48 protein-coding genes are annotated in these 50,571 nt (G+C 66.7%); 25 read left to right on the top strand and 23 right to left on the bottom strand.

Annotation, left to right across the window (positions count from 1 at the left end):
* Positions 1-852 (top strand): calcium-binding protein (locus AB7F11_RS09730; RefSeq protein WP_428299985.1); only part of this gene is annotated, 852 nt, incomplete at its 5' end.
* 173 nt (positions 853-1,025) lie between these two features.
* Here the strand turns inward: AB7F11_RS09730 and AB7F11_RS09725 are convergent.
* A complete protein-coding gene (locus AB7F11_RS09725) occupies positions 1,026-1,511 on the bottom strand; it encodes a glutathione peroxidase (RefSeq protein ID WP_428289401.1) in 486 nt (161 codons plus the stop codon).
* A gap of 167 nt (positions 1,512-1,678) precedes the next feature.
* Here AB7F11_RS09725 and AB7F11_RS09720 point away from each other — a divergent pair, with 167 nt between their 5' ends.
* Positions 1,679-2,749 carry a hypothetical protein gene (locus AB7F11_RS09720; protein ID WP_428289400.1) on the top strand — a complete coding sequence of 357 codons (1,071 nt, stop codon included), beginning with the start codon at positions 1,679-1,681 and terminating at the stop codon, positions 2,747-2,749.
* A gap of 38 nt (positions 2,750-2,787) precedes the next feature.
* On the opposite strand, the gene lplT is transcribed toward AB7F11_RS09720, so the two are convergent.
* A complete protein-coding gene (gene lplT, locus AB7F11_RS09715; RefSeq protein WP_428289399.1) occupies positions 2,788-4,071 on the bottom strand; it encodes a lysophospholipid transporter LplT in 1,284 nt (427 codons plus the stop codon).
* Positions 4,072-4,261: 190 nt separating this feature from the next.
* On the opposite strand from lplT, the gene alr reads away from it, so the two are divergent.
* The 5 genes from alr (at position 4,262) to AB7F11_RS09690 (ending at position 11,117) form a co-directional block, all read left to right on the top strand.
* Positions 4,262-5,380, top strand: coding sequence for an alanine racemase (gene alr, locus AB7F11_RS09710; RefSeq protein ID WP_428289398.1), 1,119 nt, complete (start codon positions 4,262-4,264; stop codon positions 5,378-5,380).
* 65 nt (positions 5,381-5,445) lie between these two features.
* The gene (locus AB7F11_RS09705) at positions 5,446-6,534 is read left to right on the top strand and encodes an efflux RND transporter periplasmic adaptor subunit (protein WP_428289397.1); all 1,089 of its coding nucleotides are present in this window, start codon (positions 5,446-5,448) and stop codon (positions 6,532-6,534) included.
* A 10-nt stretch (positions 6,535-6,544) separates the two neighbouring features.
* The gene (locus AB7F11_RS09700; RefSeq protein WP_428289396.1) at positions 6,545-9,814 is read left to right on the top strand and encodes an efflux RND transporter permease subunit; all 3,270 of its coding nucleotides are present in this window, start codon (positions 6,545-6,547) and stop codon (positions 9,812-9,814) included.
* Between the two features lie 29 nt (positions 9,815-9,843).
* Complete coding sequence (locus AB7F11_RS09695; RefSeq protein ID WP_428289395.1) at positions 9,844-10,077, top strand: YgaP family membrane protein; 234 nt, start codon at positions 9,844-9,846, stop codon at positions 10,075-10,077.
* Positions 10,078-10,085: 8 nt separating this feature from the next.
* Complete coding sequence (locus AB7F11_RS09690) at positions 10,086-11,117, top strand: SLAC1 anion channel family protein (RefSeq protein ID WP_428299986.1); 1,032 nt, start codon at positions 10,086-10,088, stop codon at positions 11,115-11,117.
* Here AB7F11_RS09690 and AB7F11_RS09685 read toward each other — a convergent pair.
* Genes AB7F11_RS09685 through AB7F11_RS09665 form a run of 5 tightly spaced genes read right to left on the bottom strand, consistent with a single transcriptional unit; the run spans position 11,084 to position 15,319 of the window.
* Positions 11,084-12,622: an ArnT family glycosyltransferase gene (locus AB7F11_RS09685; RefSeq protein ID WP_428289393.1), complete on the bottom strand. Its 1,539-nt coding sequence runs from the start codon at positions 12,620-12,622 to the stop codon at positions 11,084-11,086. The two genes, AB7F11_RS09690 and AB7F11_RS09685, sit on opposite strands and share 34 nt — an antisense overlap.
* A gap of 4 nt (positions 12,623-12,626) precedes the next feature.
* Positions 12,627-12,986 carry an SMR family transporter gene (locus AB7F11_RS09680; protein ID WP_428289392.1) on the bottom strand — a complete coding sequence of 120 codons (360 nt, stop codon included), beginning with the start codon at positions 12,984-12,986 and terminating at the stop codon, positions 12,627-12,629.
* Between the two features lie 13 nt (positions 12,987-12,999).
* Positions 13,000-14,475: a UbiA family prenyltransferase gene (locus AB7F11_RS09675; RefSeq protein WP_428289391.1), complete on the bottom strand. Its 1,476-nt coding sequence runs from the start codon at positions 14,473-14,475 to the stop codon at positions 13,000-13,002.
* A gap of 50 nt (positions 14,476-14,525) precedes the next feature.
* Positions 14,526-14,918 (bottom strand): hypothetical protein, encoded by a 393-nt coding sequence (locus tag AB7F11_RS09670; protein ID WP_428299987.1) that lies wholly within the window; start codon positions 14,916-14,918, stop codon positions 14,526-14,528.
* Positions 14,915-15,319, bottom strand: a complete 405-nt coding sequence (locus AB7F11_RS09665) for a TerB family tellurite resistance protein (protein ID WP_428289389.1) — start codon at positions 15,317-15,319, stop codon at positions 14,915-14,917. The genes AB7F11_RS09670 and AB7F11_RS09665 overlap by 4 nt, the downstream gene beginning before the upstream one ends.
* A gap of 118 nt (positions 15,320-15,437) precedes the next feature.
* On the opposite strand from AB7F11_RS09665, the gene AB7F11_RS09660 reads away from it, so the two are divergent.
* Positions 15,438-16,325 carry a LysR family transcriptional regulator gene (locus AB7F11_RS09660; RefSeq protein WP_428289388.1) on the top strand — a complete coding sequence of 296 codons (888 nt, stop codon included), beginning with the start codon at positions 15,438-15,440 and terminating at the stop codon, positions 16,323-16,325.
* On the opposite strand, the gene AB7F11_RS09655 is transcribed toward AB7F11_RS09660, so the two are convergent.
* Together AB7F11_RS09655 and AB7F11_RS09650 are read right to left on the bottom strand one after the other, a co-directional pair.
* Positions 16,326-17,450 (bottom strand): AI-2E family transporter, encoded by a 1,125-nt coding sequence (locus AB7F11_RS09655; protein WP_428289434.1) that lies wholly within the window; start codon positions 17,448-17,450, stop codon positions 16,326-16,328.
* Positions 17,451-17,571: 121 nt separating this feature from the next.
* A complete protein-coding gene (locus AB7F11_RS09650; protein WP_428289387.1) occupies positions 17,572-18,636 on the bottom strand; it encodes a hypothetical protein in 1,065 nt (354 codons plus the stop codon).
* A gap of 145 nt (positions 18,637-18,781) precedes the next feature.
* Between AB7F11_RS09650 and AB7F11_RS09645 the strand changes: the two genes are divergently transcribed.
* The gene (locus AB7F11_RS09645) at positions 18,782-19,501 is read left to right on the top strand and encodes a hypothetical protein (RefSeq protein WP_428289386.1); all 720 of its coding nucleotides are present in this window, start codon (positions 18,782-18,784) and stop codon (positions 19,499-19,501) included.
* Between the two features lie 81 nt (positions 19,502-19,582).
* On the opposite strand, the gene AB7F11_RS09640 is transcribed toward AB7F11_RS09645, so the two are convergent.
* The gene (locus AB7F11_RS09640; RefSeq protein ID WP_428289385.1) at positions 19,583-20,716 is read right to left on the bottom strand and encodes a hypothetical protein; all 1,134 of its coding nucleotides are present in this window, start codon (positions 20,714-20,716) and stop codon (positions 19,583-19,585) included.
* Positions 20,717-20,917: 201 nt separating this feature from the next.
* Here AB7F11_RS09640 and AB7F11_RS09635 point away from each other — a divergent pair, with 201 nt between their 5' ends.
* A complete protein-coding gene (locus AB7F11_RS09635) occupies positions 20,918-21,337 on the top strand; it encodes a hypothetical protein (protein WP_428289384.1) in 420 nt (139 codons plus the stop codon).
* 8 nt (positions 21,338-21,345) lie between these two features.
* Here AB7F11_RS09635 and AB7F11_RS09630 read toward each other — a convergent pair whose 3' ends face one another.
* On the bottom strand, positions 21,346-22,296 hold the full coding sequence (locus tag AB7F11_RS09630) for a LysR family transcriptional regulator (protein WP_428289433.1): 951 nt from the start codon (positions 22,294-22,296) through the stop codon (positions 21,346-21,348).
* A gap of 114 nt (positions 22,297-22,410) precedes the next feature.
* Here AB7F11_RS09630 and AB7F11_RS09625 point away from each other — a divergent pair, with 114 nt between their 5' ends.
* Positions 22,411-23,928, top strand: a complete 1,518-nt coding sequence (locus AB7F11_RS09625; protein ID WP_428289383.1) for a CoA-acylating methylmalonate-semialdehyde dehydrogenase — start codon at positions 22,411-22,413, stop codon at positions 23,926-23,928.
* Positions 23,929-24,042: 114 nt separating this feature from the next.
* Positions 24,043-25,686: a GMC family oxidoreductase gene (locus tag AB7F11_RS09620; RefSeq protein WP_428289382.1), complete on the top strand. Its 1,644-nt coding sequence runs from the start codon at positions 24,043-24,045 to the stop codon at positions 25,684-25,686.
* Positions 25,687-25,779: 93 nt separating this feature from the next.
* Here the strand turns inward: AB7F11_RS09620 and AB7F11_RS09615 are convergent, their stop codons facing one another.
* Both AB7F11_RS09615 and AB7F11_RS09610 read right to left on the bottom strand, forming a co-directional pair.
* Complete coding sequence (locus AB7F11_RS09615; protein WP_428289381.1) at positions 25,780-26,091, bottom strand: hypothetical protein; 312 nt, start codon at positions 26,089-26,091, stop codon at positions 25,780-25,782.
* 1 nt (position 26,092) lies between these two features.
* Positions 26,093-27,496, bottom strand: a complete 1,404-nt coding sequence (locus AB7F11_RS09610) for an ammonium transporter (protein ID WP_428289380.1) — start codon at positions 27,494-27,496, stop codon at positions 26,093-26,095.
* A 263-nt stretch (positions 27,497-27,759) separates the two neighbouring features.
* Between AB7F11_RS09610 and AB7F11_RS09605 the strand changes: the two genes are divergently transcribed.
* Positions 27,760-28,518: a TSUP family transporter gene (locus AB7F11_RS09605; protein WP_428289379.1), complete on the top strand. Its 759-nt coding sequence runs from the start codon at positions 27,760-27,762 to the stop codon at positions 28,516-28,518.
* Positions 28,519-28,560: 42 nt separating this feature from the next.
* Here the strand turns inward: AB7F11_RS09605 and mrdA are convergent, their stop codons facing one another.
* From mrdA to AB7F11_RS09585, 4 genes are all read right to left on the bottom strand, one after another.
* Complete coding sequence (gene mrdA / locus AB7F11_RS09600) at positions 28,561-30,510, bottom strand: penicillin-binding protein 2 (protein ID WP_428299988.1); 1,950 nt, start codon at positions 30,508-30,510, stop codon at positions 28,561-28,563.
* Positions 30,511-30,621: 111 nt separating this feature from the next.
* A complete protein-coding gene (gene mreD / locus AB7F11_RS09595; protein ID WP_428289377.1) occupies positions 30,622-31,152 on the bottom strand; it encodes a rod shape-determining protein MreD in 531 nt (176 codons plus the stop codon).
* Positions 31,149-32,093 carry a rod shape-determining protein MreC gene (mreC, locus tag AB7F11_RS09590; protein ID WP_428289376.1) on the bottom strand — a complete coding sequence of 315 codons (945 nt, stop codon included), beginning with the start codon at positions 32,091-32,093 and terminating at the stop codon, positions 31,149-31,151. The genes mreD and mreC overlap by 4 nt, the downstream gene beginning before the upstream one ends.
* 49 nt (positions 32,094-32,142) lie before the next feature.
* Positions 32,143-33,186: a rod shape-determining protein gene (locus AB7F11_RS09585; protein WP_374523159.1), complete on the bottom strand. Its 1,044-nt coding sequence runs from the start codon at positions 33,184-33,186 to the stop codon at positions 32,143-32,145.
* Positions 33,187-33,456: 270 nt separating this feature from the next.
* On the opposite strand from AB7F11_RS09585, the gene gatC reads away from it, so the two are divergent.
* Genes gatC through gatB form a run of 3 tightly spaced genes read left to right on the top strand, consistent with a single transcriptional unit; the run spans position 33,457 to position 36,699 of the window.
* Positions 33,457-33,756: an Asp-tRNA(Asn)/Glu-tRNA(Gln) amidotransferase subunit GatC gene (gene gatC, locus AB7F11_RS09580; protein ID WP_428289375.1), complete on the top strand. Its 300-nt coding sequence runs from the start codon at positions 33,457-33,459 to the stop codon at positions 33,754-33,756.
* A complete protein-coding gene (gene gatA, locus AB7F11_RS09575; protein WP_428289374.1) occupies positions 33,753-35,243 on the top strand; it encodes an Asp-tRNA(Asn)/Glu-tRNA(Gln) amidotransferase subunit GatA in 1,491 nt (496 codons plus the stop codon). Before gatC ends, gatA begins: the two co-directional genes overlap by 4 nt.
* Position 35,244: 1 nt before the next feature.
* Complete coding sequence (gene gatB, locus AB7F11_RS09570; protein WP_428289373.1) at positions 35,245-36,699, top strand: Asp-tRNA(Asn)/Glu-tRNA(Gln) amidotransferase subunit GatB; 1,455 nt, start codon at positions 35,245-35,247, stop codon at positions 36,697-36,699.
* Here gatB and AB7F11_RS09565 read toward each other — a convergent pair whose 3' ends face one another.
* Complete coding sequence (locus AB7F11_RS09565; protein WP_428289372.1) at positions 36,700-37,359, bottom strand: DUF4124 domain-containing protein; 660 nt, start codon at positions 37,357-37,359, stop codon at positions 36,700-36,702.
* Positions 37,360-37,369: 10 nt separating this feature from the next.
* The gene (pyrE, locus tag AB7F11_RS09560; RefSeq protein WP_428289371.1) at positions 37,370-38,083 is read right to left on the bottom strand and encodes an orotate phosphoribosyltransferase; all 714 of its coding nucleotides are present in this window, start codon (positions 38,081-38,083) and stop codon (positions 37,370-37,372) included.
* 10 nt (positions 38,084-38,093) lie between these two features.
* On the opposite strand from pyrE, the gene AB7F11_RS09555 reads away from it, so the two are divergent.
* On the top strand, positions 38,094-38,885 hold the full coding sequence (locus tag AB7F11_RS09555; RefSeq protein WP_428289370.1) for an exodeoxyribonuclease III: 792 nt from the start codon (positions 38,094-38,096) through the stop codon (positions 38,883-38,885).
* Positions 38,886-38,890: 5 nt separating this feature from the next.
* Here the strand turns inward: AB7F11_RS09555 and AB7F11_RS09550 are convergent, their stop codons facing one another.
* Positions 38,891-39,685 carry an IclR family transcriptional regulator gene (locus AB7F11_RS09550; RefSeq protein ID WP_428289369.1) on the bottom strand — a complete coding sequence of 265 codons (795 nt, stop codon included), beginning with the start codon at positions 39,683-39,685 and terminating at the stop codon, positions 38,891-38,893.
* A 207-nt stretch (positions 39,686-39,892) separates the two neighbouring features.
* On the opposite strand from AB7F11_RS09550, the gene AB7F11_RS09545 reads away from it, so the two are divergent.
* From AB7F11_RS09545 to AB7F11_RS09530, 4 genes are all read left to right on the top strand, one after another.
* Positions 39,893-40,339, top strand: a complete 447-nt coding sequence (locus tag AB7F11_RS09545; RefSeq protein ID WP_428289368.1) for a type II 3-dehydroquinate dehydratase — start codon at positions 39,893-39,895, stop codon at positions 40,337-40,339.
* 45 nt (positions 40,340-40,384) lie between these two features.
* On the top strand, positions 40,385-41,374 hold the full coding sequence (gene dctP / locus AB7F11_RS09540; RefSeq protein ID WP_428299989.1) for a TRAP transporter substrate-binding protein DctP: 990 nt from the start codon (positions 40,385-40,387) through the stop codon (positions 41,372-41,374).
* A 130-nt stretch (positions 41,375-41,504) separates the two neighbouring features.
* Complete coding sequence (locus tag AB7F11_RS09535; RefSeq protein ID WP_428289366.1) at positions 41,505-41,999, top strand: TRAP transporter small permease; 495 nt, start codon at positions 41,505-41,507, stop codon at positions 41,997-41,999.
* Positions 41,996-43,297, top strand: a complete 1,302-nt coding sequence (locus AB7F11_RS09530) for a TRAP transporter large permease (RefSeq protein ID WP_428289365.1) — start codon at positions 41,996-41,998, stop codon at positions 43,295-43,297. Before AB7F11_RS09535 ends, AB7F11_RS09530 begins: the two co-directional genes overlap by 4 nt.
* 4 nt (positions 43,298-43,301) lie before the next feature.
* Here AB7F11_RS09530 and AB7F11_RS09525 read toward each other — a convergent pair whose 3' ends face one another.
* Positions 43,302-43,772 carry a DM13 domain-containing protein gene (locus tag AB7F11_RS09525; protein ID WP_428289364.1) on the bottom strand — a complete coding sequence of 157 codons (471 nt, stop codon included), beginning with the start codon at positions 43,770-43,772 and terminating at the stop codon, positions 43,302-43,304.
* 75 nt (positions 43,773-43,847) lie between these two features.
* Between AB7F11_RS09525 and AB7F11_RS09520 the strand changes: the two genes are divergently transcribed.
* Positions 43,848-44,492 (top strand): MBL fold metallo-hydrolase, encoded by a 645-nt coding sequence (locus AB7F11_RS09520; RefSeq protein WP_428289432.1) that lies wholly within the window; start codon positions 43,848-43,850, stop codon positions 44,490-44,492.
* Here AB7F11_RS09520 and AB7F11_RS09515 read toward each other — a convergent pair.
* A complete protein-coding gene (locus AB7F11_RS09515; protein ID WP_428289363.1) occupies positions 44,489-45,355 on the bottom strand; it encodes a M48 family metallopeptidase in 867 nt (288 codons plus the stop codon). The two genes, AB7F11_RS09520 and AB7F11_RS09515, sit on opposite strands and share 4 nt — an antisense overlap.
* A 71-nt stretch (positions 45,356-45,426) precedes the next feature.
* On the opposite strand from AB7F11_RS09515, the gene AB7F11_RS09510 reads away from it, so the two are divergent.
* The gene (locus AB7F11_RS09510) at positions 45,427-46,809 is read left to right on the top strand and encodes an AmpG family muropeptide MFS transporter (RefSeq protein WP_428289362.1); all 1,383 of its coding nucleotides are present in this window, start codon (positions 45,427-45,429) and stop codon (positions 46,807-46,809) included.
* Between the two features lie 6 nt (positions 46,810-46,815).
* On the opposite strand, the gene AB7F11_RS09505 is transcribed toward AB7F11_RS09510, so the two are convergent.
* Positions 46,816-48,333, bottom strand: a complete 1,518-nt coding sequence (locus AB7F11_RS09505; protein WP_428289361.1) for a class I adenylate-forming enzyme family protein — start codon at positions 48,331-48,333, stop codon at positions 46,816-46,818.
* An 86-nt stretch (positions 48,334-48,419) separates the two neighbouring features.
* On the opposite strand from AB7F11_RS09505, the gene AB7F11_RS09500 reads away from it, so the two are divergent.
* Together AB7F11_RS09500 and AB7F11_RS09495 are read left to right on the top strand one after the other, a co-directional pair.
* Positions 48,420-49,136: a response regulator gene (locus AB7F11_RS09500; RefSeq protein ID WP_428289360.1), complete on the top strand. Its 717-nt coding sequence runs from the start codon at positions 48,420-48,422 to the stop codon at positions 49,134-49,136.
* A 3-nt stretch (positions 49,137-49,139) separates the two neighbouring features.
* A complete protein-coding gene (locus AB7F11_RS09495; RefSeq protein ID WP_428289359.1) occupies positions 49,140-50,387 on the top strand; it encodes an ATP-binding protein in 1,248 nt (415 codons plus the stop codon).
* The last annotated feature ends 184 nt before the right edge of the window (positions 50,388-50,571 follow it).

The following is a 50,571-nucleotide window of genomic DNA, read 5'->3' as shown; positions in this document are numbered from 1 at the left end:
GAGAACCTCACCCTCACCGGCACGGCCGCCATCAACGGCACCGGCAACACCCTGAACAACGTGCTCACTGGCAACGGTGCGAACAACGTGCTCAACGGCGGCACAGGCGCAGACCGGATGGCCGGCGGCCTGGGCAACGACACCTACGTGGTGGACAACGCGGGCGATGTGGTGACCGAAGCGGCCAGTGCAGGCACGGACCTGGTGCAATCGACCATCAGCTACGTGCTCGGTGCGAACCTGGAGAACCTCACCCTCACCGGCACGGCCGCCATCAACGGAACTGGCAACACCCTGAACAACGTGCTCACTGGCAACAACGCGAACAACGTGCTCAACGGCGGCACAGGCAATGACGTCTTGATTGGCGGTGGCGGGGCCGACGTGTTCATGGGCGGCGCGGGCCGGGATGTGATCGTTCTCAATGCGTCAAACCTTGCGTCCATCACCAGTGTTCGAATCGACGGCGGCAGCGAACGAGACACAGTAAAGCTCGACAGCACACTGAGCAATCAGACCCTGAACTTGAGCACGCTGGACAACACCTTTATCAAGGGTATCGAAGTCATCGACATCACCGGTGGTGGCAACAACACCCTGCGGCTCAATATCCGCGATGTGCTCTCGATCCATGACAGCAGCAGCGCAGACGGTCTACTCAACCGACTGCTGGTGCAAGGCAACGCGGGCGACAGAGTGGAGCTGGTGCGCGACAGCGGGAGCTACAGCGGTAGCTGGAGCGCGGCGGGGACCCAGGCGTGGGAAGGCGTAACCTACAACGCCTACAAGAACGCGAGCGGCCAGTCGGATACCTTGTTGATCATGCAGGGGGTCTCGGCGGTGATGATGTAGTGCTCACGCCCGCTGCCCGATCGCATCGCGAAACCGGAGGCGGCAGAGCACGCGCACGAAGTGCCGTGGATCGAGTTGCTGGAGACAGTCGGGACGCGGTGGCGCACCTACGCGCATGGCGTAGGTGCGCACGTCCTTGAAGTATTCGCAGGCGAGTTGCCGCGTGGCCTGTCTCAGGCCGCCAGCGCAGCTTCCACATCCGAACCCAGCTTCTCCGGCGCGTCCTGCGGGGCGTAACGTTTGATCACCCTGCCGTCCTTGCCGATCAGGAACTTGGTGAAGTTCCATTTGATGGCCTTGCTGCCCAGCAGGCCGGGTGCCTCGGCGGTGAGCCACTGGTACAGCGGGTGGGCCTGCTCGCCGTTGACGTCGATCTTGCTCATCATGGGAAAGCTCACGCCGTAGTTGAGCTGGCAAAAGCTGGAGATCTCGTCGTTGCTGCCCGGGTCCTGGCTGCCGAACTGGTTGCTGGGAAAACCCAGAACCACCAGGCCACGGCTGCCGTAGGTCTGATGCAGCTTTTCCAGGCCGCCGAACTGCGGCGTGAAGCCACAGGCACTGGCGGTGTTCACGATCAGCAAGGCCTTGCCCCGGAATTGAGCCAGGGACACGGGTTTGCCGTCGATGGACAGGGCTTCGAAGTCGTAGATGCTGCTCATGGCGGGCTCCTGGGTGTTGGCGAAAACGGTGCTGGATTGTGGCGCGCGCGCCGAACTGACGACGAAAGTGTCACAGTCCGGGCGCTCGGGTATGGCACAAAGCTGGTTGTTGCGCGCGCTTCGCGGGCATACTGCTTCGAAACATTAAAAATCAACCGAGGCAGGTGATGGTGTCATACACAGTGGCGCTGGTGGGCTTCTCACAGGCGGAGTCGTCCACGTTCGAGTCTTTTCTTCGCCTCGCGGCCCGCCGGCCTCCCGGCTACCGCGTGCAGGACGAGGTGATCGACGCGCAGATCCTGGTGGTCAACGCCGACAACGCACAGGCACTGCACCTGGTGCGCTACGCCGACCTGCCCGGCAAGGTGCTGCTGGTCGGCAACACCGATGGCGGCACCGGCTGGCCCTTGCAGCGCAAGCCGGTGCGGCTGGTCAGTGTGCTGGCTGCGCTCGACGGCATTGTGGGCGCGAGCGCACCGGCCTCGGCGAAAAAGCGCGCTGGCAGTTCGGGCTTCCATGCCACCGAGCCGTACCAGGCCTCTCAACTCCAGGGGCTGGACGCGAGCATGCGCCGAGCCGGCAGCCGCCGCGGTGCCGACACCGAATTCCCGCCCACGCGTCCCATGCTGCGCGAGACCGCGCCGGTGGCGCCGCCCGCCGCTTCGGCACGCCCCGCTCCCGCCGCAGGGCGCACCGGTGTCATGCGCATGACCGATTTCGGGGGGCTCGACGACCTGCCTTCGCCCCCGGCACCTGCGGCGCGGTCCACCCGGGCCCCCCGTTCGCGCCTGAGCCCCGACAAAGGCGCCGCCGCCCCCATCGCCGAGCTGCCGCGCGGCGACATGCTGCTGGTGGCCGAGAGCCTGGTGGAAGGTCGCATCCTGCTCAAGCGCTTCAAGAAATACGGCCTGTCGGTGGACTGGTCCCGCGAAGCGGCGCAATCGCTCGTGATGCTCAAGGCACATCACTACCGGCTGGTGGTGATCGACCGTTTGAAAGGCGACCCTGACGCCTACCAGATCTGTCGCTCGGCCAAACAGGCCAAAGGCCCCAAGGGTGCGCCGGTGGTGATCATGTTCGCGCCCACGGCCGGCAGCATGGACCGCATGAAGGCCGGTCTGGCGGGCAGCGACGCCTACCTGTCGCGTTCGATCAGTGAAGCCGAGCTCTACAAGGTGCTCGCGCAGCACCGGCTGGTGAGCCTCGACGGATTCGCCCCGACCAACGTGGGGTTCTAGGAAGCCCTCCTGCCGCGGTGTTTCCGGAGTGGGTCAATTCATCCGTGGAGATCGTCTCGTCGGGCGATTTCCAGCAGGCGTTCGAGTTCGTGCGGATGTCGCCGCTGGTTGTGTCGGTGCCAAAGCGCAATCAGCGCCATGAACCCGGCCACCAGCAGACCAAAGGCCGTGATGGCCGCGAAGGCCGACCAGCCCATGCCGGTGGAGAAGCTGTACAGCGCACCCAGGCCCAGGATGCAGGCCTGCTCGTTGAAGTTCTGCACGGCAATCGAACGGCCCGCGCCCATCAGGTTGTGGCCTCGGTGCTGCAGCAGCGCGTTCATGGGCACCACCAGGAAACCGCCCAGACCACCCAGCAGCACCAGGAAGGGTGCGGCCACCCACACGTTGTCGATGAAGTTCATCAGAATCACCAGCACACCCATGCCAATGCCCAGCGGCATCACGCGCGTGGCCTGGTCCAGCCGCATGCGCATCGAGGCCACCACCGCGCCCACCGCTGTGCCCAGTGCCACCACGCCCACCAGCGATGACGCCTGGGTGGTGCTGTAGCCCAGCGCTGCGCCGGCCCAGGCCAGCACGATGTAGCGCAGGTTGCCCGAGACACCCCAGAACAAGGTGGTGGTGGCCAGCGAAATCTGGCCCAGGCGGTCGCGCCAGAGGCGGTGGTTGCAGCGCCAGAAATCGGGCAGCAGCGCGAGCGGATTCTTCGGCATCGGGCGCGGCGTCACGCCTGTGAGTGGAATGCGGGTGTTGAACCATGCGGCCAGTGCGTACACCAGCATCAGTGTGCCCACGGCGGCCTCGGCCGGCCGGTGGATGCCGGTGTTCACGCCGGGCAGGTCGATCGACAGCAGCCATCCCGAGAGCAGCGGACCCACGAGCTGGCCGCCGAGCAGCACGCCCAGGATGATGGACGCGATGGTGAGCCCCTCGATCCAGCCATTGGCCTTGACCAGCTGTGATGGGGGCAGCAGCTCGGTGAGGATGCCGTACTTGGCCGGCGAATAGGCCGCCGCGCCCAGGCCCACCAGGGTGTAGGCCAGCAGCGGGTGAATGCCCACGAGCATCATCAGGCAACCCACCAGCTTGATGGCGTTGCTGATGAACATGACCTGGCCTTTGGGCCTGGCATCGGCGAACGCGCCCACGAAAGGCGCGAGCACCACATAGAAGAGCGCGAACAAAGGCACCAGGGCCGCGCTCTGCCATTCCGGCGCACCCCGCGTGCGCAGCAATTCAATCGCCGCCACGAACAGCGCATTGTCCGCCAGCGAACTGAAGAACTGCGCCGTCATGATGGTGTAGAAGCCGCGCTTCATGGCGATGATTTTGTGTGCCAGGGCGCCTTCGCACAGGCTGGCTGAGCGGGGTTCGCCGGCGGTTTTGTGCGACAGTTGACGGGTGTCTCCAGAGGATGCGGGGTTATAGCACGCGCCCCTGAAAACACCGGCTCTCCCGAGCGACACCGTCGTCCTCTCCGCCATGCACCGCGACATACCGCACGCCGCCATGCCCCGTCCCATTCTTGCCACCGTCCACCCCGAGGCCTTGCGCCACAACCTTCAACGTGCCCGCCAGCTCGCGCCCGATGCCCGGGTGTGGGCTGTGGTCAAGGCCAACGCCTATGGCCATGGCATCGAACGCTGCTTCGAGGCGCTGCGCAGCGCCGACGGCTTCGCGCTGCTCGATCTCGCCGAAGCCGAACGCGTGCGTGCGCTCGGCTGGCGCGGCCCGATCCTGCTGCTCGAAGGCGTGTTTGAGCCACGCGACCTCGAAGTGTGCTCGCGCCTGAACCTCTGGCACACGGTGCACTGCACCGAACAGATCGACTGGCTCGCCGCCCACAAGACCCAGGTGCCGCAACGCGTGTTCCTCAAGCTCAACAGCGGCATGAACCGGCTGGGCTTCATTCCCGACGCATTTCGCAGCGCCTGGGTGCGGCTCAATGCGCTGCCGCAGGTGGAAGAGATTTCCTTCATGACCCATTTCAGCGATGCCGATGGCACGCGCGGTATTGCCCACCAGGTGGCCATCTTCGAGGCCGCCACGGTCGATCTGCCGGGTGAACGCACGCTGAGCAACAGCGCCGCCATCCTGCGCCACGCCAGTGCGCGGCTGGGCACGCTGGCGCTGGCCGCCGACTGGGTGCGCGAAGGCATCGCCCTGTATGGCAGCGCCCCCGACTTTCCCCAGCACAGTGCGGCCGACTGGGGTCTGCAACCGGCCATGACGCTCTCCAGCCGGATCATCGGCACGCAGTCGCTGCACCCTGGCGACACCGTGGGCTACGGGTCGACCTTCACCGCCGAAGTCCCGTTGCGCATCGGCGTGGTGGCCTGTGGTTACGCCGATGGCTACCCGCGCCATGCCGCCCTGGGAACGCCGGTACTGGTGGGGGGTATCAAGACCCGCTTGCTGGGCCGCGTGAGCATGGACATGATCACCGTCGATCTCTCGCCCCTGGATGCTGCGGGTGTACCGTGTGGCGTGGGTACCGAGGTGGTGCTCTGGGGCCGCGCTGCATCGGGCGAGGTGTTGTCGATCGACGAAGTGGCTGCGTCCGCGGGCACCATCGGCTACGAGCTGATGTGCGCGGTGGCTGCGCGCGTACCATTCGCAGTGCCTTGAAAGGCCGCTTCTTGCATACTTAAGGGAGTATGTAATATACTGCGGTCTGTATAGGAGCCCGCAGCATGTCGTCCTGGCCTTTTCCCTGGCAGATCCGTTTTCTCGTCGCGCTCACCCTCACGGTGAGTGCCGCGTTGTCGCACGCCGAAGGTCCCCGGGTTTTGGTGGCCGAGGTGGGCGCCCGGTCGGTGGACACCGGTCTGCTGTTCGATGGCCACCTTCAGGCAGTGCGGCAGAGCACGCTCTCGGCGCAGGCCAGCGGGCGCATCCTTTCGCTCTCGGTCAAGGCAGGTGACCAGGTCAAGGCGGGCCAGGTGCTGGCCGTGATCGACGACCGTGCGACGCAGGCGGGTGTGGCGCAGGCGCAGGCCGGCCTGGCCCAGGCCGATGCGGGTCTCGCAAATGCGAAGGCCCACTTCGAGCGCACGCGCGACCTGCGCGCCCAAGGCTTTGTGGCGCAGGCGGCGCTGGACACGGCTCAGGCGCAGCTCAAGGCGGCGCAGGCCGGTGTGGCGGCAGCGCGCGCGGGCCAGGCGCAGTCGTCGCTGGCGCAAGGTTTCACGCGCCTGACCGCGCCCTACGACGGCTGGGTGCTGCAGACGCACGCCGAAGCCGGCACACTGGCGCAACCGGGTGCGCCAGTGCTCACGGTGTACGCCCCGCAGCCGATCCGTGCGGTGGTGCAGGTGCCCGCTTCGCAGCAGGGCGCCGCGTTGCGCGCGCAACGCATCGAAGTGCAACTGCCGGACACCGATCGCTGGGTGCGTCCGGCTCGCCAGCTGGCCTTGCCGGCGGCCGATCCGGTGTCGCAAACGGTGGAATGGCGACTGGACCTGAGTGAGGCCGACGGCGCAGCCCAGGTGCCGGGGCGCCAGGTGCGGGTGCGCTTTGTCGGCGCCGCCGACCCCAGGGAGAAACCACGCCTTCAGGTGCCTGCTGCGGCGCTGTTGCGACGTGGTGAACTGACGGCGGTGTACGTCGTGGTCGAGCGCGGTGGTGCCGAGCCTGCGCCTGGCTTTTCGCTGCGGGCGGTGCGCACCGGTGCCGACCACGGTGCTTCGGGCGTGGAAATTCTGGCGGGCCTGAAAGCCGGCGACCGAATTGCGCTCGACCCGGTTCGCGCTGGCCTTGCCGGTGCCCGGCCTGCCAACTGAGGCGCACGCCATGACCCGCTCTGTCACCACCGACACGCCGGAGAAACTGGGTTTTTCAGGTTCGGTCGCGCGCCTGTTCCAGGCCAACGCGATCACGCCACTGCTGGCCATCGTGGCGCTGCTGCTGGGCCTTTTCGCGGTCATGGTCACGCCGCGGGAGGAAGAGCCGCAGATCAACGTGACCATGGCGAATGTGCTGATCCCGTTCCCTGGCGCCTCCAGCGCTGACGTGCAGCAGCTCGTGGCGCTGCCGGCCGAGCAGGTGCTCTCGCAGATCCAGGGCATCGAACACACCTACTCGGTCTCGCGTCCCGGCGTGGCGGTGCTCACCGTGCAGTTCCAGGTGGGCGTGCCGCGCACCGAGGCGCTGGTTCGCCTGTACGACGTGCTCAACGCCAACCAGGACTGGTTGCCACAGGGCCTGGGTGTGCTGCCCCCCATCGTCAAGCCCAGAGGCATCGACGACGTGCCGGTGCTGGCCGCCACGCTGTGGACGTCCGATGCGGCCAGCGCGCACGAGCTCGAACGTGTGGCCATCTCACTGGGGGCCGAGCTCAAACGCGTGCCCGGCACGCGCGAGGTGCAGACCATTGGTGGCCCGGGCCGGGCGGTGCATGTGTGGCTGGAGCCGGCGCGTCTGCGCGAGCGCGGGGTGAGCGTGCAGGCGCTGCAGCAGGCCATTGCCTCGGCCAACCAGGCCATGCCCTCGGGCTCGGTCGCCAACCCCGGTGCGGCCCAAGGCGAGCCCGGCATGCTCAGCGTGGAGACCGGTGAATTCCTCACAGACGAGAAGGATGTGGGCGACATCGTGGTCGGCGTGAGCCATGGCCGCCCGATCTATCTGCGCGAGGTCGCGCGCGTGGAAGCGGGCGCCCAGCAGCCTCAGCGCCACGTGTGGTTCACGCCCGGTCCGGCAGCGGACGAGGCCCATGCCGCGTTGGTGGGACAGAGCTTCCCGGCGGTGACGCTGACCGTGACCAAGAAGCCCGGCGAAAACGCCGTCGACGTGGCGCACGGCGCACGTGAACGGCTGGACCAACTGGTCAACAGCGTGATTCCCGACGGCATGCAGGTCAGCATCACACGCGACTATGGCCAGACCGCTGCCGACAAGGCCAACAAGTTGATCCAGAAGCTGATCTTTGCCACCGGTAGCGTGATCATCCTGGTGGGCCAGGCACTGGGCCGGCGCGAGGCCGTGATCGTCGGCGCGGCGGTGGTGCTCACGCTCACTGCCACACTGTTTGCCAGCTGGGCCTGGGGTTTCACCCTCAACCGTGTCTCGCTGTTTGCGCTCATCTTCTCCATCGGCATCCTGGTGGACGACGCCATCGTGGTGGTGGAGAACATCCACCGCCACCGCCAGCTCACGCCCGAACTGCCGCTGTCGCAGGTCATTCCGCGCGCGGTCGACGAAGTGGGCGGCCCCACCATCCTCGCCACGTTCACCGTGATCGCCGCCCTGCTGCCCATGGCTTTTGTCAGTGGCCTCATGGGGCCTTACATGAGTCCAATCCCGATCAACGCGAGCATGGGGATGGCGATCTCGCTGGCGATCGCTTTCACGGTCACACCCTGGCTGGCCCTCAAGCTCACGAAGACCGATGGCCAGGCCGTTCACGGGCCGGGGCGCCTCACGCGCGGCTTGCAGTCCACCTTCACGCGCATCCTCACGCCCTTCCTGCAGAGCGCGCGCAAACGCTGGCTGCTGCTGGCCGGCATCCTCGCCGCGTTGTTGCTCTCGGTGGGCCTGGCGATGGTGCAGTGGGTGGTGCTCAAGATGCTGCCCTTCGACAACAAGAGCGAATACCAGGTGGTGCTGGACATGCCCGCCGGCACCCCGCTGGAAGACACCGCGGCGGCCCTGCAGGACATGACTGCGTACCTCGCCGCACAGCCGGAGGTGGCCGATGTCCAGGGCTATGCCGGCACCGCCAGCCCGATCACCTTCAACGGCCTGGTGCGGCAGTACTACCTGCGGGCCGAAGCCGAAAGCGGCGATCTCCAGGTCAACCTGACCGGGGCACACGATCGCAGTGAAAAAAGCCACGTCATTGCCCAGCGCCACCGCCCCGAACTGGAGAAGATCGCCGCTGCGCACGGTGCCCGTGTCAAGGTGGTGGAGGTGCCACCCGGTCCACCGGTGCTCTCGCCCATCGTGGCCGAGGTCTATGGACCCGACGACGCGGGCCGCGCCGAACTCGCCCGGCGCGTGGCCAGGGCTTTCAGCGACACGCCCGACATCGTGGGTGTGGACACCACGCTTAAGGAAGCGGCACCGCGCGCCTTCCTGCGGGTGCAGCGCGTGCGCGCCGAATCGCTGGGCATTCCGGTGCAGGTGATCGCGCAGACCGTGAACGCTGCGCTGTCGGGCAGCGATGCCGCCTATCTGCACGACGGCCAGGCGCGTCGCGCCGTGCCCGTGCGCCTGCAACTCCCGCGCGAGTCGCAAGTGGGCCTGGACGCCTTGCTTGCGCTGCCGCTGCGTGCAGCCAACGGTGCCATGGTGCCTCTGTCCGAGCTGGTGGTGGTCGAGCGCGGCGTGATCGACCCGCCCCGGTTCACCAAGAACCTGCTGCCCCTGACCTACGTGCTTGGCGACATGGCCGGCGAACTCGATTCGCCCCTGTACGGCCTGTTCGGCATCCGCACCCGCATGGACACCGCCGCGTTGCCCGACACCGGTGAGCTCGGCGAGTACTGGATCTCGCAGCCGAAAGACCCGTACCGCGAGTACGCCGTGAAATGGGACGGCGAATGGCAGATCACCTTTGAGACCTTCAGGGACATGGGCGCAGCCTATGGCGTGGGCCTGATCCTGATCTACCTGCTGGTGGTGGCGCAGTTCCGCAGCTACGTGACGCCGCTCATCATCATGGCGCCCATTCCGCTCACGCTCATCGGTGTGATGCCGGGGCACGCGCTGCTGGGTGCGCAGTTCACCGCCACCAGCATGATCGGCATGATCGCGCTGGCCGGCATCATCGTGCGCAACTCCATCCTGCTGGTGGACTTCATCGAGCTGGAGACAGCTCGCGGCGTGCCGTTTGCCGATGCGGTGGTGCAGTCTGCCGCCGTGCGGGCCCAACCCATCGCGCTGACGGGCCTGGCCGCCATGATGGGTGCCTTCTTCATCCTCGACGACCCGATCTTCAATGGACTGGCCGTCTCGCTCATCTTTGGCATCGCGGTCTCCACCCTGCTCACGCTGGTGGTGATCCCGGTGCTCTATTTCGCGGTGTACCGCCAGCGGCATTCGCTGGATCCGGCCACCACCTGAGTTTTTTTCTTTTCTCCAAGGAGCTTGAAATGACCGTTGAACGTTGCATCCGCATCCTGGCCGGGTTTGTCGTCATGCTTTCACTGGCGCTCGGCGTCGAAGGCAGCCCGATTTTCATCAACCCGTGGTTCCTGGCGTTGACCGCGTTTGCCGGTTTCAACCTGTTCCAGTCCGGCATCACCGGTTTCTGCCCGCCGGCCTACCTGTTCCGCTGGCTGGGGGTGCCCGAGGGCGGCGCCTGCGCCACCGGCAAGCGCCACTGAGCGGCGCCATGCACCACGCCACCCCGTTGAGGTTCCTCATGCCCGGCTGGTTCTCGCTGGTCATGGGCCTGTGTGGTCTGGCACTGGCCTGGCACCGTGCGCAGGGCACGCTGGGCGACATCGCCAGCGGCGTTGCCCTGGTCCTGGGGGTGGTCGCGCTGCTCGTGTTTCTGGTGCTGTTGGTCGCGTCGGCCGTGCGCGTTCAGCGCCATGCCGACGCACTGGCCGAAGACCTCATGCATCCGGTGCGCCACGCCTTTGTGGCCGCCTTTCCCGTCTCGCTGCTGCTGCTGGCCACCGTCGGCGTGGCACTGGGCGGACCCCGTGGCCCGATGGCGTCGATCTGGAACACCCTGTGGTGGCTCGGCAGCCTGGGGCAGCTGTGGGCCACGGTCTGGGTCTTGGGGCGCTGGCTGGCGCCCTCGGCATCCATGCCGCCTGCGGCACTCTGGCCTTCGATCACGCCGGTGCTGCTGATTCCGGTGGTGGGCAATGTGCTGGTGCCCCTGGCCGGCTTGCCCCTGGGTCATGTGCTGTGGTCGGCAGCGCAGTTCGGCATCGGTGCGTTGCTGTGGCCGGTGGTGCTGTCGCTGCTGATGGCGCGCCGCATCGCGCACAGCCCATTGCCCGATCGCCTGCTGCCGGCCTGGTTCATCACCGTGGCGCCACCGTCCGTCATCGGCGCGGCCTTGCTGCAGTGGCAGGCGCCGCTGCCCGTGGTGCTGGGTGCGTGGGGTGTTGGCCTGTTCTTTCTGCTGTGGGCTTCGGTGCTGGTGCGCCGCGTGGTGGCGGAGCCCTTCGGCGTGCCCTTCTGGGCCTTGTCGTTTCCACTGGCCTCCTTCACCGTGTTGAGCCTGCGCCTGGCCGAGGTCACCGCAGATGCTTCGATGCGGCTGGCGGGCCTGGTCCTGCTGGCCGCCACGTCACTGCTCGTTCTGTGGCTGGGGATGGCCACCGTGCGCGGCCTGCGCGATGGTTCGCTGCTCGTGCCCGAGCCGGCACCGCCTCAGCGGCCGGGTGAACAGGCCGCGAAGCCGTAGCGTTCGCAGAACGGGTTGCCCAGCAGGGGCAGCCAAGCCGGGATGTCGTGGAACTCGCGCGCCACTTCGGCCAGCACCGCATCGCGGTAGGGCTGGTACTTGAAGCCGGTGCCGTCCACGGCGAAGAAGGCCACCCCGTCGATCTCGAATCGGCGCTTGCTCACGCGCTCGAAGTACGGGGCGAAGGCAGTGAGGTCGGGGTCGTCGTACAGGAACACCCGGATCGGCCGGCCTTCGTACGAACGGAAGTCGACGATCTGGTCATCCTGCCGCGCGTGGTGGCGGCCGACGCCGAACACCGGCACATATTGCCCATGGTGGAAGGCCAGCATGCCGGCGGGGTTGTAGGTGCGCGCCATCAGCGTGGCGCCTGTCGGCAGGTCCTGGCGCAGCGCAGCGACCACCGCCGCCGTTTCGCGCAGGAACACCGCCCGGTCGTGGATCTTGAAAGGTTGCCACCAGGTCAGCGGCGCCCAGGCGATGGCGGCCACCACCAGCAGGTGCGGCACCGAGAGCGCCACCGTCCAGCCCATGGCCCGGCGCAAGGGGCGGGCGTCCAGGCGCAGGCCGACCCAGATCATGAACAAGGGGACAAAGCCCAGCACCCAATGCAGTCCGATGGTGCGCCGAGTGCTCAGCAGCAGGAACACCAGCAGCGGGAACATCCACAACACCGTCAGCGTGCGCGCGGTCGTGGGAGACACACCGCTGGCCACGCGCGCTGCGGCGCCACGCCACAGCAACCACGGCGTGAGCAGGTAGACCGCCATACCCACGTAGACGCCGAAGGTCTCCAGCGACCAGCGCGAGCCTTCATTGCGGTTGAACACGTTGAACATCACGTTGGTCCAGCCGTGTGTGGCATTGAAAGCCACGTTCAGCGCGATGGCAGGCAACGCGAACGCGAAGATGAGAAACGGCGCCCACCAGCGCTCGCGCCGCCAGCCGAAGCAGTGCGCGGCGTAGGCGAAGCCCAGCAGCGCCGCAAAGTATTTGGACAGAAAGGCCAGGCCGAGGAACAGACCGGCCAGCGCGTACCCAGGCGCGCCATGTTCGGCGGTGTCGGCGCGCAGGTAGGCCCAGGCCGAGAGCGCCATGAAGAAGACCAGCGGCGTGTCCGTGGTCACCAGCACGAACATCCAGGACCATGGCATGACCAGGTACACCGCGCCGACCAGCCAGGCGCTGGCCTCGCGCTCCTCGGGCAGGAAGCGGCGCAGCAGGTCCACCATGCCCAGCGCAATCAGGCTGGTGACCAGCAGCGAAAAGCTGCGCAGGGCCAGCGGGTGTTCGCTGATCTGGCGCAGTGCCGCCAGCAGCCAGCCCACCATGGGCGGGTGGTCCGAATAACCCCAGGCGGGAAACACGCCCCACTGGTAGAAGAAGGTCTCGTCGCCGGTCATGGGGAACCCCGCGGCCAGCACGACCTTGAGCAGCAGCGTGGCCGCGGAAGTGCCCCAGAAGATCTGGCGCGAGACGTGGGCAGAGAACTCGGAGGCGTGCATGGATTCAGGCGTCGAGTGCGAGCAATGAAACGCCGACGGCGATCAGCGTGCAGCCGGCCACCCGCAGCCACGAAAAAGGTTCGCCCAGCCAGAGCACGCCCAGCGCGAGCGTGAGCACGAAGCCCAGGCTCACCAGCGGGTAGGCCACGCTCACGTCCAGCCGCGAAAGCACCCACAGCCACAGCACCGCGCTGGCGCCGTACAGCACCAGGCCCAGCCAGACCATCGGGCTGGTCAGGGCGTGCAGGTAGGTCGCGCCCACGTCCGCGCCAGCGGGGGCGCCCATGCCGCGCTTCATGGCGATCTGGGCAGCCGAGGACAGCAGCACGCAGAACAGGGCCAGGCCCAGGGCAATAGGTTTCATGAACCAGGTCTCCTCAGGAGCCAACGGTGGCGGCCAGGCCAATGACGCCAATGACGACCAGTGTCATCCAGCTGAACGGGTCGCGCAGGGCGAACTGCAGCGGGTCTTCGCCGCGCAGTTCGCGCCTCCCAGTCTTGAGCCAGATGCGCATGATCCACAGCAGCAGCACCGGTGCTGCGCCCCACAGCCAGTCTGGCTGGCGGTAGAGCGCCAGGCTGTTCTGGCTGTCGATGTAGAGCGTGAGCACCATCACTGCGAGGAAGCCGCTGGCCATGCCCATGGCGCGCAGCGAGGAGAGGTCGCGCGGCTGGTAGCCCCGGCCCGGCGCGAGCGTGGCGTTGCCGTCGTCCAGCTCCTCCAGCTCGGCGCAGCGCTTGACCAGTGCCAGGCTCAGGAACAGAAAGATCGAGATCGCGAGCAGCCAGTTCGACAGGTCTACCCCGGCGGCCACCGCACCCGCGCCAATGCGCAGCGTGTACAGACCCGAGAGCACCAGCACGTCGATCAGCGCCAACCGCTTGAGCACCATCGAGTAGGCCAGCGTGGTCGCGGTGTAGGCCAGCAGCAGTGCCGCGAAGGCGGTCGAGACGGCGAAAGCCAGCACGAAGGCCAGCGCCATCATCACGAGGCCCAGGAGCACCGCCGTGGGAATGGCGATGGCGGCCGATGCCAGCGGGCGGTGCCGCTTGATTCGGTGCACGCGGTCGTTGGGCAGGTCCAGCAGGTCGTTGAACAGGTAGGTGGCCGAGGCGCACAGACCGAACGCGAGAAAGGCCAGGGCCACCATCGTCCAGCGTTGCGGGTCCAGCGAGTGCGCGGCCAGCAAGGGCACAAACAGCAACGCGTTCTTCGACCACTGCTTCAGACGGATTGCGCGCAGCACGGTGCCCAGGCTCAAGGGCACGCGATCAAACACGCGCGCCTGGGGGTGAAGCTTCTGCAGTCGTTCGATCACCGCGGGCGGCGCGTTCACCGCCACCGCCTGCGCACTGCCTTCCCACACCGCGAGATCGTCGCTGCTGTTGCCAGCGTAGGCCCATTGGGCATGGCCACCGGCGCCCGCGTGTGCCTCGATGGCCGCGCGCTTGTGGCGGCGGCTCAGATTGAGGCGATCACCCTGCGCGTTGGTGCCCAGTACGTCCTGAAAGAGCTTGAGATGGGCCGCCACCTCGCGCACGATGCGCACGTCGGCGGCACTGGCCAGCACCAGCGTGCGCCCCCGTGCGCGTTCTTCTCGCAGGAATTGCAGGAAGCGTTCGTTGTAGGGCAGGCGCGCCGGATCGGGCCGAACCGCGCCGGCCAGGTGCTGCTTGAACCCGGCCTTGCCCAGCAGCAGCCAGGCCAGCATGCGCAACAGATTGAAGGGGTTGCGCCGGATGAACAGCATCACCGACTCGTACAGCGTGTCGCTGGGCGTGAGCGTGCCGTCCAGGTCCACGTAGAGTGGACAGGTGTCGGCGGGAGGGACGTGGGCTGCGAAAGGCGTCAAGCGGGTGGTCCGGGAAGCGGTGGGCCGATTTTAGGGGTCGGCCCACGGCTTCACCCGCTGTGCTGCAAGGCAGGCGTCCGATACCGGCTCGCGAGCCAGTGAAAACCCACCGCCGGCAGCAGCAGGCACAGCATGCCCAGCGCCCAGCCGGCCCACATCAGCGGCGCGATCCAGTCCATCAGGCTGGTGGTCGATGGCAGCACCTGGCCGAGCCACTGCACGAGGTCGATCCAGGCGGCCTGCAGCGACTGCACCCAGGCCGGGTCGACCCACAGGGCCAGCCATGCCGGCACCGGCCATTGACCGGCCGCCGTGGCCATCTCGCCCGCCTGGCCGGAGGCACCCAGGCCGAGCAGCCACCCGGTCACTTTCACGGACAGAGCCACCAGGCCGGTCCAGCCCGCAGCCAGCACCGCGAACACGCTCCAGATCAGTGCCCTCATGACAGCGCTCCCGCCGGTTGGTCGCGCCAGGCGCGCGTGAGCGCATCCAGCAGTGCGGCCTCGCCATCGGCCTCATGGCCGTCGGCCAGCACCACCGCCTGGCACAGGCCCACCATGCGCGCGCGCAGGGCCGGGTCGCGCACCTCATCCAGGAGTTGCTGACGGGTGCCTTCGTCCATGCGGGCCGAACCGGTCCACTCGCCCTGAGCCGCCTCCAGCAGGTCGGTGCAGAAGGTTTCGATCACCTCCTTGAACGCTTCGGGCGGCAGGCCGAGTTGCTGCGAAGCCTGGAGTCGGTCGAGCGCGCGCAGCTCGGTGAACGAATAGTTGCCGTCCGCCACCAGGGCCATGGCCAGCAGGCGGGCGGCGGCATGGGGGCTGTCGGTCGGGTAGGAGCGCATGCAGAGGTCCTTTCATCGGTTGGGGGAATGGCCTTGTGGGCGAAGCCGCGAGCTTATGGTGTTCATGGTGTCGGAAAAAGCAGAAAATCATGGAACAAACATCTCTAAAAACCGAAGCATGAATCAGGAACTCAATTACAAACACCTGTACTACTTCTGGGTCGCGGCGAAAGAGGGTGGCATGTCGCACGCCGCTGCGCGGCTGGGTATGGCGGTGCAGACCGTGAGCGCCCAGGTGCGGCTGCTCGAACAGTCCCTGGGTCATGCGCTCTTCAAACCGGCCGGGCGAGGCCTGGCGCTCACCGAGGCGGGGCGCATCGCGCTGGAGCGGGCGGAACAGATCTTTCAGCTGGGCGAGCAGTTGCACACCGCGCTGGGGGAGGCTGCGGACCAGACACGCGTTCGCCTGGTGGTGGGCATCTCCGACGGTTTGCCCAAGCTGGCGGTGCGCGACCTGCTCGCGCCCGCCCTGGCGGAGCCCCACCTGCACCTGCATTGCCACGAAGACGGGTTCGAAGACTTGCTGGCTGCGCTGGCGCTGCATCGGCTTGACGTCGTGCTTTCCGACCGGCCGGCGCCGGTCAACCCCAACTTGCGGCTGTACAGCCATGCGCTGGGTTCCTCGCCGCTGGGCTGGTACGCGCCCAAGGTCTGGCTGGCCCAGGCGCGCCGTGATTTCCCACATAGCCTGGCGCGGGTGCCGGTGCTGCTGCCCACCGCCCACTCGTCCGTGCGCCTGCGCATCGACCAGTGGTTCGAGCGCCACGGCGTGGCGCCGCGCGTGGTGGGTGAATTTGAAGACAGCGCCCTGCTGGCGACCTTCGGCGCCTCGGGCATGGGTGTGTTCCCGGCCGCCGAACGCATGCGCGATGCGCTCGCGCAGGGCTACGGCCTGAAGGGGTTCGGACCCTGCGAAGGCGTGCAGGAGCACTTCTATGCCATCGGCACCGCACGCAAGGTGCAGCACCCGCTGGTGCAGCGCTTGCTGAGCGCACCTTCGGTTTGATCAGGGCTTGGCGTCGTCACCCGAAGACGCCGGAGGCTCGGCCTTCGAATCGGTCGGGGTGACCGCACTGGCCACTGTGGCCCGCGTCCGCATGGTGGTCTGGATGCCCCAGACCGCCACGAACATCGCCGCGATCGCCGGGCCGACCACGAAGCCGTTGATGCCCATCACGGCGATGCCACCGATGGTGCTGATCAGCACCAGGTAGTCGGGCATGCCGGTGTCCTTGCCCACCAGCAGCGGGCGCAACAGGTTGTCGACCAGCCCGATCACGAGCACGCCATACGCCACGAGACCCACCGCCGAGTAGGTATCGCCGGAGGCGAACAGCCAGATCGCCACCGGGCCCCACACCAGCCCGGCACCCACTGCCGGCAACAACGAGAGGATGGCCATGAGCACCGCCCACAGCAGTGCGGCGTTGATGCCGATCACCCAGAATGCCAGGCCGCCGAGCGCACCTTGCACCAGCGCCACCACCAGGTTGCCTTTGACGGTGGCCCGCAGCACCGTGCCGAACTGCTGCAGCAGTTCCTGCTTGTCCTCGGGCGGCAGGGGAATCGCGTTTCGGATGGCGCGCACGATCGAGGTGCCGTCGCGCACCAGAAAGAAGGCCAGGTAGAGCGTGATGAACAGGCTGACCACCAGTCCGAGCACGTCCTGTCCGAGGTTGAAGGTCTGTGATGCGATGAACTGGCTGCCCTGCGTGAGTGCTTGCGTGAGCTTGCGCACGATCAGGTCGAAATCACCGAGGCCGGCGCGACCGAGCAGGTCGGTGAGCCAGTCGGGCAGCGCGTTGAATATGCCGCGCATCACCTGCGCGGGTTTGAGTTCTCCTGAGTCGATGCGTTCGTAGAGCTGAGCCGCCTCGCGGGCCAGTGAAGCCGCCACCAGCACCGCAGGCAGGATCACCGCCACCACGGCGGCCAGCATCGTGGTCAGTGCCGCCAGGTTGCGGTGCAGTTTCATGCGCGGCAACAGCCAGCGGTTCAGGGGGGCAAACAGCAACGCGATGACCACGCCCCAGAGCACGGTGCCATAGAACGGCAGCAGGATCCAGACAAAGGCCACCGACACCGCCACCAACAGGACCCTCAGCATCAGCGAGCCCGAGACCGCCGCCATGGGTGGCGGAGCCACAGGCGCTGCGCGGGGCGCGGGGGCAGGTGCTTCTTGATGGGGAGAGTTCATGGGCTCGGCAAAAAGTGGAGTCGCGACAAGTATGCGGCACGCCGTGCCTTGCGGCTCAGCGGCCTTCTGCCGCGAACGCTTCAAGTGAAGGCATCTCGCCCGGGCGCTGGAACACGATCATCACCGCCAGTACCGGCCCCTCCTGGGCCGCCCTCAGGCGGCGATAGTCCGGCATCACGCAGCCGTCGTGGCGCTCGCCTTCCTGAACGGCGTTGCCCATGGCGATGTAGTTGGGCTCACCCGCTGCATTGCGATGGGTGGCGAAGTGCACGCGGGTGCGCGGCACGGGCGCGGCCAGCCCGAACCCGTCGGGGCGGAACGTGGCGCCGAAATGCAGGCCCTGGGCGCTGCCTACATCAGGCCGGTGCTCGGCCACCCGGCGCTCACCATCGGCGTCGACCCAGTGCAGGCGCAGGTGTGGCGTGCCTTCGCGCGCGGACCACAGCAGATGCAGGTCCGCTCCAGCCAGACAGTAGCGGGGGTGTGTGCGGCCGGTCATGTCTTCCCAGAGCTCGCCCACGCGCTCGTCCACGCGCAGCAGCCGCAGGCCTGGCGGCGCCAGCAGCGACTGTGAAAACACCGCGCCAGCCTTCGCCAACTGAAAGCGGCTGACCGGTTGCACCGCGTGGGCCAGGGCCACGGGCGGGCCCGGGTTGCGCGGGTTGTCCTGCAAATGGCGTGCAGCCTTCTCCAGCGGTTCCACTGCGCTGAACACCGCCATGGCCGGCAAGCCCAGAACCACCAGGCCGCTGAGCGAGAGCGCCACGCCCTCACCCGCGCTGAGCGCGGGCCTGAGGAGGCGACCCAGCCCCAGGTGGATGCCCAGCCAGACCAGTGGCGCCACCGTGAAAAGCAGCGCATAAAACACCGCCAGGCCCTCCATGCCCGACACCGAGCGCGCCGGAACGATCACCGCCATGGCGGCGAGGGGGCCCGCCGCCAGTGAAACCACACGCACCACCAGCCAGCTCCCGGCTTTGCCCTGTGTGTTCAGGAGCCGGAATTCCAGCCAAAGCACCAGTCCGATCACTGCGACCACCACGGCGGCGGCAATCCTCCAGTCCCGTTGCATGTCGACGGGCAAGGCAGGCAGGGCAGCGATCAGTTGGAGGGGGTCCATGGGCAGCGCTGAAGTGAAGACGAACCGCATCGTAAGGCGCCGCGGGTGCCAGCCCAAGGCTGTCGGGCTGGTGGCGCGGGCCGGCCATCGGACAGGGGCCTTACCATGTGCCCTTCGCCACACGCGCTGAGCCCGTCGGGAACACATGCTGGTAGTCACCTGGGCCACAGGCCTTGCCTTGCTGGGGATCTGCGCCGTCGTTGCCTGGCGCACACTGCCCGTGTTCTTCGCCCGCTTCGACGGCAAAGTCCTGCGCGTGGCGCCCCCGGCTCCCATCGCATCCGCAGCGTCCCCGCCCGGCCCAGCGCAGGCCGCCTGGCAGCGACTGCATGCCTGGTGTTTCGACGGTGCGGGCGATGGCCGCAGTCCGCTCTGGCGGCCCTGGGCAGCACCCCGCATGGAACAGCGTTTCAGCACAGCTTCGCTCGTGCTGGAGCCCGTCGAAGACCGCGAACGCCTGGTCCAGCACTTCCTGCACCACCTCGACGGCAGCGACCAGCTTGCGGCCGTCGGCGGAACCCTGGCCCGAGTTCTGCTGCGCCTGCGGGTGAAGCGCGACGACTGCCTGTGGTGGCGCGCACGCCGTCCCACAGATCCGTGGGACTGTGGCTACCTCGTCGGTGGTGACGATGGCCTGCATGCGTTGCTCCGCTTTCAACCGCGCCGCGCCACGCTGATGGTGGCCGACGGCCTGGAGCCCGCCACTGTTCGAGCGGCGATGCGCGTCCTGCAAGACCGCAGCGCCATGTTCCGTCACCCGGTGCGCCTGCTGGTGGTGGGCAACTGCAGCGCCGATGCGGAAGTCTTCATCGACGGCTCGGCCAAACCTTTTTCCAGCGCCCTGGCCCGTTCAAACACGTCGTGATCGGCCAGCATCGCCAGCGGCCTGCCAGGCCCGAGGCCTCCAACTCGCTGCTGCGCTTTCTCGCGGGCGGCGCGTGAGGGCTCAGCGCTGCACCGACAGGTCGCGCAGCAAGCGCGAGAGCAGCTGCGACTGGCTTTGCACGCCCACCTTCAAGAAGACGCGCTTGAGCGTGGTGCGCGCCGACTCGTAGGTGGTGCCTGTGGCCTGTGCCGCAGCGCGCAGGTTCAGGCCGTCGAGCAGGTGCATCACCAGCCGCGTTTCAGAAGGCGTGCAGCCGTACTGTTGCCTCAATATGCCGGGGGCGGCCGGGTCGCTCCATTCCGTGCGTGTGACGGTGAGCAAGGCCAGGGCCGGCCGCGGCAGGTAGCGGCCGGTGCCGCCTCGGGCAGGGGTGACCTGCACGCTCAGCGTGGTGGTGTCCTGTCGAAGCAGGATCGAGGGACGGGCATCCGCTGCCGCTTCCAAAGGTGAAATGGCCGCAGCCACCAGGGACCTCAGAAGCGGTTGCGTCTGATCGGAGGTGGTGGAGATCCGCCCGTCGCGCAGGCGCAAACCTTGACCGGCGCGCAGCAGCGACTCCATGGCACGGTTTGCATGCACCAACCGCAGATTCGCATCGACCAGCGCCACGCCATGGCGCAGGCCGTCGAGGGCCGACAGCTCCAGGGCGGTGGCCTCGGCGCGCTCCAGGCGCACCGCCATGCGCAGCGCACGCGTCATGTGACGGCTCAGGCGTTCGAAGGCGGCCACTTCGCGCCGGTCGAACGTGGGCATGTCAGGCGAGCGCAGCAGGGTGACGTTGGCCACCACACCTTCTTCGGCCAACAGGGTGTTGCCCAGCGTGTAGCGAAAACTCTGCGGGCGCATCCATTCGTTGTAGTACGCCGAGCGGTAGAGGGCGTGGTCGTCGCGCAGAAAAGCATGCAGGCGCTCGTTGGTGCGCACCACCCCCGGTCGGTGCAGTCGCTCGCTGAGTTCGATCCAGGGGTTGTCGGGGGCGAAGTACAGGCCATTGAACGCATCGAGCCAACGCGGCGCGATGCCCTCCAGGGCCACAGGCCTCACACGTCCGGTGGGTTTGTCGAGGAAATAGAAGGTCTGCCCGTTCGATGGAAAGGCCTCGCCCGCCAGCCGCATCGCATCGGCCCAGGCATGGGGCTCGAACACCGTGCGGTAGACGGTGTCGGTCAGTGACTCTTCCAGATCGGCTCGCATGGGCATCAATGGGTGGCGTAAAGGTGGCAGGGTGCACCGCGCGCTCCCATTTGGGAGATGCGCTCGGCGCAGCGTTTTCATACGCTGGGTCTGCCCCGCATTCTGGAGCGTGTCGGCCGTGCCCGCCAGCCTTTGTGCAGGCAGACGCATGTCCGTCGCCTTCCTTCGCAGTCCTTTCACTTTTGCTTTCAGGAGCAGCCCATGACCTTGACCACCTTGTCCGGCACCGTCACCGGCATTCGCCATTCCACCGAAACCATGGGCCAGATCGGCAAGAACGGGGGCTCGGTCCAGACGGGCCAGGTGATGGCCTTTCGTGTTGACGAACGGTCCGCGCAGATCAAGCTCAAGGACATGCCGGATCTGCGCGACGGCGAGCGGGTCACGCTGGCGGGCCGCGCAAAGAACGGTACCTTCCGCGCGCTGGCCCTGCGCAACGACCAGACCCGAGCCGTCTATGCCACCGCGGCGTGGCCCGGTTACGTCATGGGCGGCATCATGGTCGCACTGGGGATTCCACTCAGTCTCATGGTCATCGGCCTGCCCTTTCTGGTGGTGGGCCTGTACACGCTGTACCAGGCGTACAGCTACGCCAAGGCCGAGAAGATGCTGCAGGGGTGAAGGCGGGTTCAGACCCGGACCTGAAATCCCTCCGCCCAGACCACCCGCAACCAGGCCACGAACGCCGAGACCGAGCGCGGCACGTGGCTGGCGTAGGGCCGGATGGCGTAGATGTGCGGGCTGAAGGTGCCCACCGACTGCCAGTCTGGCAGCACGTCCACCAGCTTGCCCGATTGCAGGGCCGCCTGCGCGCTGAAATCGGGCAGCAGGGCGATGCCCAGTCCAGACAGGGCTGCATCGCGCAGGGCCTCGCTGTTGTTGGCACAGAACGGGCCCGACACAGGCACGGTCACGCGCTGGCGCTGTGCCTTGCGGCGACCTTCGGGTGGCAGGAAATGCCAGGCCGGCGTGTCCTGCGCCCTGGGGTAGTGCAGGCAGTCGTGCTGCGCCAGGTCCTGCGGCGACGCGGGGTGGCCACGGCGGCGCAGGTAGTCGCGGCTGGCCACCAGCACCGAGCGTGTGCTGCACAGAGGCCAGGCCACGTGCGTGTCGGGCGGCGCAGCGGTGTGGCGGATGGCCAGATCGAAGCCTTCGGTGGCCAGTGAACTCAGGCGGTCGGACATGTCCAGCTCCAGCCGCACTTTGGGATGTGTCCGCACGAATTCCGCGATCCGCGGCACCAGTTGCTGGCGTGCGAGGGCCACCGGCGCCGTGACCCGCACCAGGCCAGCGGGTTCGTCCGCGAGGTCTCGCACGCTCGAGAAACTCTGCGCGATGCGCTCGAACGGCTCGCGCATGCTGTCCACCAGCTGCTGGCCCGCTTCGGTCAGGCGCACGCTGCGCGTGGTGCGTTGCACCAGAGGCACGCCGGCCGCATGTTCCAGCTCGGTGATGCGCTGGCTCATGGCAGCCTTGCTCACGCCCAGCCGCTGCGCGGCAGCGGTGTAGCTGCCGTGCTGCGCCAGCACGGTGAGCCAGTGCAGGTGCGTCCACAGGCCTTCTATTTTTTTCTCGTTCATGCCGACATTGTTCACCATGGCGAACAATCAGTTCAGGCGCAGGCCCTAGGCGGGCGCGGGGGTGTTGCCTACACTGGCCGTCTTTTCCCGGAACACCCCACTCGCGAGACCGCCATGGCCCATGCACCTGCTCCCATCGACCACTTCATCCAGGGCGCCATCACGGCCGGCGGCTCGCCGTGCCGCCAGGATGTCTTCAACCCCGCCAGCGGCGCCGTCTCCGGCCGCGTGGCCCTCGCCAATGCAGCAGACGTGGCCGCCGCTGTGGCCGCCGCCCAGGCCGCGTTTCCTGCCTGGGCCGACACTCCGCCCATTCGCCGCGCCCGCGTGCTGTTCAAGTTTCTCGAACTCGTGAACCAGCACAAGGACGACCTGGCCCGCATGATCACCGCCGAGCACGGCAAGGTGTTCACCGACGCACAGGGCGAGGTCTCGCGCGGCATCGACATCATCGAATTCGCCTGCGGCATTCCCCAGTTGCTCAAGGGCGATTTCACGGATCAGGTGTCCACCGGAATGGACAACTGGACGTTGCGCCAGCCGCTCGGCGTGGTGGCCGGCATCACGCCGTTCAACTTCCCGGTCATGGTGCCCATGTGGATGTTTCCGGTGGCCATTGCGGCGGGCAACACCTTCGTGCTCAAGCCCAGCCCCATCGACCCCTCGCCCGCGCTGTTCATGGGCGAACTGTTGAAGAAGGCCGGTCTGCCCGACGGCGTTTTCAACGTGGTGCAGGGCGACAAGGAAGCGGTGGACGCGCTGCTGGTGCATCCGGACGTGAAGGCCATCAGCTTCGTCGGTTCCACGCCGATCGCGAACTACATCTACGAGACCGGCGCCCACCACGGCAAGCGTGTCCAGGCGCTGGGTGGCGCAAAGAACCACATGGTGGTCATGCCCGACGCCGACCTCGACCAGGCGGTGGACGCGCTGATCGGCTCGGCTTACGGCTCGGCCGGCGAGCGTTGCATGGCCATTTCGGTGGCGGTGCTGGTGGGCGATGTGGCCGAGCGCATCATGCCGCTGCTGGTCGAGCGCACGAAGACGCTCCAGGTGCTCAATGGCACAAACCTCGCGGCCGAGATGGGGCCCATCGTCACGGCCACCGCGCACCAGCGCATCGCCGGTTACATCGAGGCCGGCGCCAGAGAGGGTGCGAAGCTGCTGGTGGACGGTCGTGGCTTCGATGCCTCCAAGGCCGGCGCCGGTTGCGAGCAGGGTTTCTGGATGGGCGGCACGCTGTTCGATCACGTGACCACCGACATGAAGATCTACAAGGAGGAAATCTTTGGCCCCGTGCTCAGCTGCGTGCGCGTGCCCGACTTTGCGCAAGCCGTGCAGATCATCAACGACCACGAATTCGGCAATGGCGTTTCCTGCTTCACGCGCGACGGCAACGTGGCGCGCGAGTTCTCGCGCCGCATCCAGGTCGGCATGGTTGGCATCAACGTACCGATTCCCGTGCCCATGGCGTGGCACGGTTTCGGTGGCTGGAAGAAAAGCCTGTTTGGCGACATGCACGCCTACGGCGAGGAGGGCGTGCGCTTTTACACGAAGCAGAAGAGCATCATGCAGCGCTGGCCAGAAAGCATTTCCAAAGGCGCCGAATTCGTCATGCCCACGGCAAAGTGATATGTCCGGCGTGACGTGTCCTTCCTCGGGGATGCTGCGGAACCGGCTTTGCCGGGCCGCTGGCATCGGCCCTCCGTCGGGGGGACGTGCCGAACGCGCGCAGGGAGGGCGACCATGACCGACGCCACCTTCGATTTCATCGTCATCGGCGCGGGCACCGCCGGCTGCCTGCTGGCCAACCGGCTCTCGGCCGATGTGTCCAAAAGGGTGTTGCTGATCGAGGCCGGCGGCAAGGACGACTACCACTGGATCCACATTCCGGTGGGCTACCTGTATTGCATCGGCAACCCGCGCACCGACTGGCTTTACCAGACCGAGCCCGATCCTGGCCTCAATGGCCGCCGCCTGCGCTACCCGCGCGGCAAGACGCTGGGTGGCTGTTCCAGCATCAACGGCATGATCTACATGCGCGGCCAGCGCCGCGACTACGACCAGTGGGCCGCGCTCACCGGTGATGGCGACTGGCGCTGGGACGCCTGCCTGCCCGACTTCAAGGCGCACGAGAACCACCACCGTCTTGACGCTGCGCAGGACCCCGCTTTCGCCCGACTGCATGGCCATGGTGGAGAGTGGCGCATCGAAAAACAGCGCCTGCGCTGGGACGTCCTCGACGCATTCGCCGCCGCAGCGCAGCAAGCGGGCATCCCCGCTACGGCCGACTTCAACGGCGGCGACAACGAAGGCGTGGGCTATTTCGAGGTCAACCAGAAAGCGGGTTGGCGCTGGAATGCGTCCAAAGCCTTTTTGCGCCCGGTGCAGCACCGACCCAATCTCACGGTGTGGACCGAGACACTCACCGAGCGACTGTTGCTCGAGCGCAGCGCCAGCGGGGAGTTGCGCTGCGTGGGCGTCGAGCTGCGACGTGGCGAACAACGCGTATCGGTTCGCGCTGCGCAAGAGGTGGTGCTCAGTGCTGGCAGCATCGGCTCCCCCGCCATCCTGCAGCGCTCGGGCATCGGGCCGGCAAAGTTGTTGCAACAGCATGGCATCGAAGTGCAGCACGAGCTGCCCGGCGTCGGCGAGAACCTGCAGGACCACCTGCAGATCCGTGCGGTATTCAAGGTCCAGGGCGCGTCCACGCTCAACGTGCTGGCCAGTTCACTCTGGGGCAAGGCGCGCATTGGCCTGGAGTACGCCTTCAGGCGCAGCGGGCCCATGAGCATGGCGCCCAGCCAGCTTGGCGCCTTCACGCGCAGCGATCCGCAGCAGCCATACGCCAACCTCGAATACCACGTGCAGCCGCTCAGCCTGGATGCGTTTGGCGAGCCGCTGCACGCCTTCCCGGCGTTCACCGCCAGCGTGTGCAACCTCAACCCCGGCAGCCGGGGCCATGTGCGCATCACCTCGGCCCGCGCCGACGATGCGCCCGCCATTGCGCCGTGTTACCTCAGCACGCCCGAAGACCGTCGCGTGGCCGCCGACAGCCTGCGCGTGACGCGTCGCATCGTGGCCCAGCCAGCATTGGCGAAATACCAGCCCGAGGAGTTCAAGCCAGGCCTGCAATACCAGAGCGACGAGGAGCTCGCGCGCCTGGCCGGCGACATCGCCAGCACCATCTTCCATCCGGTGGGCACCACCAGGATGGGCCGCGACGACGACGCCATGGCCGTGGTCGACAGCCATCTGCGCGTGCGCGGCGTGGCGGGCTTGCGGGTGGTGGACGCGGGCGTGATGCCCACCATCACCAGCGGCAACACCAACAGCCCAACGCTGATGATTGCGGAGAAGGCTGCGCGTTGGCTGGTGGCGGGACGCTGAGGTCCGTACGCCTCCCGCACCGTTCGGGCTGAGCTTGTCGAAGCCGCTCCCGTGCGTGCCCTTCGACAGGCTCAGGGCGAACAGAGGCTTGATCTACCGCAGGCGACCGATGTAACGCTTCTCTTCCAGCGCCGGCGCGTCTCGCAACACCTGCGCCGCCATCTCCAGCATGGTCTTGCGGGGAGGCGCGCCCATGTCCACGATGGCGGCTTCGAGCTTGTCGGCCCAGAGCAGCAGTTCCACATGCCCGTCGCTCGCTGCTTTCTCGCGCGCATGCCGCACGATCTCGCGCGCGTAGTCGGCGTTCGTCGCCATCCATTCCGTGTCGGTCACGCGGCCAGTCTTGCGCCGCAGCAGCACGTGCAGGTGCGCAGCGATGGCGAACGCGTTGCCGCTGGCGCTCATCCTAGTGGCCCAGCTGTTCGTTGTGCAGGGAGGTGTCCAGCCCCGCACGCTCGTCGCCTTCGCGAACGCGCAAGGTGGCAAATCGCGAAGTGATCCAGAGCACCACGGCCGTCATGACCAGGCTGTAGGTGAGCACCGCGAGGCAGCCGACCACCTGCGCCAGGAAGCTCGCCTCCACACCGGAGATGGCCGGGTCGGCCAGCACGCCGGTGAGCAGCGCACCCACCAGGCCGCCCACGCCGTGCACGCCGAACACGTCCAGCGAATCGTCTGCCCGCAGCTTGCGCTTCAAGGTGGTGGCGCCCCAGTAACACGCCACGCCAGCCACGATGCCGATCAGCAGCGCGCTGCGTGGCGAGACGAAACCCGCCGCCGGCGTGATGGCCACCAGGCCAGCGACCACACCCGAGCACAGGCCCAGCAGCGAGGCGCGTTTGCGCGCGAACCACTCGGCCGCCATCCAGGACAGTGCACCCGAAGCGGCGGCAATGTGTGTGACCAGCAACGCCAGGCCGGCGCGGCCATCGGCGGTGAGCGCCGAGCCGGCGTTGAAGCCGAACCAGCCCACCCACAGCAGGCCGGTCCCGGCCATGGTCAGACCCAGGTTGAAGGGCACGAAAGGTTCGCGCCCATACCCCGCGCGCGGACCGAGGGCGTAGGCGCAGACCAGCGCCGCCGCGCCGGCGTTGATGTGGACCACCGAGCCGCCCGCGAAATCGAGCACACCCATCTGCGCCAGCCAGCCACCCGGCTCCCACACCCAGTGCGCAATGGGTGCGTACACCATCAGCAGCCAAAGCCCTGCAAACAGCAGCAAAGCGCCGAAATGCATGCGCTCCACCAGCGCCCCCACCACCAGGGCGCAGGTGATGATGGCAAAGGTGAGCTGGAACATGGCGAACACCGACTCGGGCACATGCGGCGCGATGTGGCTGACCGCCACCCGGCCCTGGGCCCCCAGGAATTCCATGCCGGCAAAACCCATGCGGTCGATGCCGCCGATGAAGGTGCCCACGGCTCCGCCGGGCGTGAAGGCCATGGAATACGCCAGCCCGAACCAGAGCACGCTGACCACGGCGGCGATGCCGACCACGCTGGCCATGGTGTTGATCACGTTGAGGCGACGCACCATGCCGCCATAAAACAGGGCGATGCCGGGCAACGTCATGAGCAAGACCAGGGCGGTGCTGACCATCAGCCAGGCGGTGTCGGCGCCCTGGATGCTGGCCGCTTCCACCAGGCCTGGCGTGCTGAGCGTCACCTGCTGCGCGGCAGGGACCGTTTCGGTCTGGGCAGCCACCAGCCCTGGCCAGAGCAACGCGCCCGAAAACAGGCGAAGAGAGCGGATGGCGGCCAGAAGACGGCAAAACAAGGCCGGCCGCACGAAAACACGGTAGTGGTGCATGAAATAACCTTTTCCAACGACGAGCAACAGGCAGCATTTCCTGTGCCAAGTGCGCGAAAAAGCAAGGGAAAGCCCCGATGCACAAGGCTGGTGCGGGCCTTTACAGTGCAGGCACTCGCAAGCAGCGCACTGCGCTGGTGACCGCGGGGGACCGAGGAGACAACCCAGTCCTTTAAAAACGAATGTTTCAGCGTCCCCAGAGATGCCCGTTTACTCAACCGACCCCTGTGGGTCGGTTTTTTTTTGGCGGAGACAATCGCCGGATGGAGCTGCTACTTGTTTCGCTGGCGTCGCTGTTCGCCGGATTCGTGGATTCCATCGTGGGGGGCGGTGGACTCATCCTCGTACCCGCGCTGTTTGCCATGTTTCCCACCACGCACCCTGCCACCTTGTTCGGCGTGAACAAGGGCGCCTCCGTCTGGGGCACGGCGGCGGCCACGCTGCAATATGCCCGCCGGGTGCAGATGCCCTGGCGCGCGCTGCTGCCGGCGGCAGCGGTGGCCTTCGCGGGATCCATGCTGGGGGCCTGGACGGTGACCGTGATCTCGCCCGACTTTCTGCGCCGCGCGCTGCCGCTGATCCTGATCGCGGTGCTGGCCTATACGCTGGCGCGAAAGGAGTTGGGCCGCCTCCATGCGCCCAGTTTTTCCGGACGGCGCGAAACCCTCGCAGCCTGCCTGCTGGGTGTGACCATCGGCTTCTACGACGGCTTCTTCGGTCCCGGCACTGGAAGCTTCTTCGTTTTCCTGTTCGTGCGCTGGCTGGGCTACGACTTTCTGCACGCCAGCGCCAGCGCCAAGTTGCTCAACACCGCTTCCAACCTGGCGGCGCTGATGTTGTTCGCCTGGAAAGGCCACGTGTGGTGGCACTTCGTGCTGGCCATGGCGCTGGCCAACGTGGTGGGTAGCCTGCTGGGCACTCGCCTGGCGCTCAAACACGGCAGCGGCTTCGTGCGCGGTGTGTTCATCCTCGTGGTGACCGCCTTGATCCTGAAAACCACCTACGACGCCTGGATTGGGTAGGCCCCCTCTCAGGGGGGAAGCCGCGCAGCGGCGAAGGGGGGCCTATTCCAGCGGCCAGGGCATTTCGCTGGCCTTGAGCGGTTTGCCGATCGGTGCGCCTGCCTGGCCGACGCGAACCGCGGCGAGGTCTTGCGGGTTGGGAAACTGGTCGAGCAACAGGTAGTCGAACACGCGGCGCGCGATGGGGGCGGCGTGCGCGGCGCCGAAGCCGGCGTTCTCCACCACCAGCGCCAGCGCCACGCGCGGCTGGTCGACCGGTGCGAAGGCGATGTAGAGCGAATGGTCGCGCTGGTGTTCTTCGAGCTTGCGGGCGTCGTAGCGGTCGCGCTGGCCGATGGTCACGGCCTGGGCGGTGCCGGTCTTGCCGCCGCTGGCATAGCCCGCCCCCGCAAACACGCGGGTGGAAGTGCCTTCGGTGGTCACGGTGGCCATGGCGTCGAGCACGGTGCGCACGTTCTCGGGCTTGAAGCCGAGGTTTTCTGGAGCGGGCCCGGGCAGCGGCGTGCGCTCGCGCGTGATCACGTTCTCCGTGGCCATGGTCAGGTGCGGCTTGAACTTGGTGCCGCCGTTGGCCAGCGTGGCCATGGCATGGGCGAGCTGCAGCATGGTGAAGCTGTTGTAACCCTGTCCGATGCCCAGAGAAATGGTCTCGCCCGCGTACCAGCGCTGCTGCTCCGGGCGCTTGTAGGTGTTGCGTTTCCAGGCCTGGCTGGGCAGCACACCGCGCACCTCGCCACGCAGGTCGATGCCGGTGATCTGCCCGAAACCCAGGGGTTTCATGAAGTCGTGCATGGTGTCCACGCCCATCTCGTTGGCCAGCGAGTAGTAATAGGTGTTGCTCGACTTGACGATGCTGCGCTTCATGTCCACCGCGCCCAGGCCGCCGTCGTCGTGGCTGCGGAAGCGGTGGCCACCGAACATCCAGAAGCCCGGGTCGTTGATGACGGTGCTGGCGCTGCGCGTGCCCGTCTCCAGCGCGCCCAGGGCCATGAACGGCTTGTAGGTAGAGCCTGGCGGATAAGTGCCGCGCATGGCGCGATTGAGCAGGGGCTTGTCGAGCGATTCGTTGAGCGCGCGCCAGTTCTCCACGTCGATGCCTTCGACGAAGAGATTGGGGTCGAAGGTGGGTTTGCTCACGAAGGCCAGCACCTCACCCGAACGCGGATCAATCGCCACCAGTGCACCGCGTCGCTCGCCGTACATGTCCTCGATCAGCTTTTGCAACTGGATGTCGATCGACAGCACCACGGTGTTGCCCGGCGTGGCGGGCGTGTGGGCCAGCGAACGCACCGCGCGGCCACCCGCCGAGGTTTCCACGCGCTCGAATCCGGTGATTCCATGCAGCTCACGCTCGTACTGCTGCTCGGCGCCCAGTTTGCCGATGTACTCCGTGCCCCGGTAGTTGGCCTGGTCTTCCTCCGGCCAGTCACCGATGGCTTCCTTCTCGCGCTGGTTGATGCGCCCGATGTAACCGATGACGTGGCTGGCCACATCGCCATTGGGGTACTGGCGCAACAGCCGTGCACGCACCTCCACGCCCGGGAAGCGGTAGCGCTGCACCGTGAAGCGGGCGACCTCTTCGTCCGTCAGGCGGGTGCGCAGTGGCAACGAATCGAAGCTGTGCGACTCCTCCACCAGCTTGCGGAAGCGTCGCTCATCGCGCGGCGTGACCTCCACCAGTTCACCGAGCGCCTTGATGGTGGCGTCCAGGTCGTCGACGCGCGAGGGCACGATCTCCAGTGTGAAGGCGGAGTAGTTGGTGGCCAGCACGCGGCCCTTGCGGTCCAGGATCTGGCCCCGGTTCGGCACCACCGGCAGCACGGCGGTGCGGTTGCTCTCGGCCTGTGCTAGCAGGTCGTCGTGGCGCACCACTTGCAGGTACACCATGCGGGCAGCGATGAGGCCGAAGGCGAACACCACCGCCAGCCCGATCAGCAGCACCCGGGTGCGGAACTGCGCCAGATCGGCTTCGATGTTCCGTATTTCAGTCATGCGGTGTGGACCTCATGCGAGCAGACGAGGTTTCGCCGCCGGGCCGCCCCCAGGCGAAACAACCCCCTCGGGGGGCAGCGACCCGCGCAGCGGCGGAGCGTGGGGGCGTGTTCACAGCGGACGGTTGTCGTCAGGGTTCGGCGCGCGGCGCTGCGGCGCCAGCAGCAGCACGCTCACCACCGGCCAGAGCAAGGCCTCGATCACGGGCGCCAACAGGTAGAGCACGCCCGGGAAGGTGCCGCCGGCGGCCATGCGCACCAGCAGTTCGAGCAGGTGCGCAGCCACAAACAGGGGCAGCACCTGCACCGCCTGGTTGGGCACACTGAACCACAACAGGCGACGATGCATGGAGATGCCAAGGAACCCGAGCGCGGTGTAGGCCAGCGCGTGCTGGCCGAGCAGCGCACCCTGGTGCACGTCCATGGCCAGGCCGAAGGCAAAGGCCACGCCCACGCCGATGCGCAGGGGCTGGTGCACGCTCCAGAACACCAGCACCACGGCCAGCAGGTCCGGCACCCAGGCCGCCCGCCCGAACAGGCCCATGTTCAGCAGCATGTTGAACATCAGCGCGCTGAGCAGGCTGAACCAGATGAAGACCGGGTTGGCGGGCAGCAGCAGCTGCTGGCCTGGGCGCATGATCATGGTGCGGTGCTCCGGCTGCCGGGACGGCTGGCGCCGCGCGCCGCGCGCTCGGGCGGCGTCTCCACCAGGGGCGAGGGCGGCAGGGCATCGCCCGCCGGCGCGAGCACCAGCACGTGCAGCGTGCCCTGTACCCGGGCCATGGGTTCGCAGCGCACGCGGGTGAACGCCGATTCGGCCTGTCGCTCCACCAGCGCCACGCGCGCCACCGGCAGGCCGGCGGGGTAGACGCCGTCCACGCCACTCGTGGTGAGCAGGTCGCCTTGGGCGATGTCGGCACTGGCCAGCGTGTAGCGCAACTCCAGGCCGTCACCACTGGCCGAAGGCTCGCCGTAGGCCACGCTGCGCACACCCGTGCGCGCGTTGAGCACGGGAATGGCCTGGTCGCGGTCGATCAGCAGAGTGACTTCGGAGACCAGTGGGTAGACACGCGTGACCTGCCCGAGCACACCGCTTTCATCAATGACGGGCGAGCCTGCCTGGATACCGTGGGTCTGGCCCCGGTCGATCACGATCTTGCGCGAATATGGGTCGGCCGCGTCGTAGAGCACCTGCGCGCCAGTGGCCGCGGCGCCGGTGCGTTCGCGCATCGCCAGCAACTGGCGCAAACGCTCGTTCTCCAGGGAGATCTGTTCCAGCTGCAGGCTGCGCTGCGCTTGCGTGGCGAGCCGCTTCAGCGCCTGGGCTTCGCCTTGCTGGGCCGCGTGCAGGGAGGTGAAGTAGGACCCGGCCATGGAGACCAGCTCCACCGGCTGCAGCACCGCCCATTGCGCCGGATACAGCACGGCAGCCACCGCAGTGCGAAGCGGCACCGCCAGGCGAAAGCGCAGGTCGGCCACCATCAGAAACAGCGCCACCGCGCTGAAGACCACCAGTTTGGACAGGGCCGAGGGACCCTGCTTGAAAAAGGGGGGCGGGGTCCGGTCCAGGGTGCCCAGTGGCATGAAACTCTAGAGAGATGGGTGCGTGGCCGGGCCGGAGGACGGCCCAGGCTTATTCGCTGGTGAAGATGGTGCCCAGACGCTCCATGCGTTCCAGGGCCATGCCGCAGCCGCGCACCACGCAGGTCAGCGGTTCTTCGGCCACCAGCACCGGCAGGCCGGTTTCCTCGGCCAGCAGGCGGTCCAGGTCGCGCAGCAGCGCGCCGCCGCCGGTGAGCATCATGCCCCGCTCGGCGATGTCGGCGCCCAGTTCGGGGGGCGTGTGCTCCAGCGCCATCTTGACCGCCGAGACGATGTTGTTGAGCGGGTCGGTGAGGGCTTCGAGGATTTCGTTGCTGGAGATGGTGAAGCTGCGCGGCACGCCCTCGGAGAGGTTGCGGCCCTTGACTTCCATTTCCTTGACTTCGCTGCCAGGGAAGGCCGAGCCGATCTGCTTCTTGATGGCTTCGGCCGTGGGTTCACCGATCAGCATGCCGTAGTTGCGGCGGATGTAGGCAATGATGGCGTCATCGAAGCGGTCACCCCCCACGCGCACGCTGCCCTTGTAGACCATGCCGCCCAGGCTGATCACACCCACTTCGGTGGTGCCACCGCCGATGTCGACCACCATGGAGCCGGAAGCGTCCGACACGGGAAGGCCTGCGCCGATGGCGGCCGCCATCGGTTCCTCGATCAGGTAGACCTCCGAGGCGCCTGCGCCCAGGGCCGATTCGCGAATGGCGCGTCGCTCGACCTGGGTCGAACCGCAGGGCACGCAGATGATGATGCGCGGGCTCGGCTTGAACATCGAGCGCGGGTGCACCATCTTGATGAACTGCTTGAGCATCTGCTCGGTGACGGTGAAGTCCGCGATCACGCCGTCTTTCATGGGGCGGATGGCTTCGATGTTGCCGGGCACCTTGCCCAGCATCGCTTTGGCTTCGTGACCCACCGCCTGGATGGTCTTTTTGCCCTGGGGGCCGCCTTCGTGGCGAATCGACACCACGGAGGGCTCGTCCAGCACGATGCCCTTGTTGCGCACGTAAATGAGGGTGTTGGCGGTGCCGAGGTCGATGGCCAGGTCGGTCGAGAACTGCCGACGGAAAGCTTCAAACATGGTGCGTGAATCCTGTGGGGCACGGGCACGGCTTCGCGCGCTCATCGCCAGGGGTGGGGCCGGAGGTGGGGCCGGGCATCGGTGCTAAGTGGTTGATTCCAAGGCGGAAACGCTGAGGCGGAGGGTATCGCCGTTAAACCTTGGATAATACCGTATCCCCTGTGCGCAACTGCACGCAATTGGGGCGCATTTTGACCGCTTACACGTCGTTTCAGGGGTGATCGTCGCCCCGCGAATGCAGGCCCCTTCCACCCGGAATCCGTTTCAGTCATGTCCCTGACCCTGTCCGACATCGGGCGCATCGCCAATCTGGCGCGCCTGGAGCTCACCGATGCCCAGAGCGAGACCCTGCGCTCGCAGCTCAATGGCTTCTTCGACACCGTCGAGCAGATGAACGCCGTCAACACCACCGGGGTGGAGCCGCTGGCGCACCCCACGGCGGTGATCGACCACGTGTCGCTGCGCCTGCGCCCCGACGTGGTCAGCGAGCCCAACAACCGGGAAGCCAACCAGCAGAGCGCCCCCGCCGTCGAACGCGGCCTGTTCCTCGTGCCCAAGGTGATCGAATGAGCGATCTGCATACCCTGGGCGTGGCCGGCCTGGCCGCTGCCATCGCTGACAAAAAAGCCAGCAGCGTCGAGACCGCGCAGCACCTGCTGGCCCGCGCCCGGGCGCACGCCTCGCTCGGCGCATATCTCGCCTTCAACGAAGACGCCACGCTGGCCCAGGCCCGGGCCGCCGATGCCCGCATCGCCGCCGGTGAGCGCACGCCGCTGCTGGGCGTGCCGCTGGCGCACAAGGACATCTTCGTCACGAAGGACTTTCCCACCACCGCCGGCTCCAGGATGCTGGCGGGTTACCGCAGTCCATTCGACGCCACCGTGGTGCAGCGGCTGGGCGCGCAGGGCGCGGTGTCGCTGGGCAAGCTCAACTGCGACGAGTTCGCCATGGGTTCGGGCAACGACAACTCCGCCTACAGCCCGGTGCACAACCCCTGGGACGCCGAGCGTGTGCCCGGTGGTTCCTCGGGCGGCTCCGCCACCGCCGTGGCCGCACGCCTGGTGCCCGCCGCCACCGGCACCGACACCGGTGGCTCCATCCGACAGCCCGCCAGCTTCTGCGGCATCACCGGCATCAAGCCGACCTATGGCCGTTGTTCGCGGTATGGCATGGTGGCCTTCGCCTCCAGCCTCGACCAGGCTGGCCCCATGGCCCGCAGCGCCACCGACTGCGCCGTGCTGCTCAGCGCCATGGCTGGCCCCGACCTCGATCGCGATTCCACCAGCCTCGACCACCCGGCGGAGGACTACACCGCGCTGCTCGGACAGCCGCGCGCGGGCGCCACGGCCGCGTTTCCGCTCAAGGGTTTGCGCATCGGCCTGCCGCAGGAGTTCTTCGGCGGTGGCTGCGCGGGCGATGTGCTGGTGGCCGTGCGCGCCGCGCTGGCCGAATACGAGAAACTCGGTGCGACGCTGGTCGACATTTCGCTGCCCCGCACCGAACTCTCCATTCCGGTCTACTACATCATCGCCCCCGCCGAGGCCAGTTCCAACCTCAGCCGCTTCGACGGCGTGAAGTTCGGCCACCGCGCTGCCAAGTACGACGACCTGATCGACATGTACAAGAAGTCGCGCAGCGAGGGCTTCGGTCCCGAGGTGCAGCGTCGCATCATGATCGGCACCTACGTGCTCAGCCACGGCTACTACGACGCCTACTACCTCAAGGCGCAGCAGATCCGCCGCCTCATCGCGCAGGACTTCCAGTCCGCCTTTGAACGGTGCGACGTCATCGCCGGCCCTGTGGCGCCCACCGTGGCCTGGAAGATCGGCGAGAAGAGCGACGACCCGCTGGCCAACTACCTGGCCGACATCTACACCCTCTCCACCAGCCTGGCCGGCCTGCCCGGCATGAGTGTGCCGGCCGGTTTTGGCGCTGGTGGCATGCCCGTGGGCCTGCAACTCGTCGGCAACTACTTTCAGGAAGGCCCGCTGCTGCAAGCCGCGCACGCCTTCCAGCAGGCCACCGACTGGCACACCCGCGCTCCGCAAGGCTACTGAAATGAGTTCCAGCACATCCCTTCTGGTGCAAGGCTACGAGGTCGTCATTGGCTTCGAGACCCACGCTCAGCTCTCCACGCAGTCCAAGATTTTCAGCCGCGCACCGGTGGCTTTCGGTGCCGAGCCCAACACGCAGGCCTGCGCCGTGGACCTGGCACTGCCTGGCACGCTGCCGGTGATGAACGTGGCTGCCGTTGAAAAGGCGATTCGCCTGGGACTGGCACTGGGCTCGCACATCGCCGAGCAGAGCGTGTTTGCGCGCAAGAACTACTTCTACCCGGATCTGCCCAAGGGCTACCAGATCAGCCAGTTCGAGATTCCCGTGGTGCAGGGCGGCGAGGTGTCCTTCTTCCTCGGGGCCGAGAAGAAGACCGTGCGCCTGGTGCGTGCGCACCTGGAAGAAGACGCGGGCAAATCGCTGCACGAGGACTTCATCGGGCAGAGCGGCATCGACCTCAACCGCGCCGGCACACCGCTGCTGGAAATCGTGACCGAGCCCGACATGCGCTCCAGCGCCGAGGCGGTGGCCTACGCGAAAGAGCTGCACAAGATCGTGACCTGGATCGGCGTCTGCGACGGCAACATGCAGGAAGGCTCGTTCCGCTGCGACGCCAACGTGTCGGTGCGCAAGCCGGGCGCCGAGCTGGGCACTCGCCGCGAGATCAAGAACCTGAACAGCTTCAAGTTCATGCAGCAGGCCATCGACTATGAAGTGCGCTGGCAGATCGAGCAGATCGAAGACGGCCATGCGATCCAGCAGGCCACGGTGCTGTTTGATCCCGACACCGGCGAAACGCGCGCCATGCGCACCAAGGAAGACGCGGCCGACTACCGGTATTTCCCTGACCCGGACCTGCCCCCGCTGGTGATTGCGCGCGAATGGGTGGAGCGGGTGCGCGGTGAGATGCCCGAACTGCCGCGTGCCATTGCCGAGCGCCTGGTGCGCGACTACGGCCTGCCCGATTACGACGCCACCACGCTCACGCAGAGCCCGGCGATGGCGGTGTATTTTGAAACCGCCGCCAAGGCCAGCGGCCAGGCCAAGCTGGTGAGCAACTGGATCATGGGCGAGGTCTCGCGCCGGCTCAATGCCGAGGAAGGCGACATGGCCAGCGTGCCGGTGAGCGCGGCGCAACTGGCCGCGCTGGTCGGTCGAATTGCCAATGGCACCGTGTCCAACAACGCCGCCAAACAGGTTTTTGAGGCGCTCTGGACCGGCGAGGGCCACGACGTCGATGCCATCATCGCAGCCAAGGGCCTCAAGCAGATGAACGACACCGGTGCGCTGGAAAAAATCGTCGACGAGGTGATGGCCGCCAACGCCGAGAACGTGGCGCAGTTCCGCGCCGGCAAGGAAAAGGCCTTCAATGCGCTGGTCGGTCAGGTGATGAAGGCCAGCAAGGGCAAGGCCAATCCGCAACAGGTCAACGACCTGCTGCGTCAGAAACTCGGTTGATCAGCGCGCGGGAGCACGCCCGCCGGCGGCGGCCCAGAGCTGTCTGAGTTTGGCCAGCTCTTCGTCGAAGCGCGCGTTGATGCGCTGTTTTTCCTGGGCCTGCTCGTCCAGGAAACGCTTCTGCACGATCATCTGCTTTTCGTTGTCTTCAATCTTGCGCTTGAGCCAGTTGGGCGCCTTGCTGACGTCGCCCTGGTAGAACTCCATCTCGACGTCGATTTCTTTGCGCTGCACCATCAGTGCCTGCTCGCGCTTGTTCACCGCCCCGATCACTTCGTCGATCTGCCCGAGCGCGTCGGCGCGCTCCTTGTCGTGTACGGCCTGGTTGGGGTAGCGGATGAGCAGCGCGCGTTCGCGGCGCCGCTCTTCCTGCACCCGGGCGCGCTGTTCGTCTTCCAGTCGGCGCTGGGCTTCGAGTTTGGCGCGCTCCTCGGCGGTGTAGCTGGGTGGCACCACCTGGCGCACCACGCCACTGTTGCCCAGCTTGTGCTGTTCGCGGTCCAGGCATTCCACGATCGGGCGGTCGGAGGTGAGGCGCCGCCCCTTGCTGTCGATGCAGGTGTAGACGCCCTGCGCCTGCAAGCCGCCGAAGATTGTGGTGCTCAGAGCCAGCAGCGCGAAGCGCACCGAAGAAAGGAGGCGGAGTGGGTTGTGCAGCATGGAATTGGGTTCAGGTCACACCGTAGCGCTGGCGGTACGCCAGCACGCGTTCCCGGTGGGCGTCGAAGGCACCACCCGTGTGAGCCGTCAGATAGTGCAGCAAATCGGCCAGCCTCGCAATCGCACAAACGTGCAGGCCGAGCTGACGCTGGACGTACTGCACTGCGCTGTGATCGACGTCACGTACCTGGCCATCGGGTCCTGGCTCGGTGGCTTTTTCCTGGCGATCCAGTGCGATGGCCACCGCATGCGGCACGGCGCCGGCCGCACGAATGAGTGCAATCGACTCGCGCGCGGCCGTCCCGGCGGACATCACGTCGTCGACGATGAGCACGCGACCTTTGAGTGGCGCGCCCACCAGCGTGCCGCCTTCGCCGTGGTCCTTGGCCTCCTTGCGGTTGTAGGCAAAAGGCACGTTGCGGCCCAGCCGGGCCAGCTCGACGGCGAGGGCCGCACCCAGCGGAATGCCCTTGTAGGCAGGGCCGAAAATCATGTCGAACTCGATGCCGCTGGCCAGCAGGGCTTTTGCATAGAATTGCGCGAGCCGGCCGAGCTTGGCGCCGTCGTCGAACAGGCCCGCATTGAAGAAGTAAGGGCTCAGGCGCCCGGCCTTGGTCTTGAATTCACCGAACTTCAACACGCCGGCATCGACGCAGAACTGCACGAATTCCTGCGCCAGTGCATCAGGGGCCTCGGCCTGTGCCGCGCCTGCTTGCAAACCCATGGGGACATCCTTGTTCAAACTGACCAGCCTCAACCTCAACGGCATCCGTTCCGCCACCACCAAGGGGCTGGAGAAATGGCTGTCCGCGCACCGGCCCGATTGTATTTGCGTGCAAGAGGTCAAGGCGCAGGCCCTGGATGTGAGCGGCCGCTTCGAGCAGATCGCCGGTCTGCAGGGGCACTTCCACTTCGCCGAAAAGAAGGGCTACTCAGGCACCGCGGTGTACACGCGCCATGCGCCCAGCGACGTGTTGATCGGCTTCGGTTGCGCCGAATTCGACGCCGAAGGGCGCTACACCGAGTTGCGCTTCGACACGCCCCGCCGCAAGTTCTCTGTCATCAGCGCCTACTTTCCCAGCGGTTCGTCAGGCCCTGAACGCCAGGAGGCGAAGTACCGTTTCCTCGATCAGTTCTTCCCGCACCTGCTGGCGCTCAAGAGCCAGCGCGACTTCATCCTCTGTGGCGATGTGAACATCGCGCACCAGAAGGAAGACTTGAAGAACTGGCGCAGCAACCAGAAGAACAGCGGCTTCCTGCCAGAGGAGCGCGCCTGGATGACGAAGCTGGTGGAACAAGGCGGCCTGATCGACGTCTACCGCCGCCTCCAACCCGACACCACCGACGCCTGTTACACGTGGTGGAGCAACCGGGGCCAGGCCTACGCCAACAACGTGGGGTGGCGGCTGGACTACCACCTGGCCACACCCGCCATGGCCGAGACGGCACGCGCTGAAGCCATCTACAAGGGCGAGAAGTTCAGCGACCACGCGCCGATCACGATCGACTACGACTTCACGTTGTAGGGCGATCACCCCTTGCCCAGTGGTGGCCGGCCGAACAGGCTGGATGCGTTGCTGATCGGACCCAGTTCGGCGGCGGCGTCCAGCAGCACGGGCGCCAGTTCCAGCATGCGGGCCTGCGTCAGGCGCGTGCGCGGCCCCGCGATGCTGAGCACCCCGATGGCTTCCTTGCGCCGCAGCACCGGCGCGGCCATGGCGGCCATGCCCGGTGCGAACACTTCGTCGATGGTGGCGTAGCCGCGCATCCGGGCGGTGTGCAGGATGTCCAGCAATTCCTTCACCGTGGTCGGCGCCCTGGGGCCGTAGTCTTTGGGCAGACCGAAGCCTTGGCGACTCACGAGTTCGAGGGCGCGTTCGTCGCTCAGGGTGAGCAGCCAGGCGTGGCCGGACGAAGTGCATGAGAGGCGAGCCTCGGCGCCCATGTCGGGGTCGTAGCGCAGGCCGACCTGGCGCGCGCCTTGCGATTTGGCCACCCAGGTAAGGTGGTCGTCGTCCACGATGGACAGCCGTGCGAGCTCGCCCGATTTCTGTGCCAGTCGCTCCACGATCGGCTCCGCGATGTCAACGATGCCGGTGTTGCTGAGGTAGCCCAGACCGAGCGAAACCACCTTGGTGGTGAGCACGTAGTCGCCTTGCTTGCGCGCCTGGCGCACATAGCCGCGCCGCTGCAGATCGCCGAGCAGGCGGTGGCAGGCGCTCAGGGGCATGTCCAGTTCGGCGGCCATCAGGGCCAGGGGCAGGCCATCCGGATGAGCGGCAAGGTGTTCGAGCAGGGTCAGTCCGCGATCCAGTGCAAGACTCATGGGTATTAATTTCGTATCAAGAAATCATTTTCCAATTAGGAAAGATTTTCCTAGGAGGGATCAAGAATTCATCCGGTGGGCGAGCCCGATCGGGCAAGCCGCGATGAAAACACGGAGACAGCGGTTTGCGCAAGCCCCGACCCCGAGATGACCGGGACGTTGGCCATGCAGCCAGCCGGTGTTCCTCTTCCAAGGATGCATTTCCCCATGACCGATACCGTTTACGTTCTCAACGGACCCAACCTGAACTTGCTGGGCGTGCGCGAACCGCATCTTTACGGCAGCACGACCCTGGCACAGGTCGAACAACTCTGCCGGCGTGTCACGACCGAGCTGGGGCTGGGCTGCGAGTTCCGCCAGTCCAACCACGAGGGCGTGCTGGTGGACTGGGTGCAGGAGGCTCGCGAGAAGAGCGTCGCGCTGGTCATCAACCCCGCCGGTCTGTCGTTTCGTTCGATTCCATTGCTGGACGCCATCAAGACGCTCGACCAGCCGGTGGCCGAAGTCCACATCACCAACATCCACCGGCGTGATCCGCTCTACCAGCACTCGCTGATCTCGCAAGGTGCCACCGGCGTGATCTGCGGTTTCGGCCCGCACGGCTACGACATGGCGTTGCGCGCGGTGGCGCAGCGTCTGTCCGCGGCCACTTGATTTTGCCCGGCAACCCGTTCACCCTCACCACACAGGAGACTCACCATGAACCGTTCACTCAATCGCCGCTCGTTGATCTGCGCCGGTGCCACGCTGGCCGCCACCATGAGCCTGCCGGCCTGGGCGCAGACGCCGCCCACGCTGCGCTTTGCCGCTGTGTTTTCGGACAAGGACATCCGCGCCGACATGATGAAGATGTTCGCCAAGGACATCGAGTCCGACTTCAAGGTCGAGGTGTTCCTGAACTCGACGCTGTTCCGTCAGGGCACCGAGCTTGTCGCCCTGCAGCGCGACAACCTCGAGATGGGCAACATTGGCCCGCAGGACATCTCCAAGCAGATTCCGGCGTGGTCGCTGCTGACCTCGGCCTACCTGTTCCGGGATGCCAACCACCTCACGCAGTTCTTCGCCAGCGACATGGGCGTGCAGATGAAGAAGATGGTGGAGGACCAGCTCAAGGTGAAGATCCTGGGGCCCACTTTCTTCGGCACGCGCCAGGTTGGCCTGAAACCCAAGAAAAAGATCAACGTCCCGGCGGACCTGGCGGGCGTGAAGCTGCGCATGCCCCCTGGCGACAGCTGGCAATTGCTGGGCCGCTCGATCGGTGCCAACCCCACGCCCATGGCCTACGCCGAGACCTACACCGGCCTGCAGACCGGCTCGATCGACGGCCAGGACAATCCTCTGCCCAATGTGCAGAACATGAAGTTCTACGAGGTGATGTCGCAGATCGTCATGACCTCGCACCTGGTGGGTTACGACCTGCTCACGGTGAACATGAAGACCTGGCAGAGCATGTCGCCCGCCAAGCAGAAGGCCTTCCAGGCCGCCGCCGACAAAGCCATCGCCTGGAGCACAGCCGAGCACCTGAAACGCGAGGCCGAGCTCGCCGAGGGCTTCAAGCGCCAGGGGCTGGACGTGTACACACCCAATGTGGCGGCATTCCGTGAACACGCGCAGAAGATCTACCTGGCATCGGAGGAGGCCAAATCCTGGCCAGCGGGCATGCTGGACAAGATCAATGCCATGAAATAGCAAACACCTCCCGCCGCGCTTCGCGCGACCCCCTCAAGGGGCGACACCTGCGGCCTGGCAAAGCCAGCTCCGCGGTGTCTCTGGTGGGGATCTCTTCACGCAACGACTCGTAGTGCTCCGAATGAACGTCATGCGCACACTTTCCCGGTTCGCCAACGTGGTGGCCGCCGGCTTGCTGGCGGTCATCTTCGTGGCGTTCATCCTGCAGATCGTTCTGCGCTACGTCTTCAACTGGCCGGTCGGCTGGACGACCGAGGTCTCGCTGCTGGCCTGGCTCTGGCTGGTGCTCTGGGGTGCGGCCTTCGTGCTGAAGGACCGCGAGGAAATCCGCATTGACTTCATCTCGGCCAACGTGGGGAGAAGAGCGCGCATGGGCATGGGCATCGTCGGCTCGGTCTGCGTCGTGGTGCTCTTCGCCATGCAACTCCCCGCAGCGTACGACTACGTGAGCTTCATGAAGGTCGAGAAGAGCTCCTACCTGAACACCCGCTTCGACGTGCTGTTCTCGATCTACATCGTCTTCTCGGTGGCCGTCATTGCCCGAAACCTCTGGAACATCGTCCAGTTGTGCCGGGGCAAGGACCCCGCTGCTGACGCTCCCCTCACACCCGGCTCTGCACTGTGAACTTCACCAGCCCATTTTCACTCGCGCTGGGCACCATCCTGGCGCTCAGCCTGCTGGGCGTGCCTGTGGGCCACGCCATGATCGGTGGCTCGGTCCTGTACCTGTATGTCAAGGGCATGGACTTGGGCACCGTGGCCGAGCAATTGCTCAATGGCACCTACCAGAGCTTCCTGCTGTTGGCGATTCCGCTCTTCATCCTGGCCGCCACCATCATGAGTTCGGGCAGCGTGCTCGACCGGCTCATGCGCTTCTGCAATGCCATCGTCGGCCGCTTTCCCGGAGGCCTGGCGCAGGTGAACGTGTTGCAGAGCATCGTGTTCGCCAGCATGTCGGGGTCGGCACTGGCCGACGCGGCGGGCTCGGGCAAGCTGATGCAGGTGATGATGACCAAGGACGGCAGGTACACGCGGGGCTTTGCCGCGGCGCTCACCGCCGCTTCATCGGTGATCGGCCCCATCCTGCCGCCTTCGATCCCGCTGGTGCTGTATGCCCTGGTGTCCGGCACATCCGTCGGCTACCTGTTCATCGCCGGTGTCCTGCCCGGCCTGCTGCTGGGCGGCGTGCTCATGGGGCTCATCTATTTCCTGGCCAAGCGGCGCAGGTTCCCGGTCGAGGACAAGGTGCCCCTGCGCGAAATGCCGCGCATCACTCGCGAGGCCTTCCCGGCGCTGATGTTGCCGGTGGTCCTGCTGGGCTGCCTGTACACCGGCATCACCACGCCCACCGAAGCGGCGGGCCTTGCCGCTGCGTACGCGCTGCTGATCTCGGTGGTGCTCTACCGCAGCATCGGCTGGGGCGACATCTACGAATCGCTGATTTCGAGTGCGCGCGTCAGCATTTCCATTGGCATGCTGATCGCAGGCGCGCTGGTGTTCAACTATGTGATCACGGTGGAGAACATCCCCGCTACCCTCAGCACCCTGCTCAAGGCGCTCGACCTCTCGCCCCTGGGCTTCCTGCTGCTGGTGAACCTGCTGCTGCTTCTGCTGGGCTGCTTTCTCGAAGGTTCCACCATCATCCTGGTGATCCTGCCGGTGCTGCTGCCCACCGCTGTGGCGCTGGGCGTCGATCCCGTGCATTTTGGTGTGGTGGCCGTGCTCAACATCATGATCGGCCTGGTGACACCACCGTATGGCCTGCTGCTGTTCATGATGACCAAGATCGCCGACATCTCGCTCACCGAACTGGTGCGTGAGATGGTGCCGTTTCTGGCAGTGATGGCCGGGGCGCTGGCCCTCGTCACGCTGTGGCCCGACATGGTGCTGTTCCTGCCCAGGCTGGCGGGCTACTCGGGCTAGGGCCTCAGCGGTACTGCGCGGCTGAAATGAATTCCTTGAAGGTCTCGCACCACACCACCACGGTGTTGTAGGCCGCCAGGTCCACGCCCGGTGGCATGGACACGACGAAATTTTCAAAGGTCTTCACGTCGCCCACGCGCAGCATCCGGTCCTTCAGCGGCAGGAACTCGGCCTCGGTCTGCACGAAGGAGGGCGAGAGGTAGAGCTTGTAGTCAGGCCCCGGCGCCAGTCGTCCCATCAGCGAGATGGCGTCTGGGCCGACCGATACCGTTCCCTCACCCCAGTGCAACGCGTCGCTGCCGGCAAGTTCGCGACGAAAACGGCCGGTGAACTGGGCCTTGGACGCGAGCGCACTGACCTCACTCACCTCGGGAGCCGGCGGCGCGATGAGGATGGGCAGGAAGTACACGCCTGCGCCAAAGCCCAGGATGGCCACCAGAGCGTGGGATGCGAGCAGGAGCAGGGTTTTCTTCATGATCGGGTTTTACACCAGGCTGCGGCAGTCAGTGCAGGTCGGGCTTCTAGAATGGCCCGTTTCATCAGGCCCGACATGCTGCGCTACTTCACCGTCCCCGTCACCGCCTTTGCCCAGAACTGCTCGCTCGTGTGGTGCGACGAGACCATGGACGCGGCGGTGATCGACCCGGGTGGCGATCTCGATCGCGTGCTGGCAGAGGTGAAGCGGCTGGGCCTGAACCTCAAGGCCATCTGGCAGACCCACGCCCACATTGACCACGCCGGTGGCACCGCCGAACTCGCGCGCCGCCTGAGCCTTCCCATCATCGGCCCGCACCCGGGCGACCAGTTCTGGATCACCGGCCTGCCGCAGCAGGGCGCCATGTTCGGATTTCCGCCCGCCGAAGCCTTCACCCCCACGCGCTGGCTGGCCGATGGCGACACCGTGCGCATCGGCCACTGCACGCTCGACGTGCGCCACTGCCCTGGGCACACGCCGGGCCATGTGGTGTTCCATTCCCGGGAGGCGAAGCGCGCCTTCGTGGGCGACGTGCTGTTTGCCGGCAGCATTGGCCGCACCGACTTTCCGCAGGGCAACCACCAGCAGTTGCTCGACAGCATCAAGGAACGGCTGTGGCCCATGGGGGACGACACCGTGTTCATTCCCGGTCACGGACCGGAGAGCACTTTCGGGCAAGAGAGAAAGAGCAACCCCTACGTCAGAGACGCGACGCCCTAGCTCCTGCGGGCCTGCTCGTACAAGCCCTGCACGCGCGGCACGTTGGCTTCGAGTTCTCGAATGCGGTCGGGGCCGCTGGGGTGGGTGGAGAGAAAACTGGCGTTGGACCCACCGCTGTTGGCGGCCATCTTCTGCCACAGCGTGACGCTGGCGCGGGGCTGGTAGCCGGAGCGGGCCGCGAGTTCCAGGCCCACCAGATCGGCCTCGGTCTCGTCCTCGCGACTGAACTTGAGGGTGAGCAACTGCGTGCCCAGGTTGGCGGCGATGTCACCAAGCTGGCCCAGACCGAACAACTGCGCCGCGATGGAAAGGCCGATGCCGGTGGCATTGCTCTTGGCCACCCGAGAGCGCGCATGTTCGCGCAGCGCATGGGCCATTTCGTGGCCCATGATCATCGCGGTCTCGTCGTCGGTGAGGCTGAGCTTTTCCAGAATGCCGGTGTAGAAGGCGATCTTGCCGCCGGGCATGCAGAAGGCGTTGACTTGTGCGCTCTGAATCAGGTTGACTTCCCAGCGCCAGGCCGTGGCGCGCTTGTTCCATTGCGGTGAATGCGGAATGAGGCGGCGCGCGATGGTTCGCAGCCTTTGCACCTGAGGGTGGCCGTCGGGCATGAGCAGCTTCTTGGCGTTGGCCTCGCCCATCATTTGCGAATACTGCTTGCCGGCGGCGTTTTCCAGTTCTTCGGCGGGCACCAGGTTGCGCAGCGCCGAGGCCTGACCCACATCCACCTGCGCGGCGGCGGGCAGGCTGGCGCTGGCTGCAGCGGCCCCGCCAGCAAGCAGGAAAGCTCGCCGCGCCGACCATACGTGGTCAGGCCCATCCGGGGACGCGTGGGAGGCCTTGAAGTCGCAGATGAAACACATGCGTGAATAATAGTCAAAGCCGGGCGGTTGCGCCCGTCCGAGCAAACCCTGTCCCTTCCGAACCCTCGCCCATGCCCTCTTCTTCCACCGGCCAAGCCCCTGCCGCTGCCGAACCGACGCCGGCAAGGCCTGGCTGGGGTGAGACCCTGCGCGTGTACCTGGAGCCCGCCAGCCTGCGCATGTTTGCCCTGGGCTTCTCGGCCGGATTGCCACTGCTGCTGGTGCTGGGCACGCTGAGTTTTCGTCTGCGCGAGGCTGGGTTGGACCGCACCACCATCGGGTACCTGAGCTGGGTCGGCCTGGCCTATGGGTTCAAGTGGTGCTGGGCGCCGCTGGTCGACCGCCTGCCGATTCCGCTGCTCACGCGCTGGATGGGCCGCCGCCGCAGCTGGCTGCTGCTGTCGCAGGCGCTGATCATGCTGTCGCTGACGGGCATGGCCATGGCAGACCCGCGCACCGAACTCACACTGGTGGTGTGGTGTGCGCTGGCGGTGGCCTTTGCCTCGGCCACGCAGGACATCGCGCTGGATGCCTTTCGCATCGAGTCGGCCGACGTGCGCCACCAGGGTGCGCTGGCGGCCACCTACCAGACCGGTTACCGGCTGGCCATGATCTGGGCCGGCGCCGGCGTGCTGTGGATCGCGGCGCGCGCCGAAGTGGTGCCGCCAACGGTGGCAAGCGCTGCGCCCGGCGTGCTCTACCAGCAGGCGGCCTGGAGCACCGCCTACCTGGTGATGGCCGCGAGCATGCTGGTGGGCGTGCTCACGGTGCTGTTCTCACGCGAGCCGGTGCGGTTGGCGCTGCCGCCAGCGCGAAATGCCGCCGAGTGGCTGCAGGGCGCCCTGGTCGAGCCCTTCGCCGACTTCCTCAAGCGCTACGGCAAGCAGGCCGTGCTGATCCTGGCGCTGATCGGCGTGTACCGCATCAGCGACGTGGTGATGGGCATCATGGCCAACCCGTTCTATGTGGACATGGGCTATACCAAGGACGAAGTGGCCGCGGTCACCAAAATCTACGGCGTGATCATGACGCTGGTGGGCGCCTTCATCGGTGGTGCGCTCTCGCTCAAGCTGGGTGTCATGCGCGTGCTCATGCTCGGCGCCATCCTCTCGGCTGCGAGCAACTTGCTGTTCGCATGGCTGGCGGGGCACGGGCACGATGTGGTGGCGCTGATCTTCGTGATCTCGGCCGACAACCTCAGCGCCGGCGTGGCCTCCGCCGCGTTCATTGCCTACCTTTCGGGCCTGACGAATGTGCAGTACTCGGCCACGCAGTACGCCTTGTTCAGCTCGATGATGCTGCTTGCGCCCAAATGGCTGGCGGGTTATTCGGGCGCGTTCGTCGACGCCTACGACTACTCCACGTTCTTTATCGCCACTGCTTGCCTGGGCATGCCGGTCTTGCTGCTGATCTGGTTGGCCACGCGCATGGCCCCGGCGGAGAAGACGCCCTGAAAGCGGTCAGCTCGTGGCGGTCGCGAGCATGGCTTTGAGCTCCGGCTTCTGCACCTTGCCCAGAGCGGTTTTTGGCAGCGCCTCGACACGGTGCCAGCGGCGCGGCCACTTGTAGCGCGCCAGCCGGCCGTCCAGAAACGCCTGAAGGGAGGCGTCCCAGTCGGGGGTGTGTGGATCTCGCAGCACCACCACCGCCACCACCACCTCGCCCCATCGGGTGTCTTCCTGGCCCACCACCGCGCATTCGGCCACCGCGGGGTGCTGAGCCAGCAGGTTTTCGATCTCGGCGGGGTAGATGTTCTCACCACCTGAGATCACCATGTCCTTGGCGCGGCCCACCACGGTGTAGCTGCCGTCTGGCGTTTGCAGAGCCAGGTCGCCGGAATGGAAGAATCCATCGGCATCGCAAGCGGGCTGATCGGGCCAGTAGCGCGACACCACATTGGGCCCGCGCACCAGAATCTCGCCCACGTCGCCCGGCGCCACTTCGCGGCCTGCTGCGTCGTGCAGGCGCACGTCCACACCCGGTGCGGGCCAGCCGCAGGAACCGATGTGGTCGAGGGCATGAACGCTGGGCAGGGCGATGGAGAACGGGCCGGTTTCGGTGCTGCCGTACACATTGCACACGGGCACGCCGCGCGCGTGGCAGGCTGCGATCAGAGGGGTGGGCAACAGGCTGGAGCCGGCCCAGATGGCGCGCAGACTGGAAAGGTCGGTCTCGGCCCACTGCGGGTGACCGACCAGTGCCTGAAGCGTGGCCGGCACGTGCAAGGTGAGCGTGGGGCGCTCCTGGCGGATACAGGCCAGCGTGGCCGCGGCGTCGAACCGGGTGAACAGCAGGACCTGCGCGCCCACCCACAGTGCTGGCAGCGTCTGGATGCACAGGCCGCCCACATGGAACAGCGGCAGTGCGGTGAGCACAGTGTCCTGCTGCGTCATTTGCTGCACCTGGGCGGCGATCGCCATGTTGGCCAGCAGGTTGCCTTGCGTGTGCACGGCGCCCCTGGGTCGGCCGGTGGTGCCTGAGGTGTACACCAGCAACGCAGGCCTGCGCTCGGCATCTGCGATGGCTTGGGTGGGGCCGGTGTCCGCGTGTTCCTCCAGCGCATGCACCGACAACCTGGGAAGCCGCAGCGCCTGTGCGGCTTCGGCGAAGGGGTCATCGTGCACCAGCAGGGCGGGGCTGCAGTCGTCCAGCAGCGCCCCCCATTCCGCCGCAGACAGGCGGTGGTTCATTGGCACCATCACACCGCCCAACCGTGCAAGGGCCATCAACAGTGCCATCTGGGCTGGGTGGTTCAGGCCAAGCCAGGCGACCCGATCGCCTGGCTTCAAGCCCGCCTGGGTCAGGCAGGCCGCCATGACGGCGACACGCCGGGCCAGTTCAGGGCCACTCAGGCTGCCCCAGCGCGCATCGGCGACCTGGTTGCCGGGCTCGAACCAGCGCAGCGCCGGCCGCCTTGGCGGCTGCCCCGCCAGTTGATCGAGCAAGGCATCGAACGAGGCAATGGGCTGTGGCTTCATTCACATTACTTTACGTGAGTCCACAGTGACGTTCACATGGAGGCGCCAGCATGTCCTGTTCCCATGGACACCGCTACACTGAAACCATGACCTCTCCGCTGCTGATGATTGAAGACGATGCGCGCCTGGCGCAAATGGTGATCGAGTACCTGGGCCAGTCAGGTTTCGACGTCACCCACGCCAACGACGGCGAGCAAGGCCTGGAGCAGTTGCAGCTGGTCCAGCCCGAGCTGGTCATTCTCGACCTCATGATGCCGGGCATGGACGGTCTCGAGGTCTGCCGGCGCATCCGTGCGCTGCCCGGTGCAGCATCCCGGGTGCCGGTGCTGATGCTCACCGCCAAGGGCGACCCCATGGACCGCGTGATCGGCCTGGAGATCGGTGCCGACGACTACCTGCCCAAACCGTTCGAGCCCCGTGAATTGCTCGCTCGCGTGCGAGCGGTGCTGCGCCGTCGAGGTGACCCGGGGCAGGCCAGCGCCTCGCGCACCACACCCGTGATGCGCTTTGGCTCGCTGGACATCGACCGCGATGCCCGTACCGTGCAGGTGGCGGGCAAGGTGTGCGAGCTCACGTCGTACCAGTTCGACCTGCTGGTGGCCATGGCCGAGCGCGCCGGGCGCGTGCTCACGCGCGACCAGATCATGGAGGCGGTGCGCGGGCGCGAGCTCGAAGCCTTCGACCGCTCGATCGACGTGCACATCGGTCGCATCCGCAACGCCATCGAGGTCGACAGCAAGGATCCCAAGCGCATATTGACGGTGCGCGGCGTGGGCTACGTGTTCGCCAAGCAGCAGGACTAGGCCGTGGGCAGCCTTTTCGGCTCCAGGCTGTACGTTCGCATCTGGCTGGCGGTGGTGTCGGCCGTGACGGTGCTCACGCTGGTGGTGGGCTGGCTGTGGCAACAGGCGCTCGAACAAGACCGGGCCGAGCGCGATGCGCGTGTGATGCGCACGGTGGTGGTGAGGGACGGCGCACGAGATGTGGTCGGTGAGGCGCCGGCGCGCGCGGTGCGCATTCCTGGCGAAGGCTGGGAGTTCGAGGTGCTGATGAAGGATGGGCGCACGCTGTATGTGCTGATTCCACGGCCAAATCAGGCTCAGAACAATCCAGGCCGCCGCGCACCCGAGTGGCTGCAGACGCCCACCGGCTTTGCCTGGCTGCTCGGGTTGGTGGCGCTGGCGGTGGCCCTGGGTGCCTATCCCATCGTTCGGCGCCTGACCAAGCGGCTGGAGATCTTGCAGAAGGGCGTAGAGCGCTGGGGCGCGGGCGATCTGTCGACGCGCCTGCCGGTGCAGGGTCAGGATGAAGTGGCATTTCTGGCCACCCGCTTCAACGCTGCTGCCGAGCGGGTTCAGACGCTGTTGCAATCGCACAAGTCCCTGCTGGCCAACGCCTCGCACGAGCTGCGCTCACCGCTGGCCCGCATCCGCATGGGCCTGGAACTGCTCGGCCGCGAGAGCGACAACCCAATCCAGCGCGCGGAGATTGCCCGCAGCATCGACGAACTGGACCAATTGATCGACGAAATCCTTCTGGCCAGCCGGCTCGACTTGCGCGACGCCAGCGACGCGTCGGCCCTGGGCCCGATGGAAGAGGTGGACCTGGTGGGGCTTGCTGCCGAGGAGTGCGCGCGCACCGGCGCCGACCTCGAGATCGCGCCTGGTGCGTCGCCGGCGCTGGTGCAGGGCCACGCACGGCTGCTGCGCCGGGTGCTGCGCAACCTGCTCGAAAACGCCAGGCGCTACGGAAAGCCTGCCGCCGCGGGCCCACTGAACGAGCCGGATGTGCGGCTGAGCATCCTCGCGCCCAAGCGCAGCGCACCAGAGCGGGTGGTGCTGTGGGTGGAGGACCGCGGGCCAGGCGTGCCCGCCGCCCAGCGTGAACGCATTTTCGAGCCTTTCTACCGATTGCCCGGTGCGAGCGAGCGCGAAGGCGGTGTGGGACTGGGGCTGTCGCTGGTCAGGACCATTGTGGAGCGCCACGGCGGTCAGGTGCGCTGTGAAGACCGGCCCGGCGGTGGGGCACGCTTCGTGGTCGAGCTCCGCACGTGAAGCGTACACCGCCGATCCCCGAAAAAGCACCGCCTGCCCGGCCGCACCGATCGGGGCGAGTGGTGGGAATGGCTTGAAATTGCTGGGGATTTCGGGTTTTATTGCCCACGAAATAACCGTGTACTCCCCCAAATGGGGGATGGTCTAAACGCATGTGGCAGCGCACAATTGCGTCGTTGCTGTC

Source organism: Hydrogenophaga sp. (assembly GCF_050250835.1).
GTDB lineage: Bacteria > Pseudomonadota > Gammaproteobacteria > Burkholderiales > Burkholderiaceae_C > Hydrogenophaga.
This window is presented reverse-complemented; position numbering and strand designations above follow the sequence as displayed.

Bases quoted from the DNA above. Each gene is read 5' to 3' on its own strand.
- AB7F11_RS09635 (WP_428289384.1), top strand. From the start codon at position 20,918: ATGACCTTGACCACCTTGTCCGGCACCGTCACCGGCATTCGCCATTCC.
- AB7F11_RS09620 (WP_428289382.1), top strand. From the start codon at position 24,043: ATGACCGACGCCACCTTCGATTTCATCGTCATCGGCGCGGGCACCGCC.
- AB7F11_RS09610 (WP_428289380.1), bottom strand. From the start codon at position 27,496: ATGCACCACTACCGTGTTTTCGTGCGGCCGGCCTTGTTTTGCCGTCTT.
- AB7F11_RS09700 (WP_428289396.1), top strand. From the start codon at position 6,545: ATGACCCGCTCTGTCACCACCGACACGCCGGAGAAACTGGGTTTTTCA.
- AB7F11_RS09720 (WP_428289400.1), top strand. From the start codon at position 1,679: ATGGTGTCATACACAGTGGCGCTGGTGGGCTTCTCACAGGCGGAGTCG.
- mrdA (WP_428299988.1), bottom strand. From the start codon at position 30,510: ATGACTGAAATACGGAACATCGAAGCCGATCTGGCGCAGTTCCGCACC.
- AB7F11_RS09585 (WP_374523159.1), bottom strand. From the start codon at position 33,186: ATGTTTGAAGCTTTCCGTCGGCAGTTCTCGACCGACCTGGCCATCGAC.
- AB7F11_RS09550 (WP_428289369.1), bottom strand. From the start codon at position 39,685: ATGAGTCTTGCACTGGATCGCGGACTGACCCTGCTCGAACACCTTGCC.
- dctP (WP_428299989.1), top strand. From the start codon at position 40,385: ATGAACCGTTCACTCAATCGCCGCTCGTTGATCTGCGCCGGTGCCACG.
- AB7F11_RS09725 (WP_428289401.1), bottom strand. From the start codon at position 1,511: ATGAGCAGCATCTACGACTTCGAAGCCCTGTCCATCGACGGCAAACCC.
- AB7F11_RS09650 (WP_428289387.1), bottom strand. From the start codon at position 18,636: ATGGACCCCCTCCAACTGATCGCTGCCCTGCCTGCCTTGCCCGTCGAC.
- AB7F11_RS09615 (WP_428289381.1), bottom strand. From the start codon at position 26,091: ATGAGCGCCAGCGGCAACGCGTTCGCCATCGCTGCGCACCTGCACGTG.
- gatB (WP_428289373.1), top strand. From the start codon at position 35,245: ATGAGTTCCAGCACATCCCTTCTGGTGCAAGGCTACGAGGTCGTCATT.
- AB7F11_RS09605 (WP_428289379.1), top strand. From the start codon at position 27,760: ATGGAGCTGCTACTTGTTTCGCTGGCGTCGCTGTTCGCCGGATTCGTG.
- AB7F11_RS09705 (WP_428289397.1), top strand. From the start codon at position 5,446: ATGTCGTCCTGGCCTTTTCCCTGGCAGATCCGTTTTCTCGTCGCGCTC.
- pyrE (WP_428289371.1), bottom strand. From the start codon at position 38,083: ATGGGTTTGCAAGCAGGCGCGGCACAGGCCGAGGCCCCTGATGCACTG.
- AB7F11_RS09685 (WP_428289393.1), bottom strand. From the start codon at position 12,622: ATGCACGCCTCCGAGTTCTCTGCCCACGTCTCGCGCCAGATCTTCTGG.
- gatA (WP_428289374.1), top strand. From the start codon at position 33,753: ATGAGCGATCTGCATACCCTGGGCGTGGCCGGCCTGGCCGCTGCCATC.
- AB7F11_RS09670 (WP_428299987.1), bottom strand. From the start codon at position 14,918: ATGAGGGCACTGATCTGGAGCGTGTTCGCGGTGCTGGCTGCGGGCTGG.
- AB7F11_RS09545 (WP_428289368.1), top strand. From the start codon at position 39,893: ATGACCGATACCGTTTACGTTCTCAACGGACCCAACCTGAACTTGCTG.
- AB7F11_RS09665 (WP_428289389.1), bottom strand. From the start codon at position 15,319: ATGCGCTCCTACCCGACCGACAGCCCCCATGCCGCCGCCCGCCTGCTG.
- AB7F11_RS09565 (WP_428289372.1), bottom strand. From the start codon at position 37,359: ATGCTGCACAACCCACTCCGCCTCCTTTCTTCGGTGCGCTTCGCGCTG.
- alr (WP_428289398.1), top strand. From the start codon at position 4,262: ATGCCCCGTCCCATTCTTGCCACCGTCCACCCCGAGGCCTTGCGCCAC.
- AB7F11_RS09640 (WP_428289385.1), bottom strand. From the start codon at position 20,716: ATGCGAGCCGATCTGGAAGAGTCACTGACCGACACCGTCTACCGCACG.
- AB7F11_RS09645 (WP_428289386.1), top strand. From the start codon at position 18,782: ATGCTGGTAGTCACCTGGGCCACAGGCCTTGCCTTGCTGGGGATCTGC.
- AB7F11_RS09660 (WP_428289388.1), top strand. From the start codon at position 15,438: ATGAATCAGGAACTCAATTACAAACACCTGTACTACTTCTGGGTCGCG.
- AB7F11_RS09525 (WP_428289364.1), bottom strand. From the start codon at position 43,772: ATGAAGAAAACCCTGCTCCTGCTCGCATCCCACGCTCTGGTGGCCATC.
- AB7F11_RS09630 (WP_428289433.1), bottom strand. From the start codon at position 22,296: ATGAACGAGAAAAAAATAGAAGGCCTGTGGACGCACCTGCACTGGCTC.
- AB7F11_RS09535 (WP_428289366.1), top strand. From the start codon at position 41,505: ATGCGCACACTTTCCCGGTTCGCCAACGTGGTGGCCGCCGGCTTGCTG.
- AB7F11_RS09505 (WP_428289361.1), bottom strand. From the start codon at position 48,333: ATGAAGCCACAGCCCATTGCCTCGTTCGATGCCTTGCTCGATCAACTG.
- mreD (WP_428289377.1), bottom strand. From the start codon at position 31,152: ATGATCATGCGCCCAGGCCAGCAGCTGCTGCTGCCCGCCAACCCGGTC.
- AB7F11_RS09500 (WP_428289360.1), top strand. From the start codon at position 48,420: ATGACCTCTCCGCTGCTGATGATTGAAGACGATGCGCGCCTGGCGCAA.
- AB7F11_RS09515 (WP_428289363.1), bottom strand. From the start codon at position 45,355: ATGTGTTTCATCTGCGACTTCAAGGCCTCCCACGCGTCCCCGGATGGG.
- AB7F11_RS09625 (WP_428289383.1), top strand. From the start codon at position 22,411: ATGGCCCATGCACCTGCTCCCATCGACCACTTCATCCAGGGCGCCATC.
- AB7F11_RS09690 (WP_428299986.1), top strand. From the start codon at position 10,086: ATGCACCACGCCACCCCGTTGAGGTTCCTCATGCCCGGCTGGTTCTCG.
- AB7F11_RS09520 (WP_428289432.1), top strand. From the start codon at position 43,848: ATGCTGCGCTACTTCACCGTCCCCGTCACCGCCTTTGCCCAGAACTGC.
- AB7F11_RS09695 (WP_428289395.1), top strand. From the start codon at position 9,844: ATGACCGTTGAACGTTGCATCCGCATCCTGGCCGGGTTTGTCGTCATG.
- AB7F11_RS09510 (WP_428289362.1), top strand. From the start codon at position 45,427: ATGCCCTCTTCTTCCACCGGCCAAGCCCCTGCCGCTGCCGAACCGACG.
- AB7F11_RS09655 (WP_428289434.1), bottom strand. From the start codon at position 17,450: ATGGCGGCGGTCTCGGGCTCGCTGATGCTGAGGGTCCTGTTGGTGGCG.
- mreC (WP_428289376.1), bottom strand. From the start codon at position 32,093: ATGCCACTGGGCACCCTGGACCGGACCCCGCCCCCCTTTTTCAAGCAG.
- gatC (WP_428289375.1), top strand. From the start codon at position 33,457: ATGTCCCTGACCCTGTCCGACATCGGGCGCATCGCCAATCTGGCGCGC.
- lplT (WP_428289399.1), bottom strand. From the start codon at position 4,071: ATGAAGCGCGGCTTCTACACCATCATGACGGCGCAGTTCTTCAGTTCG.
- AB7F11_RS09680 (WP_428289392.1), bottom strand. From the start codon at position 12,986: ATGAAACCTATTGCCCTGGGCCTGGCCCTGTTCTGCGTGCTGCTGTCC.